At 71.7% G+C, this 55,762-nt stretch carries 55 protein-coding genes and 1 pseudogene (1 of these 56 only partly in view); 19 read left to right on the forward strand and 37 right to left on the reverse strand.

Annotation, left to right across the window (positions count from 1 at the left end):
• Positions 1–79 precede the first annotated feature (79 nt).
• A pseudogene (locus AB0B58_RS10250) lies at positions 80–388 on the reverse strand (2-C-methyl-D-erythritol 4-phosphate cytidylyltransferase); the annotation flags it as partial.
• Between the two features lie 58 nt (positions 389–446).
• The gene (locus AB0B58_RS10255; protein WP_184988251.1) at positions 447–932 is read right to left on the reverse strand and encodes a CarD family transcriptional regulator; all 486 of its coding nucleotides are present in this window, start codon (positions 930–932) and stop codon (positions 447–449) included.
• A 332-nt stretch (positions 933–1,264) separates the two neighbouring features.
• On the opposite strand from AB0B58_RS10255, the gene AB0B58_RS10260 reads away from it, so the two are divergent.
• Entirely contained in the window at positions 1,265–2,038 is a 774-nt protein-coding gene (locus tag AB0B58_RS10260) for a hypothetical protein (RefSeq protein ID WP_360220684.1), read from the forward strand.
• 45 nt (positions 2,039–2,083) lie between these two features.
• Here the strand turns inward: AB0B58_RS10260 and AB0B58_RS10265 are convergent, their stop codons facing one another.
• The 4 genes from AB0B58_RS10265 to AB0B58_RS10280 all read right to left on the reverse strand — a co-directional run bounded on the left by AB0B58_RS10265 (position 2,084) and on the right by AB0B58_RS10280 (position 5,548).
• Positions 2,084–2,542, reverse strand: coding sequence for a DUF6023 family protein (locus tag AB0B58_RS10265; protein ID WP_360220687.1), 459 nt, complete (start codon positions 2,540–2,542; stop codon positions 2,084–2,086).
• Between the two features lie 9 nt (positions 2,543–2,551).
• Complete coding sequence (locus tag AB0B58_RS10270) at positions 2,552–3,604, reverse strand: type III polyketide synthase (protein WP_360220933.1); 1,053 nt, start codon at positions 3,602–3,604, stop codon at positions 2,552–2,554.
• Between the two features lie 61 nt (positions 3,605–3,665).
• Positions 3,666–4,823: an acyl-CoA dehydrogenase family protein gene (locus tag AB0B58_RS10275; protein ID WP_360220690.1), complete on the reverse strand. Its 1,158-nt coding sequence runs from the start codon at positions 4,821–4,823 to the stop codon at positions 3,666–3,668.
• Complete coding sequence (locus tag AB0B58_RS10280; RefSeq protein ID WP_360220693.1) at positions 4,820–5,548, reverse strand: methyltransferase domain-containing protein; 729 nt, start codon at positions 5,546–5,548, stop codon at positions 4,820–4,822. The genes AB0B58_RS10275 and AB0B58_RS10280 overlap by 4 nt, the downstream gene beginning before the upstream one ends.
• A 46-nt stretch (positions 5,549–5,594) precedes the next feature.
• Between AB0B58_RS10280 and AB0B58_RS10285 the strand changes: the two genes are divergently transcribed.
• From AB0B58_RS10285 to disA, 4 genes are all read left to right on the forward strand, one after another.
• Positions 5,595–6,431, forward strand: coding sequence for a UbiA family prenyltransferase (locus AB0B58_RS10285; RefSeq protein WP_360220696.1), 837 nt, complete (start codon positions 5,595–5,597; stop codon positions 6,429–6,431).
• A gap of 90 nt (positions 6,432–6,521) precedes the next feature.
• On the forward strand, positions 6,522–7,256 hold the full coding sequence (locus tag AB0B58_RS10290; RefSeq protein WP_360220699.1) for a hypothetical protein: 735 nt from the start codon (positions 6,522–6,524) through the stop codon (positions 7,254–7,256).
• Between the two features lie 37 nt (positions 7,257–7,293).
• Positions 7,294–8,715: a DNA repair protein RadA gene (radA, locus tag AB0B58_RS10295; RefSeq protein WP_360220702.1), complete on the forward strand. Its 1,422-nt coding sequence runs from the start codon at positions 7,294–7,296 to the stop codon at positions 8,713–8,715.
• Positions 8,716–8,893: 178 nt separating this feature from the next.
• Positions 8,894–9,997, forward strand: coding sequence for a DNA integrity scanning diadenylate cyclase DisA (gene disA / locus AB0B58_RS10300; protein WP_360220705.1), 1,104 nt, complete (start codon positions 8,894–8,896; stop codon positions 9,995–9,997).
• Positions 9,998–10,196: 199 nt separating this feature from the next.
• Here the strand turns inward: disA and AB0B58_RS10305 are convergent, their stop codons facing one another.
• From AB0B58_RS10305 to AB0B58_RS10315, 3 genes are all read right to left on the reverse strand, one after another.
• Positions 10,197–10,880 carry an adhesin gene (locus AB0B58_RS10305; RefSeq protein WP_360220708.1) on the reverse strand — a complete coding sequence of 228 codons (684 nt, stop codon included), beginning with the start codon at positions 10,878–10,880 and terminating at the stop codon, positions 10,197–10,199.
• A gap of 138 nt (positions 10,881–11,018) precedes the next feature.
• A complete protein-coding gene (locus AB0B58_RS10310) occupies positions 11,019–11,570 on the reverse strand; it encodes a peptide deformylase (RefSeq protein WP_360220711.1) in 552 nt (183 codons plus the stop codon).
• Entirely contained in the window at positions 11,567–12,070 is a 504-nt protein-coding gene (locus AB0B58_RS10315) for an ACT domain-containing protein (protein ID WP_360220714.1), read from the reverse strand. Before AB0B58_RS10315 ends, AB0B58_RS10310 begins: the two co-directional genes overlap by 4 nt.
• A 25-nt stretch (positions 12,071–12,095) precedes the next feature.
• On the opposite strand from AB0B58_RS10315, the gene AB0B58_RS10320 reads away from it, so the two are divergent.
• A complete protein-coding gene (locus AB0B58_RS10320; RefSeq protein WP_360220717.1) occupies positions 12,096–12,998 on the forward strand; it encodes an A/G-specific adenine glycosylase in 903 nt (300 codons plus the stop codon).
• 42 nt (positions 12,999–13,040) lie between these two features.
• Here AB0B58_RS10320 and AB0B58_RS10325 read toward each other — a convergent pair whose 3' ends face one another.
• From AB0B58_RS10325 to AB0B58_RS10370, 10 genes are all read right to left on the reverse strand, one after another.
• Positions 13,041–13,634, reverse strand: coding sequence for a DUF4291 domain-containing protein (locus AB0B58_RS10325; RefSeq protein ID WP_360220720.1), 594 nt, complete (start codon positions 13,632–13,634; stop codon positions 13,041–13,043).
• A 97-nt stretch (positions 13,635–13,731) separates the two neighbouring features.
• Entirely contained in the window at positions 13,732–16,254 is a 2,523-nt protein-coding gene (locus AB0B58_RS10330) for an ATP-dependent Clp protease ATP-binding subunit (RefSeq protein ID WP_360220723.1), read from the reverse strand.
• 356 nt (positions 16,255–16,610) lie between these two features.
• Positions 16,611–16,964: an Lsr2 family protein gene (locus tag AB0B58_RS10335; RefSeq protein ID WP_184988208.1), complete on the reverse strand. Its 354-nt coding sequence runs from the start codon at positions 16,962–16,964 to the stop codon at positions 16,611–16,613.
• A gap of 129 nt (positions 16,965–17,093) precedes the next feature.
• Positions 17,094–18,602 (reverse strand): lysine--tRNA ligase, encoded by a 1,509-nt coding sequence (gene lysS / locus AB0B58_RS10340; protein ID WP_360220727.1) that lies wholly within the window; start codon positions 18,600–18,602, stop codon positions 17,094–17,096.
• Between the two features lie 59 nt (positions 18,603–18,661).
• Entirely contained in the window at positions 18,662–19,420 is a 759-nt protein-coding gene (locus tag AB0B58_RS10345; RefSeq protein ID WP_360220730.1) for a type III pantothenate kinase, read from the reverse strand.
• A gap of 128 nt (positions 19,421–19,548) precedes the next feature.
• Entirely contained in the window at positions 19,549–20,424 is an 876-nt protein-coding gene (gene nadC, locus AB0B58_RS10350; RefSeq protein ID WP_360220733.1) for a carboxylating nicotinate-nucleotide diphosphorylase, read from the reverse strand.
• A complete protein-coding gene (locus AB0B58_RS10355) occupies positions 20,421–22,067 on the reverse strand; it encodes an L-aspartate oxidase (protein WP_360220736.1) in 1,647 nt (548 codons plus the stop codon). The genes nadC and AB0B58_RS10355 overlap by 4 nt, the downstream gene beginning before the upstream one ends.
• Before the next feature lie 62 nt (positions 22,068–22,129).
• Positions 22,130–23,014 (reverse strand): septum formation family protein, encoded by an 885-nt coding sequence (locus AB0B58_RS10360; protein WP_360220739.1) that lies wholly within the window; start codon positions 23,012–23,014, stop codon positions 22,130–22,132.
• Between the two features lie 184 nt (positions 23,015–23,198).
• Complete coding sequence (gene panC / locus AB0B58_RS10365; protein WP_360220742.1) at positions 23,199–24,032, reverse strand: pantoate--beta-alanine ligase; 834 nt, start codon at positions 24,030–24,032, stop codon at positions 23,199–23,201.
• Entirely contained in the window at positions 24,029–24,940 is a 912-nt protein-coding gene (locus AB0B58_RS10370) for a Rossmann-like and DUF2520 domain-containing protein (protein WP_360220745.1), read from the reverse strand. The genes panC and AB0B58_RS10370 overlap by 4 nt, the downstream gene beginning before the upstream one ends.
• 147 nt (positions 24,941–25,087) lie before the next feature.
• Between AB0B58_RS10370 and AB0B58_RS10375 the strand changes: the two genes are divergently transcribed.
• Positions 25,088–26,074 (forward strand): SAM-dependent methyltransferase, encoded by a 987-nt coding sequence (locus AB0B58_RS10375; RefSeq protein WP_360220936.1) that lies wholly within the window; start codon positions 25,088–25,090, stop codon positions 26,072–26,074.
• A 48-nt stretch (positions 26,075–26,122) separates the two neighbouring features.
• Positions 26,123–27,247, forward strand: a complete 1,125-nt coding sequence (locus AB0B58_RS10380) for an NADH-quinone oxidoreductase subunit D (RefSeq protein WP_360220939.1) — start codon at positions 26,123–26,125, stop codon at positions 27,245–27,247.
• 4 nt (positions 27,248–27,251) lie between these two features.
• Here the strand turns inward: AB0B58_RS10380 and AB0B58_RS10385 are convergent, their stop codons facing one another.
• From AB0B58_RS10385 to AB0B58_RS10400, 4 genes are all read right to left on the reverse strand, one after another.
• Positions 27,252–29,012 (reverse strand): hypothetical protein, encoded by a 1,761-nt coding sequence (locus tag AB0B58_RS10385; protein WP_360220749.1) that lies wholly within the window; start codon positions 29,010–29,012, stop codon positions 27,252–27,254.
• Positions 29,013–29,109: 97 nt separating this feature from the next.
• Positions 29,110–30,108, reverse strand: a complete 999-nt coding sequence (locus AB0B58_RS10390; protein WP_360220752.1) for a glycine betaine ABC transporter substrate-binding protein — start codon at positions 30,106–30,108, stop codon at positions 29,110–29,112.
• A gap of 160 nt (positions 30,109–30,268) precedes the next feature.
• The gene (locus AB0B58_RS10395) at positions 30,269–30,985 is read right to left on the reverse strand and encodes an ABC transporter permease (protein ID WP_360220755.1); all 717 of its coding nucleotides are present in this window, start codon (positions 30,983–30,985) and stop codon (positions 30,269–30,271) included.
• Positions 30,982–31,704 (reverse strand): ABC transporter permease, encoded by a 723-nt coding sequence (locus AB0B58_RS10400; RefSeq protein ID WP_360220758.1) that lies wholly within the window; start codon positions 31,702–31,704, stop codon positions 30,982–30,984. Before AB0B58_RS10400 ends, AB0B58_RS10395 begins: the two co-directional genes overlap by 4 nt.
• A 2-nt stretch (positions 31,705–31,706) precedes the next feature.
• Here AB0B58_RS10400 and AB0B58_RS10405 point away from each other — a divergent pair, with 2 nt between their 5' ends.
• Positions 31,707–32,720 (forward strand): ATP-binding cassette domain-containing protein, encoded by a 1,014-nt coding sequence (locus tag AB0B58_RS10405; protein WP_360220761.1) that lies wholly within the window; start codon positions 31,707–31,709, stop codon positions 32,718–32,720.
• A gap of 45 nt (positions 32,721–32,765) precedes the next feature.
• On the opposite strand, the gene AB0B58_RS10410 is transcribed toward AB0B58_RS10405, so the two are convergent.
• From AB0B58_RS10410 to folP, 7 genes are all read right to left on the reverse strand, one after another.
• Positions 32,766–33,257: a hypothetical protein gene (locus AB0B58_RS10410; RefSeq protein WP_360220764.1), complete on the reverse strand. Its 492-nt coding sequence runs from the start codon at positions 33,255–33,257 to the stop codon at positions 32,766–32,768.
• 78 nt (positions 33,258–33,335) lie between these two features.
• A complete protein-coding gene (locus tag AB0B58_RS10415) occupies positions 33,336–33,620 on the reverse strand; it encodes a hypothetical protein (protein WP_360220767.1) in 285 nt (94 codons plus the stop codon).
• A gap of 30 nt (positions 33,621–33,650) precedes the next feature.
• Complete coding sequence (locus AB0B58_RS10420; RefSeq protein ID WP_360220770.1) at positions 33,651–34,913, reverse strand: ABC transporter permease; 1,263 nt, start codon at positions 34,911–34,913, stop codon at positions 33,651–33,653.
• A 74-nt stretch (positions 34,914–34,987) separates the two neighbouring features.
• Positions 34,988–35,467, reverse strand: coding sequence for a DUF3180 domain-containing protein (locus AB0B58_RS10425; RefSeq protein WP_360220942.1), 480 nt, complete (start codon positions 35,465–35,467; stop codon positions 34,988–34,990).
• A 35-nt stretch (positions 35,468–35,502) separates the two neighbouring features.
• The gene (gene folK, locus AB0B58_RS10430; RefSeq protein WP_360220773.1) at positions 35,503–36,030 is read right to left on the reverse strand and encodes a 2-amino-4-hydroxy-6-hydroxymethyldihydropteridine diphosphokinase; all 528 of its coding nucleotides are present in this window, start codon (positions 36,028–36,030) and stop codon (positions 35,503–35,505) included.
• Positions 36,027–36,386 (reverse strand): dihydroneopterin aldolase, encoded by a 360-nt coding sequence (gene folB, locus AB0B58_RS10435; RefSeq protein ID WP_360220776.1) that lies wholly within the window; start codon positions 36,384–36,386, stop codon positions 36,027–36,029. Before folB ends, folK begins: the two co-directional genes overlap by 4 nt.
• The gene (gene folP, locus AB0B58_RS10440) at positions 36,383–37,210 is read right to left on the reverse strand and encodes a dihydropteroate synthase (RefSeq protein WP_360220945.1); all 828 of its coding nucleotides are present in this window, start codon (positions 37,208–37,210) and stop codon (positions 36,383–36,385) included. The genes folB and folP overlap by 4 nt, the downstream gene beginning before the upstream one ends.
• 389 nt (positions 37,211–37,599) lie before the next feature.
• On the opposite strand from folP, the gene AB0B58_RS10445 reads away from it, so the two are divergent.
• The 7 genes from AB0B58_RS10445 to AB0B58_RS10475 are packed head-to-tail and all read left to right on the forward strand — an operon-like array spanning position 37,600 to position 46,021.
• Positions 37,600–37,893 (forward strand): hypothetical protein, encoded by a 294-nt coding sequence (locus tag AB0B58_RS10445; RefSeq protein WP_360220779.1) that lies wholly within the window; start codon positions 37,600–37,602, stop codon positions 37,891–37,893.
• Between the two features lie 16 nt (positions 37,894–37,909).
• Positions 37,910–38,272, forward strand: a complete 363-nt coding sequence (locus tag AB0B58_RS10450; RefSeq protein WP_360220782.1) for a hypothetical protein — start codon at positions 37,910–37,912, stop codon at positions 38,270–38,272.
• 43 nt (positions 38,273–38,315) lie between these two features.
• Complete coding sequence (locus tag AB0B58_RS10455; protein ID WP_360220785.1) at positions 38,316–41,765, forward strand: ATP-binding protein; 3,450 nt, start codon at positions 38,316–38,318, stop codon at positions 41,763–41,765.
• 1 nt (position 41,766) lies between these two features.
• Entirely contained in the window at positions 41,767–43,713 is a 1,947-nt protein-coding gene (locus AB0B58_RS10460) for an MFS transporter (RefSeq protein WP_360220788.1), read from the forward strand.
• A 6-nt stretch (positions 43,714–43,719) separates the two neighbouring features.
• Positions 43,720–44,271: a hypothetical protein gene (locus tag AB0B58_RS10465; RefSeq protein ID WP_360220791.1), complete on the forward strand. Its 552-nt coding sequence runs from the start codon at positions 43,720–43,722 to the stop codon at positions 44,269–44,271.
• The gene (locus AB0B58_RS10470) at positions 44,268–45,422 is read left to right on the forward strand and encodes a M23 family metallopeptidase (protein WP_360220794.1); all 1,155 of its coding nucleotides are present in this window, start codon (positions 44,268–44,270) and stop codon (positions 45,420–45,422) included. The genes AB0B58_RS10465 and AB0B58_RS10470 overlap by 4 nt, the downstream gene beginning before the upstream one ends.
• An 11-nt stretch (positions 45,423–45,433) precedes the next feature.
• Positions 45,434–46,021, forward strand: coding sequence for a hypothetical protein (locus AB0B58_RS10475; RefSeq protein WP_360220797.1), 588 nt, complete (start codon positions 45,434–45,436; stop codon positions 46,019–46,021).
• 3 nt (positions 46,022–46,024) lie between these two features.
• On the opposite strand, the gene AB0B58_RS10480 is transcribed toward AB0B58_RS10475, so the two are convergent.
• Entirely contained in the window at positions 46,025–46,549 is a 525-nt protein-coding gene (locus tag AB0B58_RS10480) for a hypothetical protein (protein ID WP_360220800.1), read from the reverse strand.
• 157 nt (positions 46,550–46,706) lie between these two features.
• On the opposite strand from AB0B58_RS10480, the gene AB0B58_RS10485 reads away from it, so the two are divergent.
• Genes AB0B58_RS10485 through AB0B58_RS10495 form a run of 3 tightly spaced genes read left to right on the forward strand, consistent with a single transcriptional unit; the run spans position 46,707 to position 50,195 of the window.
• On the forward strand, positions 46,707–49,292 hold the full coding sequence (locus AB0B58_RS10485) for an FtsK/SpoIIIE domain-containing protein (protein WP_360220803.1): 2,586 nt from the start codon (positions 46,707–46,709) through the stop codon (positions 49,290–49,292).
• Positions 49,289–49,924, forward strand: a complete 636-nt coding sequence (locus AB0B58_RS10490; RefSeq protein WP_360220806.1) for a hypothetical protein — start codon at positions 49,289–49,291, stop codon at positions 49,922–49,924. Before AB0B58_RS10485 ends, AB0B58_RS10490 begins: the two co-directional genes overlap by 4 nt.
• Before the next feature lie 10 nt (positions 49,925–49,934).
• Complete coding sequence (locus tag AB0B58_RS10495) at positions 49,935–50,195, forward strand: hypothetical protein (protein WP_360220809.1); 261 nt, start codon at positions 49,935–49,937, stop codon at positions 50,193–50,195.
• A 24-nt stretch (positions 50,196–50,219) separates the two neighbouring features.
• Here AB0B58_RS10495 and AB0B58_RS10500 read toward each other — a convergent pair whose 3' ends face one another.
• The 6 genes from AB0B58_RS10500 to AB0B58_RS10525 form a co-directional block, all read right to left on the reverse strand.
• The gene (locus AB0B58_RS10500) at positions 50,220–50,621 is read right to left on the reverse strand and encodes a RidA family protein (RefSeq protein ID WP_360220812.1); all 402 of its coding nucleotides are present in this window, start codon (positions 50,619–50,621) and stop codon (positions 50,220–50,222) included.
• Positions 50,622–50,650: 29 nt separating this feature from the next.
• Entirely contained in the window at positions 50,651–51,322 is a 672-nt protein-coding gene (folE, locus tag AB0B58_RS10505; RefSeq protein ID WP_360220948.1) for a GTP cyclohydrolase I FolE, read from the reverse strand.
• Positions 51,322–53,355 carry an ATP-dependent zinc metalloprotease FtsH gene (gene ftsH, locus AB0B58_RS10510; protein WP_360220815.1) on the reverse strand — a complete coding sequence of 678 codons (2,034 nt, stop codon included), beginning with the start codon at positions 53,353–53,355 and terminating at the stop codon, positions 51,322–51,324. The genes folE and ftsH overlap by 1 nt, the downstream gene beginning before the upstream one ends.
• Before the next feature lie 382 nt (positions 53,356–53,737).
• Positions 53,738–54,313, reverse strand: coding sequence for a hypoxanthine phosphoribosyltransferase (gene hpt, locus AB0B58_RS10515; protein WP_360220818.1), 576 nt, complete (start codon positions 54,311–54,313; stop codon positions 53,738–53,740).
• Positions 54,314–54,439: 126 nt separating this feature from the next.
• Positions 54,440–55,471, reverse strand: a complete 1,032-nt coding sequence (gene tilS / locus AB0B58_RS10520) for a tRNA lysidine(34) synthetase TilS (RefSeq protein WP_360220821.1) — start codon at positions 55,469–55,471, stop codon at positions 54,440–54,442.
• Between the two features lie 9 nt (positions 55,472–55,480).
• Positions 55,481–55,762 carry the final stretch of a zinc-dependent metalloprotease gene (locus tag AB0B58_RS10525; RefSeq protein WP_360220824.1) on the reverse strand. 777 nt of this gene lie beyond the right edge of the window, so 282 of the gene's 1,059 nt are visible here — the last part of the coding sequence; its start codon lies off the right edge, out of view; its stop codon occupies positions 55,481–55,483.

Genomic DNA, 55,762 nt, shown 5'->3' on the forward strand with positions numbered 1-55,762 from the left:
GGGGCCGGGGGCCGCCCCCGCCCCCCCCCGGGGGGGGGGGGGGGGGGGGGGGGGGGGGGCCGCCCCCCCCCCCCCCCCCCACGTCCGGGGGTACGGCCGCGAGCGCCGCGGCCACGGAGTGCTGCCGCTCGGCACCGCCGGCGACGACGGTCACCGGCGCGACCGGAGCGAGCAGGGCGCGGACCGCCTCGACCTCCGCGGCGGGCGCGGCGACGACGATCAGGCGCACGGAAGGGGCTGCCGCGACGCGGCGGACGGCGTGCACGAGGAGGGGCTCGCCGGCGAGCAGGCGTAGCGCCTTCGGCCCACCCGGGCCCAGGCGAAGGCCGGCACCCGCAGCCGGAACAAGGACCGCGACGTCACCGCGAGCATTGAGCTGCGCGGTCACGTCGCGGTCCTGTTCGGCTGGTAACACAGGTGGGGGTGGGGCAGAGGTGGTGGGAACGTCAGGCCTCGGTGAGAACCTTGTCGAGGAGAACTTCCGCCTCGTCCTTGGTGCTCTTCTCGGCGAGGGCCACCTCACCGACGAGGATGTCGCGGGCCTTGGCGAGCATGCGCTTCTCCCCAGCCGAGAGACCACGCTCACGCTCGCGACGCCAGAGGTCACGAACGACCTCGGCTACCTTGAGCGGGTTACCGGAGGCGAGCTTCTCAAGATTGGCCTTGTAACGCCGCGACCAGTTGGTCGGCTCCTCGGTGTGCGGCGCGCGGAGGACGTCGAAGACCTTGCCCAGGCCTTCCTCGCCGACCACTTCACGCACGCCGACGATCTCGGCGTTCTCAGCGGGCACACGGACCGTCAGGTCGCCTTGGGCGACCCGCAGGACGAGGTAAAGCTTCTCCACGCCCTTGATAGTTCTAGTCTCGATTGCCTCGATGAGTGCGGCCCCGTGGTGGGGGTAAACAACGGTCTCGCCGACACTGAAAACCATAGGTTCGAAACCCCTTTCGCTGTGTCTAGGGTAACACGCTCAGGCAGCGATGTCCCACCCCGGCCGTGACTGTTAGTGCAGCTCAGAGGGCCTGTGAGCCGTCTTTCTACCGCTTGACATGCGAGCAAAGACCTGCCTCGGTCACCGAGGGTGACTGCACCGTAACGACTCGAACCAGCGAGTCGGAAATTCCGGACCTGAAGCCTTTGCGAGGTCAAGCTTATCGCTTGGGACCGGGAGCGCCCACTACTGGCGGTCGGCCCCTCGGGTGGGGGAGGCTGGACGAAGGTCCCCGGCCACGCGAGACTCGTCGGCAGGGGGGAGGGTGAATCGTGGGCAGTTTGAGCGACAACGGCGGCAACTGGCCGCCCGACGGCGGTTCCCCTGACGGCCTGCCGGACCTCCCCGAGGAGTGGGGCGTCATCGTCATCCCGGACGACCTCTCGGAGCTGTCCGACGAGGTCACCGCCGTCCGCGACGAGCTGCGCCGGTCACAGGGGCGGACCCGCTGGCAGCGCTTCGCCGACCGCCCGGGCATGCGAACCCTGCGCCGCGCCGGCGCCGCCAGCCTCCGCGCCCCGGTCCTGATCATCTCGATGGCGGTGCTGGTGACGGTGGCCAGCCTCTTCGCCTCCGCCTGGCCCGGGCCGGCCCGCTCACCCGCGACGCAGCGCACCGCCACCACGACCGACGACCGCGGCGATACGCTGCCCGCGCTCGAGCTGATCGGCACCGACGGGCGCACCGTCCCGCTCCGGGGGCAGTTGCCGGCCGTGGTCCTGCTCACCGACGGTTGCGAGTGCGACCGGCTGGTCGCCGACACCGCCGCGGCGGTCAGGCCCGAAATCGCCGTTGTGACGGTCGTCTCCGGCGCCGCGTCGGGACAGACCGGCGGCGCACCGCCCACCGGGGCCACCCCGCAGGCGCCGGGCACGCCGGTCCGCGCGCTCCGCGACCCGACCGGCGAACTCCGGGCCGGGTTCGAACTGGGCCCGCCCGACGGCACCGCGGCGGCGCTGCTGGTCAACCGCGGCGGAGAGATCGTCCGCAAGGTGCCCCGGACGGTCTCGATCGAGGACCTCCGGCCCGACCTGGCCCGCCTCTGACGCTGTGTGACGGCCGCGGCACGACGAGCCACGGTCCGGCGGCCGTCAGTAGCCGCGGGTGCGGACGACCCGCCAGCGGAAGACCGCCGGCCCGTCCGTCTCGGCCGACACCGCCATGAAGAACTCGTCCGCCAGCCCAACCGTCAGTTCGACGGGCACCGGCTCGCCCTGGTCGCACGGCACCGCCCGGCCCGAGTCCTCGCCCTGCGTGCTGAGCCGGACCCGGACCTGGCCGTCGCCGATGCAGAGCATCGCCAGCGCGTACGAGCCGCCGCTGACCGACGTGCTGCGCTCGGTGCGCACACCGGCGGCCAGCACCATGGTCTCCGCCTCCGACTGCAGGGTCAGGTCGGGCAGCAGCCGCTCCACGGTTTGGCGGCCCGCCGTGACCGCCGGGTCCTCACCCGTCTCGGGCGCGGCCCGGACGAACCACCCGACCCCGGCGAGCAGCAGGACCGCGGCCAGCCCGTACAGGGTCACGCTCCTGGCCCGGTTCCCCGTCACGCCACCACCCTAGGGCGTCTCCAACAGGACGCCATAAAGCGTCAGCCCGGGCCCGAACGCCAGCAGCACCACGCGCCGGGGCGGCACCGGACGACGCCGGAGCTCGTCCAGCACCAGCAGCACGGTCGGCGACGAGCAGTTCCCGTACGCGGCCAGCACCTCGCGGGAGGCGGCCATCGCCTCGCCCGCCAGCCCGAGCCGCTCCTGCACCACGTCGAGGATCTTCGGGCCGCCGGGGTGCACCGCCCAGCCGTCGACGTCGCCGATCGTCAGGCCGTTGCGGGCGAGCAAATCGTCGACCATGACCCGGACGTGCGCCGACAGCACGTTCGGCACCTGCGCCGAGAGGCCCATGCGGAAGCCGAGATCCGTGACGTCCCAGGTCATGTGCCCGGCCGTCGTGGTGTCGGTGAGGGCGGTGACGTCGCTCACGGCGTACCCGCCGGGGGTCGCTTCCGGGGTGAGCACGACGGCGGCCGCGGCGTCCGAGAAGAGCGCGTGCGAGACGATCTGTTGAATGTCCGCCCGCGGATCGCTCGGCTGGATGTGCAGGCTGGTCAGCTCGGCGCAGAGCAGCAGCGCCGGCCGCCCGCGGGCGGCGACGAAGTCGGCCGCCGTGCCCAGCCCGGGCAGCGCCGCGTAGCAGCCCATGTGCCCGACGAAGAGGCGCTGCAGCGACGCCGCCATGCCCAGGTCGCGGGCCAGCAGGATGTCGATGCCCGGCGTCGCGTAGCCGGTGCAGGAGCAGACCACGAGCAGACCCAGCTCGTCGGCGGCGATCCCGGCCTCGGTGAGCGCACGGCCGACCGCCTCCTTGGCCAGCGGCATGGCCTCCACCTGGTAGCGGCGCATCCGGCGCTCGGTCGACCAGCCGGAGATGTCCTCCAGCAGCGGGCTGACCGCGGCCTGCCGGGTGCGCACGCCGGAGTTGGCGAAGATCCGCTCGGCCAGGCCCCGGCGGCCGCCCGCGTAATGCCCGGAGAAGAAGCTCTCCCACAACTCGCTCTGCGCCGCCGACGGCGGCCGTGCCGTGCCTACCCCCGCGATGATTGCCCGACCGATTCTCTTCACTTGTGCCTCCCCGGTACCGACCCGCCGAACTGGTCCCTACCCACGCCGCGGATCACCACCGCGGGGCCGATCCTTGCGAGTCCGGATCACCTCCGAGCGCCTCGACGCCGAGCCAGTCCGCGCACACGTCCGACGTCGCGGGCTGCAGCGAGCCGGCCCGGGCGTCGCGGTAGAGGCGTTCCAGCGGATGCCCGCGCCGCATCGCCGAGGTGCCGGCGGCCTCGAGCATCGATGCGGCCACCTCGGCCGCGGTGGTGCCGGCGACCAGCTTGGCCCGCCACACCCAGCGGTTCGTCACGGTGTCGCCGGGATTCTCGTCGACGCGCCGGGCCGCCTCCATGACCGTCAGGTGAGCCGCCGCGACCGCCGCGTCCGCCCGGCCGATGCGGGCGCGCACGGCCGGGAGATGCCCCAGGTTGCGCGCGTTGACATGCTCGACGGCCGCGTCGACCGCCGCCCGGGCCACGCCGACGTAGACGGCCGCGTAGCTGGCCACCATCCACTGCGGAGCGAGCTGGGCGATCACCACCGCCAGCCCCTCGACCCCGCCGAGCAGCGCCGTCCGCGGCACGGTGACATCGACGTGCACGTCGTGCGAACCGGTCGCGCGCATGCCCAGCGCGTCCCAGGTCGGCTCGACCGTCAGCCCGTCGCCCGCGGGTACCAGGAACTGCGACACCTGCGCCGGGTCGGCCGCGCTGCGGGCCGCCACCAGGTAGGCGTCCGCGTGGCCCGAGCCCGAGCAGAACGTCTTGGCGCCCTTGATGTGGAAGCCCTCGTCCGTCGGCTCGTACGTGGTGGTCAGCTGCGTCAGTCGGGAGCCGGCGCCGCGCTCGCTCATCGCCACCGCGTACCAGCTGCCCTCGGCCGCCGCCCGCAGATAGCCGTCGCGGGCCTCGAGCGCCTCGCCCGGCAGGCCCAGCGCGTCGGCCAGTTCATCGGTGACGCCGCTGAGCGCGCCGGTGACCGAGGCGTGCATGTTGAAGATCAGGGCGGTCGCGCCGTTGCCGCGGGCCAGCTCGTACGCGATCGACGCGTAGTCCGCGAAGCCCGCGCCGGCCCCGCCGAGGCGCTCCGGGACCATCAGTCCGAACAGGCCGGAGCGGCGCAGGTCGGCGAAGTCGTCCGCCGGGAACGAGCCGTCCCGGTCATGATCGGCCGCCCGCGCCGCGAACCTGGGCGCGAGCCGTCGTGCCTCCTCCGCGGTCACTCCCGCTCCTCACCCTGTTTGCGGCCAATTCCCTGGTAGACCACCGCGGTGGACCGGGACGGGATCATCCGGCCCAGCGGCCGGGGCCAGGTGCCGTTCGGCAGGAACAGCCACCGGAGCAGCCCGACGGCGCTCGGGCGCAGCCCGCGGACCCGCAGCCGGACGCCGTGCTTCGCGCACTCGGCGGTCAGCTCACCCGGGTCGACGAACAGGTCGGGATCGTGGATGCCGATCGGGGCCACGCCGAGCCGCTCACCGAGGGTCACCGTCACGAACCGGCTCACCCGGGTGTCGTTCACCGTGTCCAGCACCAGCAGCCCGCCCGGACGTAACACCCGGCACAGCTCGGCCACCGCGACCGGCAGGTCGCTGACGTGCTCGAGGACCTCGCCGGCGACCACCACGTCGGCCGCGCCGTCCGCCAGCGGCAGGGCCGTCACGTCGCCGGTCACCGGGGTCACCCCGCGGTCCGCCGACTGCTCCAGCCCCGAGCGGCGCAGATCCACGCCCACGTGCCGGTAGCCGAGGCGCTGCACGTGCGGGGCCAGCAGGCCGCCGCCGCAGCCCGCGTCGACCAGCACCTCGCCGGGTCGCCCGGCCGGCGGCACCAGTGCGCCGCGGGCCGCGGCCAGCCAGTGCAGGAGTTCGAAGGTGCCGCCGGGCCGCCACCATTCACCCGCCAGGTCGTCGTACTGACGGGGATCGTTGCGGGGCAACAGACGCATGGGATCGAGCGTGGCATGCGCGGGTAACAACCACCACACTGCTTTCATGTCCGGATCGGTCGCTCTGCTCAAGGCCTCACACCCCGAACCGGGCGGAGCCGTCACGCTTGCCATGACCCTGCTCGCCGTCGGCGTCGGGCACCGGGGCTGGAGCGTGCTGGGCGTCACCGCCGCGATCGGCGCGACCCAGCTCTCCGTCGGCTGGGTCAACGACTGGCTGGACGCCGACCGGGACCGGCTGGCCGGGCGCGCCGACAAGCCGGTGGCCTCGGGCGCCGTCTCCCGCCGTACCGTCGGAATCGCGGGCCTGGCCGCGTCGGTCGCCGTTCCCCTGCTGGGTCTGCCGTTCGGCCCGGCCGCCACGGTCTGCATCACCCTGGTCGGCGTGTTCGCGCTGCTCTACGACTGGCCGTTGAAGTCGACCCCGCTGTCGGTGCTGCCCTACCTGGTGGCGTTCGGCCTGATGCCCGCGTTCGTGGTGATCGCGCTGCCCGGCCACCCCTGGCCGCCTGCCTGGCTGGTCGCGGCGGGCGCGCTGCTCGGCGGCGGTGCGCACTTCGCCAACGTGCTGCCGGACCTCGACGACGACGCCGCGACCGGCGTCGTCGGCCTGCCGCACCGCATCGGCGCGACCGGGTCGCAGGTCGCGGCCGGGTGCCTGCTGCTGGCGGCGACCCTCACCCTGGTCCTCGGGCCACCCGGGCCGCCGTCGTGGGCGGGCGTCGCGGCCGCCGCGGCCGCCGTCGTGGTCCTCCCCCTCGGCTGGTACGCGGGCCGGCGTACGCAGCGCCGGGGTTCGCGGCAGGTGGCGATGTTCCGGTCGGTCATCGTCGTGGCCCTGCTCGACGTGGTCCTGCTCGTCTTCAGCGGCCGGGTGCTGTGAATGGACGGGTCGGCGTACGCGCCGGATCTACGCCCTCTAGGCTGATCGCGAGCCTTTATCTGGAGAAGCCGCGTTTCTTGGAGGACTGTGATGCGCTCGCTGGGATCCCGCCGCGCCGCCCTCGCCACGGGTGTCGCCGCGGTGGCCGCCGTCGCGCTCGCCGGCTGCAGTGCCGGCCAGGTTGCCGAGACCGCGAACAAGAAGCCCTCGAACATGGGTGTCAACGCGGCCAACTCCGACGGCAGCATCTTCATCCGCAACCTCGCGGTGCAGTACCCCGGCACGACGGGCTACAAGGCCGGCGAGAACGCACCGCTGGAGCTGGCCCTCTTCAACCAGACCAGGCAGGCGATCACGGTGACCGTGACCAGCCGGCCCGCCGCCACCGACGCCGAGGCCGCGGAGGGAGCCGAGACCGTCTCCGCGCGCTCCGTCGGCCTGACCGGCGGGGTCGCCGCGTCCGCGAAGCCCTCGGCGTCCGCGCCGGAACCGTCCGCCAGCGGTTCGCCGGGCGCCGAGGTCCCCGGGCAGGAGCCCAGCGCCGGCCAGTCGCCGTCCGCCGCGCCACGGCCCGCCGGCCCGGTCTTCCGGCCGGCGAAGATCGAGATCGCGCCGCTGAGCTCGGTGACCTTCCTGCCGGGTGACGTCGTGCAGCTGCAGGCCATCGGCCTCACCGGCAAGCTGAGCTCGGGTCAGGCGCTGAACCTGGTCTTCTCGTTCAGCAACCGCGCGGACGAGCTCGTGGTTCAGGCACCGGTCGGCACCCCGCTCGTCCCGGCCTCACGCGCCCCGGGCGAGGGGACGCACGAGAACTCCGAGGAGTAGTCCCCGGTTTGTCGTACCACCGGGCTAGCGTGACTGCGTGACGACTTCCCGCACCCCGTCCCGCGCCCGCTCTGAGCCGCGACCTGCCTATCAGTGCGACGCGTGCGGCCACCAGCCACCCAAGTGGCTCGGCCGCTGCCCGGAGTGCAACGAGTGGGGCTCGATCATCGAGTCCACGCTGACCGGTCCGGTCGTCGCCGGCCGCGTGGTCAGTTCCCGGCTGCCGTCCGAGCCCGCCCGTCCCATCGCGACGATCAGTGCCGCCCCCGCCAAGGCGGTGCCCAGCGGCGTCAGCGAGCTCGACCGGGTCCTCGGCGGCGGGCTGGTGCCGGGTGCCGTGGTGCTGCTGGCGGGCGAGCCGGGCGTCGGCAAGTCGACCCTGCTGCTCGACGTCGCACAGCAGTGGGCGGCCGGCACGAGCACGCCGTCGCTCGTCGTCAGCGGCGAGGAGTCGGTCAGCCAGGTCCGGCTGCGCGCCGAGCGGCTCGGCGCCCTGCACGACAACCTCTACCTCGCCTCCGAGAGCGACCTCGGCGCGGTGCTCGGCCACCTCGACGCGGTCAAGCCCGGCCTGCTCATCATCGACTCGGTGCAGACCATCTCCGCGCCCGGCACCGAGGGAGTGCCCGGCGGCGTGACCCAGGTCCGCGCGGTGACCGCCGCGCTGGTCAGCATCGCCAAGGAGCGCGGCGTCGCCACCGTCCTGGTAGGGCACGTCACCAAGGACGGTTCGGTCGCCGGACCCCGGGTCCTCGAGCACCTGGTCGACGTGGTGCTGCACTTCGAGGGCGACAAGCACTCGTCGCTGCGCCTGGTGCGCGGCGTGAAGAACCGCTACGGCCCGGCCGACGAGGTCGGGTGCTTCGAGATGCACGAGAGCGGCATCGTCAGCCTCGCCGATCCGTCCGGGCTGTTCCTGACCCGCTACAACGAGCCGGTGCCCGGCACCTGCGTCACGGTGGCGATGGAGGGCCGGCGGGCGATGGTGACCGAGGTGCAGGCCCTGATCGGCGCCCAGGTGCAGGGCTCACCCCGGCGGACGGTGTCGGGCCTCGACAGCGCCCGGCTGGCCATGGTGCTGGCGGTGCTGCAACGCCGGATGGAGAAGATCAAGCTGCACGACCGGGAGGTCTTCGCGGCCACCGTCGGCGGCATCCGGGTCACCGAGCCGTCGGCCGACCTCGCGATGGCGCTCGCGGTCGCGTCCGGCGCCCTCAACCTGGCGATGGCGCCGCACCTGGTGGCGATCGGCGAGGTCGGGCTGACCGGGGAGGTGCGCCGGATCGGCGCGGTGGGCCGGCGGCTGGCAGAGGCGGCCCGGCTCGGGTTCCGCTTCGCGCTCGTCCCGCCCGGCTGCGGACCCGGCGAGGCGGACAGCCCGCCCAAGGGCATGCGCGTCGTCGAGGTCGGCGACCTGCAGACCGCGGTGCAGTGGGCGGCCCGGGCGTCAGCCGAATGAGTCTCGCCTTCCGGTTACATCGAGTGACGGCAGATAACGCTATGGAGCATCGACCGAACCGCGACTCGTTGACCTGGATGGCAGTCCGTAGAATGTACAGGTGCCGCTCGACCGCGAGGCCTCATCCCACCGCTATGCCGGCAATGCTGCCGGCATCAACGGTTCGGCAGCCCGTCCGATGACCTCCACGACGCCGGGACTCACCGGCGGCGGAGTCAGCGGCGATCCGTTGCGCGCCAACCTCGCGCTGATGGCGCCGGGCACCGCGCTGCGCGACGGCCTCGAACGCATCCTCCGCGGCCGCACCGGCGCGCTGATCGTGCTCGGCTACGACGCGGAGGTGGAGACGCTCTGCACCGGCGGGTTCGCGCTCGACGTCGAGTTCTCCGCGACCCGCCTGCGTGAGCTGTGCAAGATGGACGGCGCGGTCGTGCTCTCCAGCGACGGCACCCGCATCGTCCGCGCAGCCGTGCACCTGATGCCCGACCCCGGCATCCACTCCGAGGAGTCGGGCACCCGGCACCGCACGGCCGAGCGCGTCGCCAAGCAGTCCGGCTTCCCGGTGATCTCGGTCAGCCAGTCGATGCACATCATCGGCCTCTACGTGAACGGCCAGCGCCACGTCCTGGACGACTCGGCGGCCATCCTGTCCCGCGCCAACCAGGCCCTGGCCACCCTCGAGCGCTACAAGCTGCGCCTGGACGAGGTCTCGGGCACGCTGTCGGCGCTGGAGATCGAGGACCTGGTGACGGTCCGCGACGCGGTCGCGGTCGTGCAGCGCCTCGAGATGGTGCGCCGGATCGCCGACGAGATCTCCGGCTACGTGGTCGAGCTCGGCACCGACGGCCGGCTGCTCGCCCTGCAGCTGGACGAGCTGATGGCCGGCGTCGACTCCGACCGCACCCTGGTCATCCGCGACTACCTGCCGACCGGCCGCAAGGCCCGCACGCTGGACGAGGCGCTGGTCGAGCTCGACCTGCTGACCGCCACCGAGATGATCGACCTGGTCGCGGTGGCCAAGGCGATCGGCTACGCGGGCGCCTCCGACGCGCTCGACGCCGCCGTCAGCCCGCGCGGCTTCCGGCTGCTGGCCAAGGTGCCCCGGCTCCCGGCGCAGATAGTCGAGCGGCTGGTCGACCACTTCGGCAGTCTGCAGCGCCTGCTCGGCGCGACGGTGGAGGACCTACAGGCGGTCGAGGGAGTCGGGGATGCCCGGGCCCGCGGCGTCCGCGAGGGCCTGTCCCGCCTCGCCGAGGCCTCGATCCTCGAACGCTACGTCTGACCTCACCCGCCGATACCCGGAAGCCCGGTTGCACCCGCTCGACCTCGACGGGTTGGGCCTCGCCGCCGAGGCGTCCGGCCCTTCGACCAGTGGTGGCGCTCCGCGGACACGGCGGTGCGGCTCTTCGCCGGGTGGACCGGCGACCGGCCCCCGCACCACGGGCCTCATGGCCTGGCGCCGGGATCCGCGCCGGGTCGCGTCAGGCGGTGATGTCGAGCGCGACCGGGGCGCTGACCTTCGCGCCCAGGCGGCCGCGCACCTCGTACAGGCCCGCGGCCGGCGCGGTGCCGGCGGCCAGGCCGGCCGAGCACCTGTTCGACTGCCGGCCGTTCCAGGTCACGTTGTAGACGCGTTCGTTGTTCGGCGGGAACGGACGGACCTCGGAGCCCTTGACGGTGCTGCAGGCGTCCGACGACCACAGCTTCTTCGTGCCCTGCTCGATGTAGAGCTCCTGCAGGTCGGCGCCGACGTCCCGGGAACACGTACGGTCCGAGATGTTCTTGATCTTCAGTCGGAGGGCCAGCGGCACGCCGCGGCGCACGGTCGTCGCCTCCGGCACCGGGGTCACCGACATCTCCTCATCGGTGCAGGTGCCGCCCGCGGGCGCGTTGACGTTCGTGTCGCCGCCGACACCGGTGCCGGTGCCCGCCGATGGGGCGGTGCCCACGCCGGTGCCGGTCAGTTCGCCCGGGTCCGGCAGGGACGGGTTGCCCGCGCCGGGGCCCGGGTCGGTGAAGGAAGGCTCCTCGTCCGGCGTCGATGCCGCGGGAGCCGGGGCCGGCGCCTTCGATGACGTCGCGCCCGTGCCGCGCCTGTCGTCCTCGTCCCCGCCGGAGCAGGAAACGAACAGCACGATGACACCGAGCAGCAGTGCACCGAGCACCACAGCACGACGCCGCCAGTACACGGCGGCAGGAAGGGGACCAACCGTCGCACGCATGATGGGTTGCACCGTACGCCCAGGTGCCCGTCGCGGCGCCGCGACGCGCCGGTTCCGCGACACCGACTCGCCGACAGATCGTTAGAGATAGACCTTGCGCTGGTACACGGCGTGCGCGCCGGCGACCCGATCGAGGAAGAGTTTTCCGGCACAGTGATCGATCTCGTGCTGCAGGGCCCGCGCCTCGAACGCGTCGGTGGTCAGCACGACCGCTTCACCCGTACCCGGCAGGACGGCCTCGACCACGACGCGGCCGGCGCGTTTCACGTCGCCGGTCAGGTCCGGCACGGACATGCAGCCCTCCCGGCCCAGCCGCCAGCGGCTCGCCTCAACGACCCGGGCGTTGCACAGCACGAACGTGCCGTGCGAGGTCGCCGTCTTCGGGTGCTGCGTCACGTCGACGGCGAAGACCTGCACGCCGACGCCGACCTGCGGCGCAGCGAGGCCGACACAGCCGGGCGAGACCCGCATGGTGGCGACCAGATCCGCGGCGAGCTGCACGACCTCGGGATCCTGCGGGTCGACCTCGGCACCGGCGCCGCTCAGCACGCCCGCCGGGGCGGTCACCACGGGCAGCACCTTGCCGTCGACGCCGAGCAGGTCGGGCTTCCAGTCGGCCAGGACGTCGCTCATAAGAGGTCCGACTCGGCGCGGCGCAGCGTCACCTCGACGCCCAGCTCGTCCGCCGCCTCGGCGAGGCGGGCCGCGAGGTCGCCGGCGACTCCGCGCGGCACGTCGACCTCGGCGATCAGCACGTAGAGCGGGCCGGTCAGCCGGGTGGTGAGGTCGGTGATGTTCCCACCGGCCGCGGCGACGACCCGGGTGACGGCGGCGACGATCCCGAGGCGGTCGGCGCCGTGCACGCTGACCAGGTACGGCTCGCCGGCGACCTCCGCGTCCGCCTCCTGCTCGACCACCCGGACGGTGGAGATCAGGTCACTGAGCGGCGCCAGGGCCTTCTCGACGTCGCCGGCGGCGGCTCCGGTGCAGATCAGGGTCATGGCGAAATGGCCACGCAGCCGGGTCATCGTGGAGTCGGACAGGTTCGCCCCGACGCCGGCGAGCGCCTCGGAGACGTCCGCGATGATGCCCGTCCGGTCGGTACCGATGACGGTGATGGCAAGCTCGTTCACCCCGGCATCTTAAGCTGGGCGGGCTATGACGCTCGCCGACTCGGTCATCCAGTGGTACGACAAAAATGCCCGCGACCTGCCCTGGCGGGTCCCCGGTACCAGCGCCTGGGCCGTGCTGGTCAGCGAGGTGATGCTCCAGCAGACGCCGGTCGTGCGGGTGACGCCGGCCTGGCACGCCTGGATGCTGCGCTGGCCGGACCCCGCCGCGCTGGCCGAGGATCCCCCGTCCGAGGCGATCCGAATGTGGGGCCGGCTGGGGTACCCGCGCCGGGCGATGCGGCTGCACGCGTGTGCGGTGGCCGTCATGGAGCGGCACGGCGGGCGGGTGCCGGACGATCTCGATCAGCTGCTCGCGCTGCCCGGTGTCGGCACCTACACGGCCCGGGCGGTGGCGACCTTCGCGTACGGGCAACGTCACCCGGTCGTGGACACCAACGTGCGCCGGGTCGTGTCGCGGGCGGTCGCGGGTGACCCGGACGCGGGACCGGCGACGACGACGGCGGACCTGGCGGCGATGGCCGAGCTGCTGCCGCTCGAGCCGGCGCGGGCGGCCCGGGCGAGCATCGCGTTCATGGAGCTGGGTGCGATCGTCTGCACGGCCCGCTCCCCGCGCTGCGTGGACTGCCCGCTGGAGGCAGTGTGCGCGTGGCGCCGGAGCGGGGCGCCCGCTCCCGTGGGCCCGACCCGCAAGCCGCAGAAGTACGCCGGCACCGACCGTCAGGTTCGGGGCCTGCTGCTGGAGGTCCTGCGGCACGCCACCGGTCCGGTGCCGCGGCAGCGGCTGGACGCGGTCTGGGTCGACGAGGTGCAGCGGGCGCGCGCCCTGGCCGGGCTGGTCGCGGACGGCCTGGTCGAACCGCTCGACTCGGACGCGGACCGCTTCGTGCTGGCCGGCGACCACCCGCCCCGCTTCCCGCCACTGACCTGATCGTCGACCCGGGTCGCCGACGCCACCTTTCGGTCCGCCGCGCTACCGGGCGGGCGCCGTGGTCGACGCGGCGATCGTCGCCGCCAGGTCCGGCGGGAGCGGGTAGGGCCGCTCCGGGGGCACCAGCGCCGGGTCCCGGGTGGACCGAACCCGGTGTGCGAGTTCGGTGACGTCGCTGATCGCCACCGTCCACTCGTCCACGTAGCGGCCTGCCGCCTCGCCGCCGAGGCCGAGCTGCAGCGACCGATGGGGCAGCGCCCCCAGCTGGATCGACCGTTCCGGGTCCCACTGCACCCGGACCGGGCTGCGCCGCAGCCGCCGCGACCACTCGGCGCGGTTCTCCGCGCCGCCGTGCTCGTAGGAGCTGAGGCACGCGTGGGCCAGCGCCCACTCGAATCCGGCGCGGGTGATCTCCACGGCGAGCACCCGCTCCTGGCCCGGCTTCGCGCCCCAGCCGCAGCGGTACATCATCCACAGGAACGACGGCTTGATCCACGTCATCCGCTCGCGCTTGAACGGCGGCACGAAGCGTCCCGCGCGGACCGCCGGCTCCGCGATGTCCGCACGGTAGGCCTGGTAAACGGTGATCGTCTCTTCGGTGTAGGCGGCTCGGACCTGGCGCCGTGGCACTTCCATGCGGAAATGATCAGGCAGTACGGCATGCCGGAGCCAGCCGTTTACGCGCGAAACGGCCCGGCGCCGAGGCGCCGGGCCGTTTCTCAGTCGGTGCTCTCTACTCCTCCGCGGAGGCCGCGCCGAGGTCGGCGGGCACCGCGTCGGGGACCACGGAGCCACGGTCGGCTCCCGTGAAGGTCAGCTTGGACTGCTCGATGTTCTCCGGGTCGCCCTCGCAGTCCACCACCACGATCTGGCCGGGGCGCAGCTCGTTGAAGAGGATCTGCTCGGAGAGGGTGTCCTCCAGGTCGCGCTGGATCGTCCGGCGCAGCGGCCGGGCGCCGAGGACCGGGTCGAAGCCCTTCTTCGCCAGGTACTTCTTCGCGTTGTCGGTCAGCTCGAGGCCCATGTCCTTGTTCTTGAGCTGGGTCTCGATCCGGGCGGTGAAGATGTCCACGATGTGCAGGATCTCGTCCTGGCGCAGCTGGTGGAAGACGATCGTGTCGTCGATGCGGTTCAGGAACTCCGGGCGGAAGTGCTGCTTCAGCTCGTCGTTGACCTTGACCTTCATCCGGTCGTAGTTGCTCTCCACGTCCTCGGACGCCTGGAAGCCCAGCGACACCGCCTTGGCCACGTCGCGCGTGCCGAGGTTGGTGGTCAGGATGATCACCGTGTTCTTGAAGTCCACGATGCGGCCCTGACCGTCGGTGAGGCGGCCGTCCTCCAGGATCTGCAGGAGCGTGTTGAACACGTCCGGGTGCGCCTTCTCGATCTCGTCGAAGAGGACCACCGAGAACGGCTTGCGGCGGACCTTCTCGGTCAGCTGGCCGCCCTCGTCGTAGCCCACGTAGCCGGGAGGGGCACCGACGAGCCGGGACACCGTGTAGCGGTCGTGGAACTCGGACATGTCGAGCTGGATCAGCGCGTCCTCGGAGCCGAAGAGGAACTCCGCGAGCGCCTTGGAGAGCTCGGTCTTACCGACGCCGGACGGGCCGGCGAAGATGAACGAGCCCGAGGGGCGCTTCGGGTCCTTCAGGCCGGCGCGGGTACGCCGGATCGCCTTCGAGACCGCCTTGACCGCGTCCTCCTGGCCGATGACCCGCTTGTGGAGCTCGTCCTCCATGCGCAGCAGCCGGGAGGTCTCCTCCTCGGTCAGCTTGTAGACCGGGATGCCGGTCCAGTTGCCCAGGACCTCGGCGATCTGCTCGTCGTCGACCTCGGACACCACGTCCAGGTCGCCGGCCTTCCACTCCTTCTCCCGCTGCGCCTTCTGCCCGAGGAGCTGCTTCTCCTTGTCACGCAGCTGCGCGGCCCGCTCGAAGTCCTGCGCGTCGATCGCGGACTCCTTGTCGCGGCGGACCTGGGCGATGCGCTCGTCGAAGTCGCGCAGGTCCGGCGGCGCGGTCATCCGGCGGATGCGCATCCGGGCTCCGGCCTCGTCGATCAGGTCGATCGCCTTGTCCGGCAGGAAGCGGTCCGAGATGTAGCGGTCGGCCAGCGTCGCCGCGGCCACCAGGGCGGCGTCGGTGATGCTGATCCGGTGGTGCGCCTCGTAGCGGTCGCGGAGACCCTTGAGGATCTCGATGGTGTGCGCCAGCGACGGCTCACCCACCTGGATGGGCTGGAAGCGGCGCTCGAGCGCGGCGTCCTTCTCGAGGTGCTTGCGGTACTCGTCCAGGGTGGTCGCACCGATGGTCTGCAGCTCACCACGCGCGAGCATGGGCTTGAGGATCGAGGCGGCGTCGATGGCACCCTCGGCGGCACCCGCACCCACCAGGGTGTGGATCTCGTCGATGAACAGGATGATGTCGCCGCGTGTGCGGATCTCCTTGAGCACCTTCTTGAGGCGCTCCTCGAAGTCACCGCGGTAGCGGGAACCGGCGACCAGCGCGCCGAGGTCGAGCGTGTAGAGCTGCTTGTCCTTGAGCGTCTCGGGCACCTCGCCCTTGACGATGGACTGCGAGAGCCCCTCGACGACGGCCGTCTTGCCGACGCCGGGCTCGCCGATCAGCACCGGGTTGTTCTTGGTGCGGCGGGAGAGCACCTGCATGACCCGCTCGATTTCCTTCTCCCGGCCGATGACCGGGTCGAGCTTGCCCTCGCGGGCGGCCTGGGTCAGGTTGCGTCCGAACTGGTCGAGCACCAGGCTGGTCGACGGGGCTGCCTCGCCCGCGGCGGCGCCGGCGGCGGCCGGCTCCTTGCCCTGGTAGCCGGAGAGCAGCTGGATGACCTGCTGGCGGACCCGGTTGAGGTCGGCACCGAGCTTGACCAGCACCTGGGCGGCTACGCCCTCGCCCTCCCGGATCAGCCCGAGCAGGATGTGCTCCGTGCCGATGTAGTTGTGGCCGAGCTGCAGGGCCTCGCGAAGCGAGAGCTCCAGCACCTTCTTGGCCCGCGGCGTGAACGGGATGTGCCCGCTCGGCGCCTGCTGGCCCTGGCCGATGATCTCTTCGACCTGCTGCCGGACCCCCTCGAGGGAGATGCCGAGGCTCTCGAGAGCCTTCGCGGCAACGCCTTCGCCCTCGTGGATCAGGCCGAGCAGGATGTGCTCTGTCCCGATGTAGTTGTGGTTGAGCATCCGGGCCTCTTCTTGGGCCAGGACGACAACCCGTCGCGCTCGGTCGGTGAACCGCTCGAACATGCCCTCGTGCTCCTCACGTGCCGTGCGCCAATGAACTGGCGGGGCCAGCGCACGGGTATCGGTGATGCCCGTGCTCTCCTACTCTATCGCCGTCGGGAGACTCTGCTGGGCCCTCGAGCCCTCTCGGGACGTCCTGCGCCGATGTTCTCCCCAACTTCGCACGCTCAACGGCTGTTCCCCACCCTTGGGGAGTACGCGCACAGCGAAATCCAGTGCCTGACCGGCTCCGTCCACAGCCTGTGGACAACGTCTTCCGCCCTGTGGATAACTTACGCAGAATCGGCGGGGAGCGAGTGAAAAGCAGCGGGGCCCGCGGCGCTTGACGCGCCACGGGCCCCGCTTCGCCTCGTACCGGCTCAGCGGCCGGGTCCCTTCACGTGGAACTCATCCACGATCTCCTGCGGGATCCGGCCCCGGTCGGAGATGTCCTTGCCGGCCTTCTTGGCCCACTCCCGGATCGCCTTGTTCTGCTCCCGGTCGGCGGTCGCACCGCCACGGCCGCGGGCAGCGCGCCCGCCGACGACGACACCACCACGCGCGGCCTTCGAACCCGCGCCCACGTACGGCGCGAAGACTTCCCGCAATTTCGCCGCGTTCTTGTCGGACAGGTCGATCTCGTACTGAATGCCGTCGAGGGCGAACTTGACCGTCTCCTCGGCGTCACCGCCGTCGAGGTCATCGACCAGCTTGTGAATGATCTGCTTGGCCACGCGCCGTTATCCTCTCGAACACAGGTTCTCTCTCCACGCAATCACGAGAACAATAACGCGCGTGCCGCGTGATCCGTCAATGGCGGGTAGTCGATTGACGAGGACGCGATGCAAATCGTGTGCCCGCGGCTACTCCGGGCGCACCAACGGGAACAGGATCGTTTCGCGAATGCCCAGGCCGGTCAGCGCCATCAGTAGCCGGTCGATTCCCATTCCCATCCCGCCGGCGGGCGGCATTCCGTACTCCATCGCGCGCAGGAAATCCTCGTCGAGCCGCATCGCCTCCGGGTCGCCACCGGCGGCGAGCAGCGACTGTGCCGTGAGCCGCTCGCGCTGCACCACGGGGTCGGTCAGCTCGGAGTAGGCGGTCGCCAGCTCGAAGCCCATGACGTAGAGGTCCCACTTCTCCGTCAGCCCCGGCGTCTCGCGGTGCGCCCGGGTCAGCGGGGTCGTCTCCTCCGGATAGTCCCGCACGAACGTCGGCTCCTGCAGCGTCGGCTGGACGAGGTGCTCGAAGAGCTCCTCGGCCAGCTTGCCCGGCCCCCACTTCGGGTCCACCGAGAGGTCATGCTTTTCCGCGTACCGCTGCAGCTGCGCCAGGTCGGTACCGACGGTCACTTCCTCGCCCAGCGCCGCGGAGAGGGAACCGAACACGGTGATCGATCGCCACTCGCCGCCGAGGTCCAACTCGGTGCCATCGAAGTGGGTGACGACGTGTGATCCGGAGATCGCCTCAGCGGCCTCCTGAATCCACTCGCGCGTCTGCTGCTGCATCACGTTGTAGTCGGCATACGCCTGGTACGCCTCGAGCATCGCGAACTCCGGCGAGTGCGTGGAATCCATGCCCTCATTGCGGAAGTTGCGGTTGATCTCGAAGACGCGTTCGATGCCGCCGACGACGGCGCGCTTCAAAAAGAGTTCCGGAGCGATACGCAGATAGAGATCTATATCGAGTGCGTTGCTGTGCGTCACAAACGGGCGAGCGGTGGCGCCACCGTGCAGCAACTGCAACATCGGCGTTTCCACTTCGAGATAATTGCGCCCGTAGAGCGACTCGCGAAGGCTCCGTACCGTAGTCGCCCGGGCCCGGACGATCTCACGGGCCTGCGGGCGGACGATCAGGTCGACATATCGCTGCCGGACCCGGGTCTCCTCGCCCAGCGGCCGGTGCGCCACCGGAAGCGGGCGCAGGGCCTTGGCCGTCATGGTCCAGGAGTCGGCGAGCACGGAGAGCTCACCGCGGCGGCTGGTGATCACCTCGCCGGCGATGCCGACCAGGTCGCCCAGGTCGACGACGCGCTTCCACTGCTCGAGGGCCTCGGCGCCGACCTTGTCGAGGGACAGCATGGCCTGCAGCTCGGTGCCGTCACCGTCGCGCAGCGTCGCGAAACAGAGCTTTCCGCCGTTGCGCACGAAGATCACCCGGCCGGTGATGCCGACCTTGTCCCCCGAGGCGGTGTCGGTCGCCAGGTCCGCGTACCTGGTCCGGAGCTCGGCGAGCGTCGCGGTGCGCTCGAAACCGACCGGGTACGGCTCGACGCCCTCGGCCAGCAGCCGGTCCCGCTTCGACCGGCGGACCCGCATCTGTTCGGGAAGGTCCTCGGCGGGGTCAACGGCTGCGGGGTTCTGCTCGGTCACGGCACGACTCTCTGTGGAAGACGACATCTCAGGGTTCCGGAAAGCCTACTAAGCCGGTCTCAGACGTTCCGCTCATATACCATCCGCAGCCCGATCAGCGTGATCATCGGCTCGTGCGCGGTGATGGTCCGGCACTCGTCCTTGACCAGCCAGGCGAGCCCGCCGGTGGCGATGACCGAGCGGACGCCGCCCAGCTCGGCGGTCATCAGGTCGACGATCCGGTCGACCTGACCGGCGACGCCGTAGTAGAGGCCGGACTGGAGGCACTCGACGGTGTTCTTGCCGATCACCGAGCGCGGCTTGGCCGGCTCGACCTTGCGCAGCTGGGCGGCGCGGGCGGCGAGCGCGTCGAAGGAGATCTCGATGCCGGGCGCGAAGGCACCGCCGAGGAACTCGCCACGGGCGCTGATCACGTCGAAGTTCGTCGTGGTGCCGAAGTCCACCACGATCGAGGGACCCCCGTAGAGCGCGTGGGCGGCGAGGGTGTTGACGACGCGGTCGGCGCCGACCTCCTTGGGGTTGTCGATGGCGAGCTGCACCCCGGTCTTCACGCCCGGCTCGACGATGACGTTCGGCAGGTCGGCGTAGTAACGCCCGAGCATCGTCCGTAACGAGCGCAGCGCGGCCGGAACGGTCGAGCAGGCCGCCACCCCGGTGATCTCCACCGCGTCCCCGGCGAGCAGGCCGCGGAACATCAGGCCGAGCTCGTCGGCGGTGGACCGGGCGTCCGTCTTGATCCGCCAACTGTGGACGAGTTTATCCCCGTCGAAGGTGGCGAGGACGGTGTTCGTGTTTCCGATGTCGATGCAGAGCAGCACGGGGGGAGCCTAACCATTCGAAGGTACGGGCGTTGGCGTCACCGACCGCGACACCGGCGACCATGCCACCGGGCCGGCGGTAACGGCGCGTGGGCCGCCCACCCCGGCCCCGGCTCACCCCGCGGAGATCAGCGCGCGCGGAGGTCCATCGCGATGTCGAGGATCGGGGACGAGTGGGTCAGGCCGCCGACCGAGAGGTAGTCGACGCCGGTCGCCGCGTAGGCCTTCGCGGTCTCCAGCGTCAGGTTGCCGGTGGCCTCCAGCTCGGCCCGGTCGCCGACCGCCGCCACCACCTCGCGCAGCAGCTCCGGCGCCATGTTGTCGCAGAGCAGGAAGCCGGCGCCCGCCTCAACCGCCTCCTCGGCCTCGGCCAGCGTCGTGACCTCCACCTGGACGGCGACGTCCGGGAACGTCGAGCGGACCAGGCGGTAGGCCGCGGTGATGCTGCCGGCCGCGAGCTTGTGGTTGTCCTTGATCATGGCGACGTCGTAGAGGCCCATGCGCTTGTTCGTGCCGCCGCCGGCACGCACCGCGTACTTCTCCAGGACGCGCAGGCCCGGCGTCGTCTTGCGGGTGTCCAGCACCGTCGCCTTCGTGCCCGCCAGCTCGTCGGCCCACCTGCGGGTGTGCGTCGCGACGCCGGACATCCGGCAGAGCAGGTTGAGCGCCGTGCGTTCGGCCGTGAGCAGCGACCGGGTCTGGCCGGTGACCACCGCGAGGACGTCGCCGCGGACCACCCGGGCGCCCTCCTCGACCCGCTGGTCGAACTCCGCGGTGCCGCCGGAGGTCGCCGCGAAGACCTGGGCCGCGACCGGCAGGCCGGCCACCACGCCGGGGGCGCGGGCGACCAGCTCGGCCGTGTCGACCTGGCCGGCCGCGATCGTCGCCGCACTTGTCACGTCGCGGGGCGGGTCGCCGAGGTCCTCGGCGAGCGCCGTGTAGACGATCCGCTCCACCTCGGCGAGGTCCAGGCCGCCGGTCACGGGTCCACCACCGTTGGTCATGCCATCTCCTCGAAGGTCTGGGTCAGGTGGCCGCCGGCGTCGATCGCTCCGAGCAGGTGACCGCGCCATTCGTCCGCCGCGTTCGGGTAGTCCTCGCGCCAGTGGCAGCCCCGCGTCTCGCGCCGCTCGGAGGCCGAGGCGACGAGCGCGCTCGCCACCGTCAGCAGGTTGGTCGCCTCCCAGGCCGCGTTGCGCGGGACCCCGCGCTGCTCGCCGAGGCGGGACAGCTCCTTGGCGGTCACGGCGAGCGAGTCGGCCGAGCGGAGCACGCCGGCGCCGCGGGTCATCGCCCGCTGCAGGTCGCCGCGGATCGCCGGGGCGACCACCCAGCCCGGACCGCCGGCGGGCGGCGCCGGGTCCGCCTGCGGCGGCAGGCCGCGGGCGATGTCGCCGGCGATGCGCCGGGAGAAGACCAGGCCCTCCAGCAGCGAGTTGCTCGCCAGCCTGTTCGCGCCGTGCACGCCGGTGCAGGCCACCTCGCCGCAGGCGTAGAGGCCGGGTATCGACGTGCGGCCGTGCAAGTCGGTGCGGACGCCGCCGGAGGCGTAGTGCGCCGCCGGGGCGACCGGGATCAGCTCGGTCGCCGGGTCGACGCCGGCGGCCCGGGTGGACGCCACGATCGTCGGGAAGCGCTGCTCCAGGAACTCCCTGCCCAGGTGCCGCGCGTCCAGGTAGACGTGGTCGGCGCCGGTGGCCCGCAGCACCCGGTGGATGCCCTTGGCGACGATGTCGCGCGGGGCCAGCTCGGCGAGCTCGTGCTGACCGACCATGAACCGCTTGCCCGCCTCGTCGACCAGGTGGGCGCCCTCCCCGCGCAGCGCCTCGGAGATCAGCGGCCGCTGCGCCGAGGTCACGCTCGCCGTCACGAACGACGTCGGGTGGAACTGGACGAACTCCACGTCGTTGACCTTGGCACCGGCCCGCAGCGCGAGCGCGACGCCGTCGCCGGTGGACACCGCCGGGTTGGTGGTGGAGGCGAAGATCTGCCCCATCCCGCCCGTGGCCAGCACCACGGCACGGGCCAGGATCGCGCCGACGCCGTCCTCGCTGCCCTCGCCCAGGACGTGCAGGGTGATGCCGCAGGCCCGGCCGTCGGCCGCGCGCAGCAGGTCCAGCACCAGGGCGTGCTCGACCAGCCTGATCCACGGGTCCCGGCGCACCGCCTCGTGCAGGGCGCGCTGCACCTCGGCGCCGGTGGCGTCGCCGCCGGCGTGCACGATCCGGTCGGCGCGGTGGCCGCCCTCGCGGGTCAGCATCAGCGACCCGTCGACGTTGCGGTCGAACTCGGCCCCGATCCGCATCAGCTCCCGGATCCGCGCCGGCCCCTCCTCGACCAGCACCCGCACGGCCGCGGGGTCGCACAGGCCGACACCCGCGATCTCGGTGTCGAAGGCGTGCGCCTCCGGGGTGTCGAGGGGGTCGAGCACGGCCGCGATGCCGCCCTGCGCCCACCGGGTCGACCCGTCGTCGATGTTGACCTTCGTGACGACGGTGACGTGCAGGCCCGCCTCGCGCAGGTAGAGCGCGGCGGTGAGGCCCGCGACGCCGGAGCCGACCACCAGCACGTCGGTGGTCTCGGTCCAGCCGGGCTCGGCGGCGGCCAGCCGGCGCGGCAGCACCGGAAGGTCGGCAAGATGCGACATGGCCTCAGTCAACCCCGCCGGTACGACGAAATCACGGCCGGGGCGCCAAGAAGTGCCGGGCGTTACTGGTACTGGACGGGCGCGGCCTTCGGGCCCTTGCCCTTGAGCGAGGAGGTGAGCGTCGCCCCGTCCACCCACAGGTAGCAGCGCACGTCCCGATCGCCCAGCTCCCAGACGTCCTTGCCACCGGGTAGCGAGATCACGCCGGCCCGGTACTTCAGGTCGGCGTCGTTGGGCACACCGACGTACGAGGCGATCACGGCCCGGCAGCCCTCGTGGAACTCGTCCCAGTCCTTCGTCGTCTTCGGGTAGCCGCGGTTGCCCGCGTTCCAGATGCCCACGAACTCGGCGTTGTGCGCGGCTTCGCACGGCACGCCGGGCATCGAGGCGATCTCGCCCTGCCGGTCCAGCAGCGCGGTGTAGCAGGTCAGCAGCAGCGGGGACTTCGGCTCGTCGAGCGCGTTCCGCAGCGTGCCGACCCGCTGCACCAGCCCGCCGTCGTCCTCGACCGAGCTGCTCACCAGCACCTCGCAGCGAAACCAGCGAGCGCCGCCCGCCCAGGCCGCCGGGGTCGGCTGGGTCACGCCGACCCACAGCCGGGCGGTGCGCCAGGGCGCGCCGACGTACTCGGTGGTCTTGCGGTCACAGGTCTTGTAGGCCGCCCGGGCGGCCGCCGAACCCGGCGCGGGCGGAGCCGCGGCGTCGGCGGCCGGGCTCGGATAGGTGCCGACGTAGACGGTCTCCGTGCGGTGCTTGAGCTTGCAGCCGACCACTTCGTAGCCGGCCCGGGCGCCGGAGGTCGAGAAGTTGGAGAGGTGGCAGGTTTCCGCCGCGGGCGTGAAACCCGTCGGGGCGCCGATCGCCGCCCAGCCGCCGGTGAGGTCGCCGTCGACGCCGGCGGGGTTGCCGCAGCCGCCGGCCGCCAGGAGGGCGAACAGGCTCAGCACGGCCGCGATCGGCCAGGGCCTGCATGACCGCCGCCGAGGCGAGTGTCGCATTAACCCGAGCCTCCCCAGCGCCAGTGATGTCCGATTTGTCAATCATATGGCAATCGACTCGGGGGTCAGGCGGCTTCGGGTCAGACCTCGCGGGTTCGGCACCCGGCGGTACCGGAACCCGGCGGGGTGAGCGTCAGGCGGCCCTCCCGAGCAGGAGCGGCACGTTGTCGATCAGGCGGGTCGTGCCCACCTTGGCGGCGACGAGCAGCCGCGCCGGGCCGTCGAGCGGAGGCGTGCCCAGCAGGGGGTCGGTCAGGGCCAGGTAGTCGACCTGCACGCCGGGCTCATCGGCGAGGATCTTGCCGGCCGCCTCCAGCGCGCTCTGCGCGTCGCTCTGCGCGGCGCCCTCCCGCAGGGCGTGCGAGAGCGCGAGCGCGGCCTGCCGCTGCCCGGCCGAGAGGTAACGGTTGCGGCTGGACAGGGCCAGTCCGTCGGCCTCCCGGACGGTCGGCACGCCGACGATCTCCGCTCCGATCTCCAGATCGCGGACCATCCGGCGGATCAGGGACAGCTGCTGGAAGTCCTTCTCACCGAAGAACGCCAGGTCGGCGCGGGTGAGCAGCAGCAGCTTGGCGACCACCGTGAGCATCCCGGAGAAGTGCCCGGGGCGGCTCGCCCCCTCGAGGATCTCGCCCATCGGGCCGGCGTCCAGGGTCACCAGCGGCGAGCCGCCGGGGTACATCTCATCGCGGTCCGGCGCGAAGACCAGGTCGACCCCCTCGGCCCGGCAGGCCTCGAGGTCGGCGGCCAGCGTTCGCGGGTACTTGTCGAAGTCCTCGTTCGGGCCGAACTGCAGCGGGTTCACGAAGATCGTGACGAGCACGAAGTCGCCGCGCTCGCGGGCCTCGCGCATCAGCTGGCGGTGGCCCTCGTGCAGGGCGCCCATGGTCATCACGACGGCCACCCGGCCGGTCGCGGCGGCCCGGGCGGCGGCGAGTTCGGCGCGGGTGTGTACAAGCGCGGTCATGACGGGCTCCCTACGGTCGCCGGTGCGGTCGCCTGCGCGCCCGCCTGAGCAAGAACGTCCAGCAGCAGCGCCGCGTCCTGCGGCCGCAGCCGCCCGGCGGCGATGGCCCGGTCGGCGGTGCGCCGGGCCAGAGCGAGATAGGCCGGCACGGACTCCGGCGCGACGCGGTCCAGGTGCGCTCGCACGGTCCCGGCGTCGCCGCGGGAGACCGGCCCGGTGAGCGCGGCGTCACCGAGCAGCAGGGCGTTGTCCAGGGCGGCGTGCAGCAGCGGCGACAGGACGGCCTCCGGGTGCTCGACACCGGCGGCGCGCAGCAGGTCGGCGGCCTCGTTGACGAGCGTGACCAGGTGGTTCGCGCCGTGCGCGAGGGCGGCGTGGTACAGCGGCCGGGAGTCCTCGGCGATCCACTCAGGGATGCCTCCGAGGTCGGTGACCAGCCGCGACGCGAACGCCCGGTCCCGCGCGGTGACGCCCCAGGCGATGCCGGGCAGCCGCTCGAGGTCGGCGTCGGCACCCGTGAAGGTCATCGCCGGGTGCAGCGCGATGCCGTCGACGTCACCGAGGACGGCCAGGCCGTGCGCGCCCGAGGTGTGCGCCACGGTCGCGCCGTCGCGAAGTGATCCGGTGGCGGCCAGGCCGGAAACGACCGCGGCCAGGTGGTCGTCGGGAACGGCGAGAAGCAGCAGATCGGCGGCGGCCCGGGCGGCCTCGTCCGCGGGAAGGATCGCGGCCCGCGGCAACAGGCGGCGGGCCCGCTCACGGGAGGCGGCGGAGACGGCCGCGACGGCGACCACGCGGTGTCCGGCGTCCTCGAGGGCTGCGCCGAGCACCGCGCCCACCCGTCCGGCGCCGACCACGCCGACGACCAGGGGTTGCGCACGCTTTCCGGCGCGCGGCAGAGCGCTCATCTAAAGATCCAGTCCTCGCGAAAGGGGTACCGGTCGACCGCAATTATGCGCCCGTGTAACACGCGCGTGACAAGAGCGTGTGAACAACTGCACCGGCGATTTACGCCTAGATTGGCGGACGTGACGAACGTTGGCTGGCGGTCCGCGATGGCCGGGGCGCTGTACGGAACCGAGGGCTTCTTCACCCGCTCGGCCGAGGGCCCGGCGGACCACTTCCGGACGAGCGTGCACGCCTCACCGCTGTTCGCGAGCGCCCTGCTGCGGCTGATCCGGCGGGTGGACTCGGCGCTGGGCGGCCCGGAACGCCTGGACGTGGTCGACGTGGGCGCGGGCCGCGGCGAACTGCTCGCCGCCCTGCACGCCCTGGTGTCCGCCGACCCGACCGCCGCGCCTGGCGGCCTCGCCGAGCGGGTCCGCTTCGTCGGTGTCGAGCTCGCCCGGCGGCCCGCCGGGCTGCCGCGGGAGATCGGCTGGCGGCGCGACGTGCCCGAGCGGGTCGTCGGGGTGCTGCTGGCGACCGAGTGGCTGGACAACGTGCCGCTCGACGTCGCCGAGGTCGACGCCGAGGGGCGGCTCCGCCGGGTGCTCGTCGACCGCGGGACCGGGCTGGAGTCGCTCGGGCCGGACGTCGGCGCCGCCGACCGCTTCTGGGCGGCGCGGTGGTGGCCGGACGCCGGGCTCGGCGACCGGATCGAGATCGGCTGGCCCCGCGACATCGCCTGGGCCGATGCCGTCGGTGCGGTGCGGTTCGGCTGCGCGCTGGCCGTCGACTACGGGCATCTGCGCACGGCCCGGCCCCCGCTGGGCACCCTGACCGGCTACCGGAACGGGCGGCAGGTCGAGCCGGTGCCCGACGGCACGTGCGACATCACGGCACACGTTGCCGTGGACTCCGCCGCGGCCGCGGCCGGCACCGCGTACCGGATCATCGGCCAGCGCGAGGCGCTGCGCGGCCTCGGGGTCGACGGCGGGCGACCGGCGCTCGATCTCGCGCGCCGGGATCCGGCGGGATATCTGCGGGCCCTGAGCGCGGCCGGCGCCGCCGGCGAACTCACCGACCCCGCCGGGCTGGGCGGGCACTGGTGGCTGCTGCACGAGGTGGGAATCGAGCTTCGTGGGACGATGCTGCCGTGAGCGAACGCAGTGAGCGAACGGGGCGGCGTCGTGAGTGACCTGCGGGAGATGACTGTCGGCACCGGGTCCGGGCTCGACACGGCCGACATGGTGCTCAACATCGGCCCTCAGCACCCGTCGACGCACGGCGTGCTCCGGCTCAAGCTCACCCTCGACGGCGAGCGGGTCATCGCCTGCGAACCGATCGTCGGCTACATGCACCGCGGCGCCGAGAAGCTGTTCGAGGTGCGTGACTACCGGCAGATCATCGTGCTGGCCAACCGGCACGACTGGCTCTCGGCGTTCTCCAACGAGCTCGGCGTCGCGCTCGCCGTCGAGCGGCTCATGGGCATCGAGGTGCCCGAGCGCGCGACCTGGCTGCGGATGGCCCTCGCCGAGCTGAACCGGGTGCTCAACCACCTGATGTTCCTCGGCTCGTACCCGCTGGAGATCGGCGCGATCACGCCGATGTTCTACGCCTTCCGGGAACGGGAGACGCTGCAGGCCGTCATGGAGGAGGTCTCCGGCGGCCGGATCCACTACATGTTCAATCGCGTCGGGGGCCTCAAGGAGGAGGTACCGGCGGGCTGGACCGGCCGGGCCCGGGAGGCGATCGACAAGGTGCGCCGGCGGATGCCGGACATCGACCGGCTGATCCGCAAGAACGACATCTTCCTCGCCCGGACCGTCGGCGTGGGTGTGCTGACCGCCGAACAGGCGGCGGCGTACGGTGCGTCCGGACCGGTGGCGCGGGCCAGCGGCCTCGACATCGACCTGCGGCGCGACGAGCCGTACCTGGCGTACGACCAGCTTGAGGTTCCGGTGGTGACCCGGACGGCCGGTGACTGCCACTCGCGCTTCGAGGTGCTGCTGGATCAGGTGTACGTGTCCCTCGACCTGGCGCAGGCCTGCCTGGACCGGGTCGACCAGATCAGCGGGCCGGTGAACGTGCGCCTGCCGAAGGTGGTCAAGGCGCCGGAGGGCCACACGTACGCCTGGACGGAGAACCCGCTCGGCATCAACGGCTACTACCTGGTGTCCCGTGGCGAGAAGACGCCGTGGCGGCTGAAGCTGAGAACCGCGTCCTACGCCAACGTGCAGGCGCTGGCGACGCTGATCCCGGGGTGCCTGGTGCCGGACCTGATCGCGATCCTGGGATCGATGTTCTTCGTGGTCGGGGACATCGACAAGTAGCGGCCTACCAGCGGCCGTATTCGCCCGGGGCCCGGCCGGTGTTGGCGGCCATGGGGTCCGGGCCGAACCGGTCGGCGCTGCCCCAGCCCGCCGGCCGGCCGTAACCGATCCCCTGGCCGTAGCCGGCCGCTCCGCCTGTCGCCGGGCCGGTCGCCTGGCCATAGCCGGTCGCCTGCTCGTAACCGGTTCCCTGCTCGTAGCCGGTCGCCGGCTCGTAGCCGGTCGCCGGCTCGTAGCCGGTCCCCTGGTCGAAGCCGGTCCCCTGGTCGAAGCCGGCTCCCTGGTCGTAGCCCGTCGACTGGTCGTAGCCCGTCGGCTGGTCGTAGCCGGCCCCGTGCTCATGGCCGGCCGCGTGGCCGTGACCGGCCGGCTGGTGGTAGCCGAAGTCCTGGCCGCCGCCGGGCGCCTGGCCGTAGGTGGCGTCCCGGGCGTGGCCGGCGCCCTGCCAGTCGGCGGCGCGCTCGGAGTAGCCGTAGTCGTAGCCGCCGCTTGCGGGCCCCTGGTAGCCGCCGTACAGGCCGTAGCCGGAGTCCGCGGCGTGTCCCCCGCCCGACGCGTCCTGGCCGGTCGCCCATTGGGCGGCCTCGTCGCCGACGCCGAAGCGGGCCAGGTCGGTGCCGGTGTCGGGTGCCGCGTGCCGCCGCGACGGCCGCTGCTCGACCGCCGTTCCCGGCCCGGTTCCCGGGTCGGAGGCGGCGTCGTAGTCGCCGCTGTATTCGGGGGCCTGCCAGTAGTCGGAGGCCGCGCCGCGCTCCGCCCAGGCCGAGCCGGAGTGTCCCAGCTCGTAGCCGGCGCCCTGCCCCTGCCCGGCCGGGGTGCCGCCGCCCTGGAAGACCAGATCCACCTGGGGGATCGACCCACCGCGGGAGACCGTGCCCGCCGCGGAGACCGGGGCCGCGCGGTATCCGTCCTGGTAGGCCCCGCCCGAGGCCGGCACGGCCGCGGCGTCGTGCGCACGCGGAACCGGGCCGTCCGTCTCGACGGCGGCCCCCACGGAGCCGACCCTGGCGAACCCGGATCCAGCGGCGCCGGATCCGACCGAAGCCGAACCGGCGCGGGCCGGAACCACGGAGGCGGAACCGACGCGGGCCGAACCCACCGAGGCAGAACCGACCGAGGCAGAACCCACCGAGGCCGAGCCCACCGCTGCCGAGCCCACGGAGGCCGAACCCACCGGGGCGGACACGGAAGCGACGGCCGCGACGCGGACGACCGCACCGGAGGAGACCGACGCGGCGGCGGCCACCGGCACGCGGGCGCCGGCCGGGTGCGCCTCGCCGGGCACGGGATACCCACCCGGGCGGGCACCGGCGCCGGGCCCGGCCTCCAGGCCGGCGGGGTGGCCGACGACCGCGCGGGCGCCCGCCGACCGGGCCGCCGGCGGCAGGGCCGACGGGAGGCCCGTGATCGGGGAGCCCGCCGCGCGCAGGCGGGTGATCTCGTCCTGGAGCACCTGCACCCGGTGACCCGTCGCGCGGGCCGCCGCGGCGATCTCCTCGCGGAGCCGCTCGCGCAACTCGTCGGCCTCGGCCGCGACCCGGTCCTCGACGTCCATGCGGTGCAGCACCGGATCGCTTCTGATCAGCATCGACGCGCCCATGAGGACCACGCAGACCGCGACCAGCAGGACCGCGAACCGGATGGAGCCGTCGCCGTCGCCGAGCAGAACGACGAGGGCGGCGACCGGGGCCATGGCGACGCCGGCCCAGATCAGCGCCGTGAGGAGGCGGGCAGAGCGCTGCGCCTCGGGGTCCCGGTCAGGCATGGTCGCAGATGCTACCGAGAGTGGCGCCCGTCACGATACGGGCAGACGCCGGGCACCTCGATCGGGTGCCCGGCGTCCGGGACGTATCAGCAGGTCATCAACCGGCCGCGAGGGCCGCGTCCGAGCTGAAAACGAGGCCGACGCTGATCGTGCCCTGCTTGAGACCGGTCTTGGTCAGCGGACCGCCGGCGTCCAGGGAGCTGAACTCGCCCGCCTTGAAGCCGTAGGTCTCGACCAGGCCCTGCTGGCACTTCGGCCGCTGCGGGCACTCCGCCGGGCCGCCCAGAATGGTGGCCGCGCCCGAGCACTTCTCGGCGAGCTCCGACAGGGTCTTGACGCCGTACTTGGCGGAGAAAGCCTCCGTGACGGCGAACGCGTTCTGGTCCTGCGCCGCCGACGGTGCGCCGAAGACCAGGCCGACCTTCTCGCCGAGGGCGGTCAGGTTGGTCATCGTTGTCTCGATCTGCGGCGAGGACGGGTCCTTGGCGCCCTTGCCGTCGACCTTGCCGGAGAGGAACGTCGCCAGGGTGGCCGCGTACTCCGGGACCACGTCGACGTCGCCCTTCTCGAGGGCGGGCTCGTAGAGCTCGCGGTTGCCGATCTGCTGCACCTCGACCTTGTAGCCCGCGGCGGTCAGAACGATCTTGTAGAGCTCGCCCAGGGTCGCGTTCTCGCTGAAGTTGGCGGCGCCGACCTTCAGGTCGCCGCCGGGGCCCTTCTCGATGCCCGCGGTGAGGTTGTTGGCGGCGGCGAACTCCTCGGCCGCGGCCTTCGACGACTTGCGGTCGACGTCGACGGCCTTGTTGAGCTCGATCAGCTTGGTCGTGTCGAGCGCCGCGGAGACCTTGTCGAGCGCCGCGATGAGCTGCGGCGACGAGGACTTCTTGTGGATTGCCGGGACGATGTTGTCGGTGTTCTGCAGGTTCTTGTCGTCGGTGAGGACGACCAGGGTGTCACCGGCCACGGGGGCGCAGCCCGCGCCCGCCGCGGCGCTCGGGGGCGCCTCGGTGCCGGAGGAGCCGGACTCGCCGCAGCCGGCGAGGATGACGGCGGCCGTCATGAGGGTGCCGGCCGTCATGAGCAGGTGTCGATGCATTCTGCCGCCTTCTGTGTCCCGGCACGGCGGTATTGCCGCGCCGCGTGTCCGACGGGCCGTCGGTGTTCGATGCCCGCGTGGTTTCGGCTGTCGGCCGCGGGAACGGCCACAGACATTCCTACCCGCTGGGTGTGACATCTTTCGTAACGATGCGGGAGCGTTACCCGGCCGGCGCCGCCGCGGTGGGCCGGGTTCGCCGTCCTGTCCGCAACACCGGCGGTGTCACCAGCCGTTGTACGCCCGCCAGCAGCGCTTCGACCAGCAATGCGACAAGCGCCACAACGATGCCCCCGGCCACGATCTGCCCGGCGCCGCCGTTGCTGATGCCGATCCCGAAGCCGGCCAGGATGATCTCGCCGAGCCCGCCGCCGTTGACGAACGCCGCCAGCCCGGCCGTGGCCACCACCTGCACGGCCGCGATCCGCAGGCCCGTCGCGAGGTACGGCACCGCGAGCGGCAACTCGACCTGGCGAAGCACCTGGCCGCCGGACAGGCCCATGCCCCGCGCGGCGTCCCTGGTCTCGGGATCGATCTGCCGCAGCCCCGTGTACGCGTTCGCCAGCAGCGGCGGCACCGCGAAGACGGCCAGCGCCGCGACGACGGGCGGCTTGCCGAAGCCGAGCGGGGTCAGCGGCAGGATGGTGAGCAGGGCCAGCGTCGGGATCGCCAGGGTCAGGTTGGCGACGACGACGACCCCGCCGCCGCCGCGACCGCGGTGGCCGAGCCAGATGCCGAGCGGCCAGGCGACGGCACAGCCCAGCAGCACCGCCCAAGCGCAGATGACCAGGTGCTCCACCAGCCGGTCGAGCAGCCCGCCCGGATTGGTCCAGTTGAGCGGGTCGTTGAGCCAGACGAAGGCCTCGTGGAGGTAGTTCACGACTTCCGCTCCCGGGCCCAGGGGGTGAGCACCCGTCCCAACCCAGCCAGGAGCAGGTCGAGCACCAGCGCCAGGCCGACGCAGAGGATGGTGCCGGTCATGATCTCGGCCTTGTAGAAGTTGTTCCGGAAGCCGCCGAGGATCATGTCGCCGAGGCCGCCCCTGCCGATCAGCGCGCCGACCGTGACCAGGGCGACGGTCGACACCGTGGCGAGCCGCAGGCCGGTGAGGATGCCGGGCAGCGCCAGCGGCAGCTCGATGCGCCACAGCCGGCCGAACCGCCCGTAGCCCATGCCGGCCGCGGCGTCACGGACCTCGCCCGGAACACCGGCGAGGCCGGCGAGCGAATTGCGCACGAGCACGAGCAGGGCGTACAGGACGAGCGCGATCAGGACCGCGGTGTCGGTCGTGGTGCCGACCGCCGGGGCGAGCAGGGCGAGAAGCGCCAGCGACGGGATCGTGTAGAGAACGCCGGAGAGTGCGAGAATCGGGCCGGTCAGCGGTCGCCACCAGTAGGAGACGATCGCCAGCGGCAAGGCGACGATCAGCGCGATGATCACTGCACGCGCGGTGAGACCCACGTGGAACTGCAGGTTGGTGAGGATCTCGTCGGCGTTGTCCTGCACGTAACGCCACGAGAACCACGGATTTCCCGGCCCGTCGTCAGCGGGGGCGGCCAGGGGCCACGCGGGCGCCGCGGCCCTCGACAGGAAGGACATACGTGGACGCTACCGCGATCACCGACTCCGGCGCTGGCCGGAGCGCGGCGTCTATCACGCTCGCGAACCTCGGGAAGGTCTACCCGGACGGCACGGTCGCGGTCGGTGACATCAGCCTGGAGGTGCCGGCGGGCGAGCTCGTCGTGCTGATCGGCCCGTCGGGCTGCGGCAAGTCCACCGTCCTTCGGATGATCAACCGGCTGATCGAGCCGTCCAAGGGCCGGATCCTGATCGACGGCCAGGACGTCTCGGCGCAGGACCCGGTCGAGCTGCGCAGGCAGATCGGCTACGTGATCCAGAATGTCGGGCTCTTTCCGCATCAGACGATCCGCACCAACGTCGGCACGGTGCCGCGGCTGCTCGGCTGGAACCGCAAGCGGATCAGGTCCCGCTCGGACGAGCTGCTCGACCTGGTCGGCCTCGACCCGGCGCGCCACGGCGGCCGCTACCCGCACGAGCTCTCCGGCGGTCAGCGCCAGCGGGTCGGCGTCGCCCGCGCGCTCGCCGCGGATCCGGTGGTGTTGCTCATGGATGAGCCGTTCTCCGCGGTGGACCCGATCGTGCGAAGCCGACTGCAGGAGGAGTTCCTCCGGCTGCAGGCCACGGTCCGCAAGACCATCGTGCTGGTCACCCACGACATCGACGAGGCCGTACGGCTCGGCGACCGGATCGCGGTGCTGGCCGAGGGCGGCCGGCTGCTGCAGTACGCGCCCCCGGCCGAACTGCTGAGCAGGCCGGCGTCGCCGGCGGTGCGCGAGTTCGTCGGCGCCGACCGGGGCATCCGGCGGCTGGCGGTCACCCCGGTCCGCGACGCGATGCGCCCGATCGGCCACGTCGAGGAGATCGACCGGCTGCCCACGGTGGACCTGTCCGGCACGCTCCACGACGCGCTCGCCGTGATGCTGACCAGCGACGCCCTCAACGTCATCGTGGTCGAGGACGGCACGCCGGTCGGCGCCGTCTCACGCTCGGCCCTCTTCGACGTGCCCAATGAGGAAGCCACCGCGATCGCCTGAGCGCTCCGGGCCGTGCGGGGTGCGCACGGCGAGACACCCCTGGGGCTAACGGGTGCCTCGGCGGCCGCCGAGGGTGGCGATGCCGACGATCCAGCCGACGAAGAGGCCGTAGGTGGCGCCCTCCCCGGCGGTACGGAACGCGCCGAGCAGCGACGGGTTGGCCAGGAACAGCGTGGTCAGCAGCGCGGCGAAGCCGGCGGCGAAGATGTACGCCGCCCAGCCGGCGAAGAACTGGCTGAGGGTGCCGCGGGCGCGGGCCAGCTGCGAGCCGGGCAGCAGGTAGAGGAAGAGCAGCGTCAGCACGACGACCAGAATCGCCCGGAGGTCGGCGATCAGGATCGAGCGCAGCGAGTCGTCGGAGTCGAAGCGCCAGTGCGGCCACGCGAGCAGGCGCAGCCACCAGCCTCCGGCGGTGTCGGGGTCGGTGTTGTCGGCGGCCCAGTCGGCGTACCAGGGGCTGCCGAACACCAGGACCAGTATCAGCGCGGCGAGCGTGCCCGCACCGGGCGCGGTTTTGTAGCGGTTGGTGAGAGCCATGAGTCCGCTATTGCCCAGCGGATTCCGGTCGCCAAACGCGTCGGAGCTGATATCCGTGAATGTGTACCTTGCGGGTTATCAGTGCTTTTGCAGATAGTCGATGAACGCCGCCCGCAACAGCGGCTCCTGCTCCCCGAAGCCGTGCCCGGTCAGTTCGCGCCACAGCGCGACCGCCTCGTCGATCGTCGGCCCGACCGTGTTCGGCGCGCCGTCCAGCGAGGCGGCCTCGTCCGCGTCCGGCAGGTGCCTGAACACCGACCAGAAGAAGCTCAGGTCGCGCCGCCCCCGGGCCTTCGCGAAGGCGCGCTCACGCAGCTCCTCGGTGGGCAGGGCGTCAAGCTCGGCGAAGGTCGATTCGGTCATGCTGCCAGCATAGGGCGGATTTGCGTCCGGTCAGCGGGTGCTGCCCCACGGGCCCTCGTCCCAGCGACCCGAGGCGTTCTCCGGCGGCGTCGCCGAGGTCGCCCACGTCTCCGGCATGTCGGGCGACCACGTGCCCGCCGAGGCGGCGGCGTTCCAGTCCGCGCCGACCGCGGGCACCGGCAGCGGGCGCCCGTACGTCTCGACGAGCCGGCTCACGATCAGCCCGGCGCCGATCGTGCAGGCCGCGACGGCGAACAACGCGATGTCGAGGTCGCGCCGGTCCGCATATTCGAGGAACAGCGTGATCCCGGCGACGGCGAGCAGGGTGCCGAAGATGCCGCCGCGCCGGCCGTACGCGCTGGTGCCGGCGAGCAGGGCGGTGCCGAACGCGATGCCGGTCCACTCCAGCCCGGTGCCGGGTGCGATCGGCGCGGCCGACTGCGCCGCGATCAGCATGCCGGCGGCGACCGCGAACACCGAGGAGAGCACGAGCGCGGCGATCACCGGCAGCGCCGCGCCGGCGCCCCGGCGCAGGGCCGGATCGCCCGCCGGGCGCAGCCGCCCGACCATCCGGCGTATCGGCGTCACCGTGCCGAGCGCGCCGCCGAGGACCGCGAGCAGCGCGAAGCCGCCGAAGAGGTAGAACGCCTGGTTCGACGGGTCGTAGCCGCCCTGCACCGCGACCGGCGCCGTGCGCAACTGGTCGTAGACGACCACGCCCATGCCCGCGCCCAGCGTCGCGATCCAGCCGGGCACGTGCAGCACGATCACGAACAGCGCCACCGCCAGGCCGCCGACGGCGGCGATGATCAACGCCGGCACGGCGGCCTTCACCAGGCCGTCGTCGCCGTTCTCGGCGAAGTGCAGTGCACCGGCGAGCGCGATCGGGCCGAGCGCGAGATTCGGTACGCCGGCGCGCAGCGTCAGCCCGGCGCCGAGGGCGAGCAGGCCGATCGAGGCGCCGGAGATCAGCAGGCCGTCCAGGGCGGGCCGGCGCACGCTGGCCGGATCGAGCCGGTAGAGCAGGAAGGCGACCGCGGCGACCGCCAGCAGCAGCAGGATCTCCCAGCCGATGTGGATGCCGAGCCGGTCCCGGCCGCCGTCGTCCGCCTCGTCCCGGCGCAGCGGCTCGGTCGGCGTCGGCTCCTCGCCGTCGACCTCGATGCCATCGGGATCGAGGTCGCGGCGGCGCGCGCGATAGTCCGCGGCCGCCAGGCCGGTCCGGTACGCGGCCGGGTTACTGTCTCCCCGGTCGCCGGTGTCACGACGATATGTCGTGTCGTCGTAGGCCATCTCGCGCACCTCCTCGCCGCGGCACAGCATACGTAGGCGAACGGGTCTCAGTTCAAGTACTGAACCGCTAAAGATCAGGACCTACCGGCCGACCGGTCCGACTCGCCACCGTCCTTCTGATCGGGTCGTTCCGGAACGCGGCAGGACCGCTCGAGCCACAACGCCGCGCACACCAGCGCCAGCGAGGCGACCACGCCGGCGATGGCCGCCGGGATGTCGTCGGTGGCGGCCTTGGTCGGCTCCAGCTCCAGCCAGGCAAGCAGGCCGGCGGAGAAGCCGCCGAACAGGGCGCCGGCCAGCGACGACGCCTTGGCGAGCACCGCGTAGCGGGCCACCGCGAGGGGTTCGACGCGCGCCGCGCCGGGCTTGTGCTGGATCCGGGCGCTGGTGTTCTGCGCGAGGAAGGCCTCGGCGATCGCCAGCGCCGCGAGCACGATGATCGGCAGCCACGGCAGCCGCGGCATCTGCGCGTAGAAGGAGCTCAGTAACAGCCAGCCGACCGCGGCGGCGGCCAGCGCGGCGACGACCAGCGTCGAGATGCTGGTCGGCCGCATCGACGGATCGGGCGCTCCGCCGCCGGGGTTGCTGCTCACTCCTGTGACTCTAACGGCAGATCGGGCCTCGGGGTCAGGGCGTTCGCATCGGCGGTGAGCTCGGGCGAGTTCAACAGGTCGGTGACCCAGCCGTGCCCGGGCAGCCGGGCGTACGGCTGGAGGTCGAGCCAGGGCTTGAGGACGAACGCGCGCAGGTGCGCCCGGGGATGCGGGAGGGTCAGCTCCGCATCGTCGCTGAGTACGGGCGTGCCGTCCTCCTGCCAGGCCGCGACGACGTCCACGTCGAGGGTGCGCGGCCCGAACCGCCGCTCCGGATCGCGGACCCGGCCCGCGGCCCGCTCCAGCGCCCGGGCCCGCTCCAGCCAGCCGGCCGGGTCCGCCGCCGGGTCGACGACCAGCAGGACCGCGTTCAGGTACGGCGGCTGCTCGACGTCGCCCCACGGCGGCGTCTCGTAGACACCGGAGGCCAGCACGACGCACTCGCCCAGTCGCGTCACGGCTTCCCTCAGGTGCGCGTACCGGTCGCCGAGGTTGCTGCCGAGCGAGAGGATCGCCCGGGTCATCGGGCGCGCCGGACGGTGACCGACACGTCGGCGAACTCGTGCGGGATCGGCGCCTGCGGCTTGTGCACGGTGACCGTTGCGGCGGCGACCCGGGCGTCGGCCAGGCAGACCGTCGCGAGCCGGTCGGCCAGCGTCTCGATCAGGTTGACCGGCTCACCCGCGATCACCTCGACCAGGCCGCCGGCCAGTTCGCCGTAGTGGACGGTGTCGGTGACGTCGTCGGTGACGGCGGCCCGGGCCAGGTCCAGCTCCAGCTCGACGTCGACCACGAAGTCCTGGCCGTCGCGCCGCTCGAAGTCGTACACGCCGTGGTGGCCCCTGGCCTTCAGGCCGCGCAGGCTGATGCGGTCGCTCACCGCGTACCCCCGGAATCTGATCTTTGGAAACGCGGGCTGCCGGTGGCGCGCCACACGGCCAGCGCGTCCACGGTCGCGCGCACGTCGTGCACGCGGACGCCCCAGGCCCCCGCGGCCACGGCCAGCACGGACGTCGCTATCGTCGCCGCCTCGCGGCCGTCGACGGGCCGCGGCTCGCCGTCGGGCCCGGCGAGCAACCGGCCGAGGTAGGTCTTGCGGCTCGCCGCGAAGAGCACCGGACGGCCGAGCGCGACCAGCTCGTCGAGGTGCGCGCCGAGCGCCCAGTTGTGCTCGGCGTGCTTGGCGAAGCCGATTCCGGGGTCGAGGATCAGCCGCCCGGGGTCGACGCCGGCCGCGACCGCGTCGTCCACCCGCTGCAGCAGCTCGTCGCGGACCTCGGCGACGACGTCGGTGTAGGTGGCCAGGTCGAGCATCCGGCGGGAGTGGCCGCGCCAGTGCATGAGGATCCACGGGCAGCCGGCGTCCGCGACGACGGCGGCCATGCCCGGGTCGGCCAGGCCGCCGGAGACGTCGTTGACCACCAGAGCGCCCGCCGCAAGGGCCGCCGCCGCGACCTCGGCGCGGGTCGTGTCGATGCTCAGCGGCACCCCGGCACCGGCCAGTGCCTTGATCACGGGCAGCACCCGGGCGATCTCGGTCGGGCCGTCGACGCGTCCGGCACCCGGACGGGTGGACTCGCCACCGATGTCGATGATGTCGGCGCCCTCCGCGCGCAGCTCGACGCCGTGCGCGACGGCCGCGTCGACGTCCGCGTAGCGACCCCCGTCCGAGAAGGAATCCGGGGTGACGTTGAGTACGCCCATCACGACCGGGTGATCTTGCTGGAGCAACTGGTCGCCACTGAACTGAACCGAAGTGGCGCTACCGGTCGTGTCGGTCACAGGAAGACGGTACCGGCCCGCAGGTTTTCGAACAGGCGTACGATCGCACATGACTCATGTTCAGTCACGCCTTTACCTTCGGTAACGAATCGGGCAGCTTGTAGGTAAGAAGTACGGCCCGTACTCTTCAGACCTGGGCATCATTGAAGGACCGAAGAGAGCAGACGGGCTTTGGGTAGGACAGGAGCGCCCCGAACAGCTCACTCGACGTGGTGAGCTGGAAGTAGCACCATATGGGCGTTGCCGTCAGCGAGGCTTTATAACTGCAGTGTGCTCGGCGCCCTCACGCCAGGCACCCGGGAGGTTTACCGATGATCGCCACAGAGCTTGTCGCGCAGGTCGCGGCAACCCTGCACCAAGGCACCCTGGCCGCTCCCGAGCCCAAGGGCATCAACACCGAGGGTGTCGTCACCTTCTTCGCCAGCAACGTCGCTCCGATCCTGCTGGCCGTCCTGGGGATCATCTTCATCGGCCGCGCCAGCCGCGGCGAGATCTCCAAGGTGCTGACCAGTTCCGCGATCGCCATCGTCGGCCTCGCCTTCATCGCCGGCGCCGCGACGCTGTTCTTCGTCGGCGACTACCTCATCAACCTCATCTTCACCTGAGGTCGCGGGCGGACATATGCGGCTGCGCACTGATGACGACATCTACCGGGCACGCCTGGTCTATCTGGGCCCGCCCGGATACACGCTGCCCCTGCACCTGCCATATGCGCAGTACGGAATGTTCGTCCTACTAGTACCTTTGTTCGTCTTTCTGCACTACCTGCTGACCTGGGAGTTCGACGCCTTCCCGGCCTGGGAGATAGCCCTGGCCATGGTCACGACGTCGTACGTGTTCCGGCATGTCGATCCCGACCGTCCCGCCCGCATGGTCATCCGCACCGCGCTCACCGACTGGCGCCGCACCCGCGAGCCGGCCGTCGAACAGCGCGACCCGAGACTTGTCGCCACGCGCATCAGGGTTCGGGAGGAGTTGGTATGACCAGTTTCGCCTCTCATGCTGCATGCCCGAACGGGGCCCGTTCATGACCGCTTCCCCACCGCCCGGGCATTCCCGCGCGGACGCCACCATTACGGGCAGGCAAAGTAACGGTGCGCGACCAGACAACTACTCTCCAGATGAGAGCTTGGAGCAGGTGCCCGGTCCGGGGCACGGCGCGGTAGCGGTCTTCCAGGTACCGCAGCCGGTCCGGCCCCGCACCAACGGCACCCCGCCAGTCGATCCGATGGACATCGATTCGCCGTTCCTCGATCTCTTCGGCGGCGCCCCGGCCGCTAATCCGGTACCGAAGCCGGCGCCTCCGGTCGACGACCCGGACGCCGACTTCGACTTCGGTTTCGACTTCGACGGCGCGGACGAGCGCCGTCAGGCGTCCGCGCCACCCGCCACCGCGGAGGTGGAACCCGAGGCGCCCGCCGAGGTTCCGCCGCCCGGGCCCGAATCGCTTGTCGCTCCCCCGCCGCCGGTACCCCCGCCGGGTGACCCCCGCCCCGGAGCGCGGCCGGCCGACGCGCCCGTCTCGCCGTTCATGCGGGCGCCCGTCGGGCCGCAGGCCGACTTCTACGACGAGCGCGAGGCGCCCGAGTCCGACTTCGACGACTGGCCGGAGGAGGCCCGCCCCGGCGCGATGCCCGTGGTCGCCGCCGCGCCAGTCGCGCCGCGGCCCGACCCCGCGCCCGCCCTGCCCGTACAGACGCCGCCGCTCTGGCAGACGGTCGCGGCACCCGGGGTGACCCCGGTCCGCCCGGCCGAGCCGTACGCCGCGATCGCGCCCGGGTCCGACGTCCGCGCCGACCTGCCCGCGCCGATGCCGGAGAAGGCACCCGCCAAGCGCAGGGGCCGCAAGAACAAGGACCGCGACGAGCCGGCGAACCTCCCGGCGGTACGCCCGAAGGCCGCGCCGCTGCGCCCGCACAAGCTCAAGTTCAGCGACCGCGACCCCGCCATCGAGCTGGAGATCAGCGAGATCGCCGGGCACCTGACGTTCACCCAGGGCACGGTGACGGCCTGGTACTCCCTGCCCGAGGTGCGCTGGGCCTTCCGGCCCGACGCCGAGCGCGAGGCGCTGCTCTCCGCCATCTCCGAGCAGTACGCGGGCCTCGCCGGCTTCCGGCTGCACCTGCGCCGCACCAACCGGCCCTTCCCGGCCGACGAGTGGGCCCGCACGGTCGACTCGCACACGGCGAGGCCGCTGCCCGACGTCTCCGGCGCCACCTCGTGGTCGGATCACCTCGTCGCCGCACAGCGGCACCTGCTCTCCGTCAACCACGCCGAGGGCCAGACCTACCTGGGCGTCACCTTCGCCCGCCGCTCGCTCGGCGACACCTTCTCCGAACGCATCCTGCGGATGTTCGGAAAGGGCACCTCCGACTCCGAACGGCGCAAGCTCGGCCGCACCGTCGAGCAGTTCGACGAGGTGCTGAACGCGTTCGGCATGCGCGGCCGCCGGGTCACCCCGCCGGAGCTGGAGTGGCTGCTCTTCCGCTCCGTCGCGCTCTGCATGGCCCCGCCCGGCCCGCTCTCCCCGATCTCGAACGGCCACTGGGAGCGCGGCGACCTGCTGGCCCTGACCGAGCAGGTCGAGCGCTACCGCACCCCGTACGGCTCGACCGTGAAGCTGGTCAACCGGATGACCGGCGAGGAGCGGCACGTCGCCGTCCTCTCCGTCGGCCGGATGGAGCCGCTTGAGATCCCGGAGAAACACGAGCCGTGGATGCACTTCCACGAGCGCCTGCCGTGGCCGATGGAGCTCTCCTCACGGATCGACATCCTCGGCTCGAACAGCTCCTTCAAGAACCTCGAGCACCGGCTCCGGATGATCCGCTCCCAGCAGCTCGACTACGCGGAGCACGGCATCGACGCCCCGCCGGAACTGGAGCGCCTCGCCAAGCGCGCCCTGGTCATCGGCGACGAGATGACCACCGGCCTGCCGGTCGAGTCCGCCCGGGCACACGGCTGGCACCGGATCGCCGTCGGCGGCCGCACCCGCGAGGAGTGCCTGGAGCGGGCCCGGCGCCTGATCCAGCTCTACTCCCGCGAGCTGCGCATCTCGCTGCAGCACCCGAAGAACCAGGACCAGCTCGCCCGCGAGTTCATCCCCGGCGAGCCGATCGCCAACACCGGCTACGTGCGGCGTATGCCGGTCAAGCTGCTGGCCGCGGCGCTGCCCCAGGCGGCGTCCAACGTGGGCGACCGGCGGGGAGACCTGATCGGCCGCACGTCGGGCACCTGCCGGCGACCCGTCTTCCTCGACCTGCACTTCCCCATGGAGGTACGCGAGCGCTCCGGCCTCGGCGTGCTCGTGGCCGAGCCCGGCGGTGGAAAGTCGACGCTGATGGGCGCGCTCGGCTACCTGAACGCGCGCCGCGGCGTCCAGGTGACCCTGCTCGACCCGTCCGGTCCGCTGGCCCGGCTGTGCGCGATGCCGGAGCTGCGGCCGTACTCCCGGGTGCTGAACCTGACCGGTTCGGAGCAGGGGACGCTCGCCCCGTACTCGTTGATCCCGACCCCGGTCCGCACCGAGTTCCCGACCGGCCCCGCCGGCGACCGGGAGTACGAGATCGCGGTCTCCAACGCCCGCGCCGAGCGCCGCATGCTGGTACAGGACATCTGCTCGATGCTGGTACCGCCGCAGGTGGCCAAGGAGGCGACCACCGCGACCCTGCTGCGGCACGCGGTCCGTCAGGTGCCGGCCGAGGAGACCTCGACGCTGGACGACGTGGTCGCCACCCTGCGTACCCTCGACGACAACGGCGCGGAGCTGGCCAACCTGCTGCTGGACACCGCCGAGATGCCCCTGGCGCTGCTGTTCTTCGGCCGCCCGCCGGAACACCTGCTCGGCGCCGACTCGGCACTGACGGTCATCACGATGGCCGGCCTGCGCCTGCCGGACCTGAAGATCGAGCGCGAGTACTGGTCGGCGGAGGAATCCCTGGCGCTGCCGATGCTGCACACGGCACACCGCCTCGCGGTACGCCGCTGCTACGGCGGCTCAATGTCGGCGCGCAAGATGGTCGGCCTGGACGAGGCCCACTTCATGGAGGGCTGGCGCTCGGGACGGTCGTTCCTGGTCCGCCTCGCCCGAGACTCCCGCAAGTGGAACCTGGCGGCCTTCGTCGCCTCGCAGAACCCGCGCGACATCCTCGGCCTGGACGTGCAGAACCTGGTCTCGACGGTCTTCGTCGGCCGCATCGCGGAGGACCAGGAGATCGCGTCCGAGGCCCTGCGGCTGCTCCGGGTCCCGGTACACGACGGGTACGAGGCGACGCTGGCCTCGCTGTCACAGGCCGACGCGACGTCGTCGACCCGCCTCGGCTTCCGCGAGTTCGTGATGCGCGACGTCGACGGCCGGGTGCAGAAGGTCCGGGTGGACGTGTCGTACGTGGATGGCCTGCTGGAATACCTGGACACGACACCGACGGCGGCCAAGGCGGCGCCCTCGGCCATTCTGCCCGTCACCGACCTGGAGGCCTGAGATGGTCCGGCGGGGGTGCGCACTGATCCTGACAGTGCTCGTAGCTGCTGCGGCGAGCATCGCCTGGGCGGTCGTCGCACCGTCGCCGGCCTCGGCCGGGCCACTACGGGCGCCAGGCGGCGCCTGCAGCGCCGAGGAATGGGGCAAGGACATCCCCGGCTGCGTCAAGCGGCTCAAGGACGTCGCCGCTGACCGGGCGGCATGCCTCAAGGCACCCACCCCCAGCACCCCCGATTCCGGTCTCGCCGGTTGGTTCGCCGAACGCCCCGAGTCATCGAAGCTGAACGGCCCCCAGGGCATCTACAGCCAGTACGGCTACGCCGGCTACAGCTACACCACCTTCGATCTGGACGGTGGCTGCGCGTCGACGCTGACCGAGCCGGAATCCAAGTTCGAGACGACGGTGGCCAACGGCGAGTTCATGATCGCTACCGCGGTGATCGGTGCGTCCAACGCACTGCGGGAGCGCGCCTGGGACCCGGAACAGCTCTGGGGCTGGGCGGACCCGCTGGTCGACCAGGCCACCAGGGCCGTCTACGAGAAGGTCTTCAGCGTCTTCGGCGTGATCACTCTCGCCATCGTCGGTCTGTACCTGATCTGGCGCTCACAGCAGGCGGACATGGGTGCGGCGACGACAACGGTCGGCTGGGCGATCCTCATCATGGTGGCCGTGACTGCGATCGCTGCCTGGCCGGTCAAGTCCGCGAACATCGCCGACCAAACCCTGATCACGACTCTCGGAGTCGTCCATGACGCGGTGGGTCCACGCCCCCAGACGGGTAACACCACCAGTTGCAAGTTGGGCGATCCGGAAGCCTGCGAGGACAACAGGCCGCCCGCTGTGCGGGCGAGCGACACCTCGACCGAGACGATGCTCTATCGCAACTGGGTCCGCGGCCTTCTCGGTTCCGCCGACAGCACGACCGCTCAAAAATATGGCCGAGCACTCTACGACGCCCGCTCGATCAGCTGGCGAGAGGCCGAACGGATCCGGCAGAACCCGGATACCCGGCAGCCCATCCTCACTGGAAAGAGCGACCAGTGGAAGAAGATCTCCGAGCAGGTCAAGACGGAGGACCCGGAGGCATACGACTACCTGCAGGGGACGAACGGGATGGACCGGATCGGCGCAGGCTTCATCGCCGTGCTTGCGTCGCTCATGTTCGCGATGTTCGATCTCACCGCTTCCCTGCTGGTTCTACTTGGCTTCCTGATCTTCAGGTGGGCTGTCATCGCCGCTCCCATCCTGGGCACCGTCGGCCTGCTACGGCCCGCCAGTTCGGGCATCCGGCGACTCGGCAACGCCGTGGTGGCGGCGGTCTTCAATATCGCGATCTTCGGTACCGGGGCGGCCATCTACCTCTTCGCTGTCGACCTGATCATGAACACCGCCAGTCTCGCCGGCTGGTTGCAGGTGGTTCTCGTCTGGCTGGTCGGTATCGTTGGCTGGCTGCTGTTGCGGCCATACCGGCGAATCACTCAGCTCGGTGGCAAGGACAGCACCTCGGCGATCACCTCGGCCGGTTCCTGGCATCGAAGGTTTTTCCGGGACATGCGCGAGGCCGCAAAGCTCGACGTGGCGGATGCCGGCGGGACGAACGAACCCCAGCTCGGTAAGGGCCGCGCGGTATATGTCGACCAGACCAATCTGCGCCCGGAGGCCCGGCTGGAGGACCCGGCGCACAGCTCGGGCGGCCGATCGCTGGCACCGGTTCCCGATCGTGGTGGCAGCACCCCTGCCGTCAGACCGGACGGCAACGAGTCGACCCCGGACACCGCGGCACCGGTTCCGGTGGCGGCGTCGGTGGCCCGCCCGCGCAGGCCCTCCACCTGGACCGAACCGGATGTGGCAGAACGTCCCGCCGCCTTCGCGATCTACCGACCGGAGACCGGTAGCACCACCCGCGAAGAACCGGCAGCGCCGCGGATCCGCACCGAGGCGAAGTGATCGCCCATGGCCGGATTCATGGAACGCAGCCTCGTCGGAGTCTTCCGGTCCCGCTGGGGTGTGGCGATCGTCATTGCAGTGCTGGTACTGGCGATCGTCGGGGTCGGCCGCTTCTTTTCCGACGGCTCCACCACGGCACCGCTCACCGACCCCATCCCGGTGGCGCCGACAGCCAGCATTGATCCCAGCCACGACGACGACGGCGTGATCGTCAACGACGAACCGCCGCCCTCGCCCACCACCAGCCCGGGCAGCGCCGAGCCTGAGGCAGTGGCGTACGCCTTCGCCGCAGCCTGGGTGGACCACAAGAACGTGTCGGCGAAGACCTGGCACGACGGGCTCGTCCCCAACGCGACCGAGGACCTGTCCGACGAACTGAACGGCGTCGACCCGGCAGACGTGCCGGCCGACAAGGTAGTCGGTCGGCCCACCTTGGTGCCGATCGGTGACGGACTGGTCAACGCGGTCGTAACAGTGGACAGCGGAAAACTGACTCTGCAGCTGGTAGCGCCAGACGGACGCTGGCTGGTGGACGACGTCGATTGGGATGGCCCATGAACCTGCCGCGGCCCCGCGGGGTGGTGGCCCTGCTCGTCGCCTTGACCGCCACGCTGGCTCTGCTGTGCTGCGGCGGCGCTGTCAGCGCCCTGTTCCTGGGAACCTTCGACAATCCCAAGGATGAGAACCTCAACCTGCTCGGGGGCAACTGCGGCGCCGGTGGGCCGATCGATCCGGAGAGCAAACTGCCCAGCGTCGGGTCCTACAGCAAAGAGCAGATCAAGAACGCGGCGATCATCATCAACGTCGGCAAACAGCTCAAGCTGCCGCCGAGGGCTTGGGTAATCGCGGTGGCGACGGCGATGCAGGAGTCGAACCTGCGGAATCTCGGCCATCTCGGTAGCCGCAACGATCACGACTCGCTCGGGCTCTTCCAGCAACGGCCGAGCAGCGGCTGGGGTTCGCCGGCGCAGGTCACCGACCCGGTCTTCGCGGCGACGAAGTTCTACGGCAAGCTGAAGAAGGTCAGGAACTGGGAGAGCCTGCCCCTGACCCGGGCGGCCCAGCGGGTGCAGATCAGTGCCTATCCTGGGGCCTATGCCAAGCACGAGCCGATCGCGACCCAGATCGTGAACCTGCTTGCCGACGGAGCAGCGAACGCTGTCGGTAACTCTTTGGACATGGTGTGCGCCTCGGTCGGCCAGGTGTCCGCCTCCGGTTGGACCAGCCCGCTGGCGGCCAGCGGCAAGGGCCTGAAGAGAAGCCAGAAGATGGTGGTGGGCTCCGGCTTCCGGACCGCCGGCCGGCCGAACCACCAGGGTGTCGACCTGATCATCGGCACCGGCAACCCGGTCCGATCGGTGGCGAGCGGTGTCGTCTCCCGGGTCAAATGCGACGAGACGTTCAGCGGTAAGAAGGACTGTGACGTGGCCGGCTATCCCGGCAAGGGCGGCTGTGGCTGGATGCTGGAGATCCGGCACGCCGGCAACGTCATGACTCGCTACTGCCATCTGGTCCAGCGGCCCAAGCTGCAGCCGGGCGACAAGGTCGCGGCCGGTCAGGTCGTGGCCGTGAGCGGCACCAGCGGCAATTCCTCCGGCCCACACCTGCATTTCGAGGTGCACCTCAACAACGACCGGTCCAGCGCCAGCGCGGTGGATCCGGTGCGGTTCATGGCAGAGCGCGGCTCACCTTTGGGTGCCTCGCAGTGACCGGTCGTGCGATGCCTGACCCCTTCGCCGAATCCGGGTGGACCACCGATCCGCCACGGCCGCTGGTGCCGACGCCGGCCATCATGGCTGGACAGCTACGCGGACGCCGGGTGCTGATCGGGTTGCCCGGCCATGGCTGGCGGGGTGACCTGCGCGCGGATGAGAAGGTCGTGCAAGGCAGCCGTACCTACGTGCCGGTGATGCCTGAAGCGGAGTGGTACCGCGCCGAGGCCGAGCAGACAGAGGTCTTCGCCCCGCTGGTGCCGGTCGAGCGGGTCTGGGTCGAGGAGCTCGGGATTGCCGGGCCGGTGACGGGGATCGGCGACGTCGTTTCCCGGCTCGTCTCCCTGGACGAGCCGCCGCGCCGGAACCCGGTCGCGGCGCTGGGCGCGAGCATCCTCACCGGTCGACGGGTGGTCCAGCTGCTGGAGGACGGCGGTGAGCGGCGCGACCTGCGAGCCGTCACGGAGTTGCACACGAGCAATGACGGCGACATCTGTGCCCGCGTCACTACCGAGCTGGACTGGTACCGATGGGGATGGAGCGGCGGGACACCGGCGACCCTGGAGGTTCCGGTGCATCTGCTCTGGCTGGAGTAACGCTCAGCCCACCTCGGCGGCGTCACAAACTCGCCAACCGTCCTCATCCACCACCGAAAACTGCCACGGTTTGGTGACCTGTTCGCTGTCGTCCGCGATGGTGCGGGTCAGGTCGACGGCGACGGTTCCGCGTGTGCCTGACGTGGACACGGTCAGGCCTTCCCAGACCACCTGGATGCTGATGGAATACCGGCTCTCCCGACTCTGCAGATCGGTGCGGAAGGCCTCGATGCGCGTCAGATCCAGGCCGTTCTTGCAGGTGAAGAGTTCCGCTTCCTTGTCGTCCCTATTGACCAGGTAGGAACGCAAGAACTGGTCCACCACCGCGTCCGGCTTGCTTCGCTCAATCTTCGTAGCTTCGTCGTAGGACGAGATGAATACGCCGATTCCGCCCAGGCAAAGCAGCGCCAGAATCCCGGCACCCATGGCCAGAAAGAGCCGAAGCCGCCGGTTTCGCGGCTTTCCCGTCACGGGCGCCGGCACCAGCGGCGGCACCGCGGGCGGCGGGACTGGGTTCGAGGGCTGCACCCCTACCAGACTAGTGCGTTCCGCTGTGGACCAGCAGTGGGCGCAGCCCGGCGAGCGGGGCACTCTGCCCGTACTGGGAAGATTGAGCATCGGCTGCGCATCGTCGTTCTCCAGCCGGTGCAAGGTACGGTTTGAGCGCACACACGGAGGTGAGGCGGTGGAGTCGACGGGGCGCATCGATCAGGCCGCTGCCCTGCACCGCCAGGCAGAGGCCGCCGCCGAGGCGGCCGCCGCGGCCCTGGAGTCGGAGGCGCCCGCCGCCACCGACCCGCTCGAGCAGCATCATCTCGCCGAGGAGCTGCGGGCCGCCGCCAGCGAGTTGACGCCGGGCTGGCTCGGCGCGCCGCTGGATGCGCAGTCTGCGAACACGCCGCTCGGTGGCGGGTTTCCGCCGCAGTTCGTGCGGCTCGGTGTCGCGCAGCCGCTCGACGACGCCCGTTTTCCCGCCGTCATTCCGCTGCTCGGCACCGGCCACCTGACCATCGACGCCGACGCCCGCGACCGGCGGGTCGCGGGCCTGCTCCGCTGCCTGCTGCTGCGCCTGCTGGCCGCCGCGCCCGCCGGTTCGCTGCTCGTCCGCGCCGTCGACGGTACGGGGGGCGGCACGGTCTTCTCCCCTTTCTCCGCGCTGGCGGACGCCGGGCTGCTGTCGCCGACGGCCACGGATCGGGTCGCGCTGCGCGAGGTGCTGACCGAGGCCGAGAAGTGGCTGCGGCCGGTTCGGGGCGGCGCCGTCCGCCGGGGCCGGCGCGACCGGATGATGCTGCTGGTCATCGCCAGCCTGCCGGAGCTCACCGAGGGCGCCGACCTGGTCCGGATCGCCGCGCTGGCGCAGCAGGGCCCGGAGTCGGGCCTGCACCTGATCGTCGCCGGCTGGCCGCCGCCGCCGCTGACCGCCGAGACCACCCAGGCGCCGCTGCCGCGCACGACCCAGGTGTCGCTCCGCAACCCGTACGCGGTGATCGGGAATCCGCCCGGCGTGACGTTCGGGTCGATGCCGGAGGCGGTCTGGCTCAACGCACCCGTCTTCCTCGACGACGATCCGCCGCCGCATCTGGTCGACACCGTCTGCCGGGAGCTGGCGGCCCACTCGGCCGCCGCGTCGCAGGTGACGCTGGCGGATCTGCTGCCGGAGCCGTCCGAGGAGATCTGGAGCGGGGACGCCGCCGACGGGCTCGGCACCACGATCGGTCATGACGGGGACACCCCCGTGGTGTTGCGGTTCAACGACCTGACTCCGCACTGGATGGTCGGCGGCCGGTCCGGCGCCGGCAAGACCGCCCTGCTCATCAACGTCCTGTACGGCCTCGGCACCCGGTACAGCCCGGACGAGCTGGGTCTCTACCTGCTCGACTTCAAGGAGGGCGTCTCCTTCGCCGAGTTCGTGCCGACTCGGCGGGACCGCACCTGGTTGCCGCACGCGCGGGCCGTCGGCGTCGAGTCCGACCGGGAGTACGGCCTGGCGGTGCTGCGCGAGCTGGACGCGGAGATGACCCGCCGCTCGGTGGCGTACAAGCGGGCCGGGGTTACCCGGTTCGCGGATCTGCGCGCGGTCGCCGCCGAGGAGGGCCGGGGCCGGCCGATGCCGCGGATTCTGTGCGTCATCGACGAGTTCCAGGTGCTGCTGGCCGGCAACGACCCGATGGCCAACGAGGCTGTGCAGCTGCTGGAGTCGCTCGCCCGTAAGGGCCGCTCGTACGGCATCCACCTGATCCTGGCCAGCCAGACCGTCCTCGGCGTCGAGGCCCTGTACGCCAAGCGCGACTCGATCTTCGGCCAGTTCCCGGTCCGCCTCGCGCTGCCGGGCGGCGGTGACGTGCTCGAGCCGACGAACGACTCCGCGGCCGGCCTGCCGCTGGGCACGGCGGTCGTCAACACTGCCGGCGGCCTCGGCGGTCCGCGGGGCGCGACCCGGGGCCACGAACGCATCGTGCGCTTCCCCGACCCGCACGCCGACCGCGAGGTCCTCAGCGACCTGCGGCACCGGCTGTGGGGTGCCCGCGACCCGGAGTCGGCCGCGCCGCGCATCTTCGCCGGTTACGCGCATCAGCACCTCGCCGACGACCCGACCTACCGCGCCGCGCTCGCGGGCCGGGCCGGCAGGCCGGCGGCGCTGGTCGGCCGGGTCATCGACGTCAACCTGTCCACCGCGACGTTCCCGCTGGATGCCTCGCCGGGGCGGCATCTGGCCGTCTTCGGCTCGCGCGCGGACGGCGCCCAGGTGCTGGACGCGGCCGCACGCAGCGTCGCCGCGTTCCACCCGCCCCGTACGGCCAGGTTTGTGATCTCCTCGCTGGTCGCCGAGGGTGACGAGCTCGCCAAGGATCTCGCCGTGGAGATCGGTCACCGTCAGGAGGTCGTCGTCGTTCCCGCGGCCGGTCTCGCCGCGGAGCTGGATCTGGACCGGCCCGGCTACCTGGTGGTGTTCGGCATGGACGCGGTCAGCCCGGGCAGCCTCCCCGGGCTCCGGCAGCTGCTGCGGGAGGGGCCGGGCCGCGGCGTGCACCTGTTGTCGTGGTGGCGTGGGCTGCGCCGGTTCAGCGAGGAGACGGGCGGCAGCGCCGGCCGCGAGGACGTCGCCGGCCTGGTCTTCCTGAACTGCCCGGGGCAGGACGTCTCGCTGATGCTCGGCAAGCCGCTGGACTGGCAGCCGAGGGAGAACCGCGCGCTGCTGCACGACCGGCACACCGACCGTACGGTGACGATCGTGCCGTTCGTCCAGCCCGAAAGCGACTCGGCATGACTGAACTTCAGGGGGCGTGGGCCGACTACGTGGCCGCGGCGCAGCGTCTCGACGCCGTGCGGCGGGCCGCAAGCACCGCGGCGGGAGCCCAGGCGGCGACCGTACAGGCCGCGCAGCAGGAGCTGGCCTCGGTGCGCGCCCGCCTGGCACCGCAGCGCGCCCGCCTGGTGCAGGATCTCGGCGTGCCGGAGCTGGCGCTGGCACCGCAACCGGCCGAGCGGGCGCTGGCGGCGCAGAGCATCGCCGCGGGTCCGGAGGCGGTCCTGGCCACGCTGCGGCAGGCGCGCGGCACCGCCGACGCCGCCGACGCCGCGATGCTGCCCGCGGTCGTCACACCCTGGCGGCCGTGGGCCCGCAACCTGCTGGTGTACGGGCCGTTCGCGGCGGCCGTGTTGATCGTGCAGATCGTGCTCTACCTGATCGCGCCGTCCGGCTCCGTGCCCACGTACGCGTTGCTGTGCGGGCTCAGCATGCCGGTGTTGGCGTTCGGGCTGGGCTGGCTGACGATCGGTTTCGTGTACGGCGGCGGTCCGGCGCGGGTTGACCGGACGCCGATCGTCGGCGCGATCGCATGCCTGACCCCCGTGCTGCTGACCTGCATGGGAGTCGGCCTGCTCGCGTTCATCAAGTGAGGGAGCCGAATTGACAAGCGTCGAGGAGATCAAGGCCAACGTCGCCGCGTCGGTCGACGGCACCCAGCGTGCGGTATCCGGCATCCAGCAGGTCACGGACCAGCTTGACGAGGCGCTGACCCGGCTGCGGCTGACCGCGATCGGCTCGTTCCATCCGTCGATCGCGACGGCCATCGCGCAGCTGGAGCAGGCGCGCTCCCGCCTGGACGAGGCGCAGACGATGGCCCGGGCGGCGATGGACAGCGCCGACGCCTACCGCATGATCGTCTGAGTCGCCGATCTCGGGGAGAACGGCTCAGTCCGGCAGTGCCGCGGTGAGGTCGATCTCGATCAGCTGGCCGGTGTAGCCGAGGCCGGCCACCCCGAGCAGCGTGCTGGCCGTGGTGAAGGCCGGTGCGAGGGCGGAGGCCATGAGCCGCTGCCACACCGCCGCGAGGACTCCGCTGTCCGGGCTGACCACGTACACGATCGAGCGGGCGACGTCGGACGGCTCGGCGCCGGCGGCGGCGAGCACGGCGAGACAGTTCGCGACGACCTGGTCGGTCTGCGCGTCGAGGTCGTCGATGCCGACGACCCGGCCGGCGCGGTCGAGCGGGCACTGGCCGGCGAGGTGTGCCAGCCGGCCGGCCGAGGTGATCGTGACGTGGCTGTACCCGGCCGGCTCGTGCACGGTCGGCGGGTTGAATCTCTCGAGCATCGCGCCAGTATGGCGAAGCGGGCACGGGGTCAGCGCGCGTTTATCAACGCCATCGCCTCGGCGCGGACCTTGCCGTCGCTCTGGAACGCCCCGCGCACCGCCGACGTGACGGTGCGGGCGCCGACCTTGCGGATGCCGCGCATCTCCATGCACATGTGCTCGCACTCGAGGACCACTATGACGCCGCGCGGGCCGAGCTTCTCCATCAGCAGGTCGGCGATCTGCGAGGTGAGCCGCTCCTGCACCTGGGGCCGGCGGGCGAAGACCTCGACGAGCCGGGCGAGCTTCGACAGCCCGGTGATCCGGCCGTCGGCGCCCGGGATGTAGCCGACGTGCGCCACGCCCTTGAACGGCAGCAGGTGGTGCTCGCAGAGGCTCATCATCTCGATGTCGCGGACGAGCACGAGCTCCTCGTGGTTCGCCTCGAACGACGTGGTGAGCACCTTCGCCGGGTCGACCCGCAGCCCGGCGAAGAGTTCCGCGTAGGCCCGGGCCACCCGGGCGGGGGTACGGGCCAGACCGTCGCGGTCCGGGTCCTCACCGATGGCGATGAGGATCTCCCGGACCGCCTTCTCGATCCGGGCGAGGTCGACGGCCTGCTCGACCGGGGTACCGGTGAGCTTGCCGTCGACCAGACGCGCGGCGAGGTAGTCGGGCTCGTCTTCGGGTCCGTCGGGCTCCGTCGAGCTTTCGTCGGCGATCAGAGGTTGCCTTCCACCGTGCCGTTCGGCGTCGAACCCGCGGTCGGGTTGCCGCCGCCGACCGCTACCTGACCGTCGGCCTCGGCCTGCGCCTTGAGCTTGTCGCGCTCGGCCGGCGTCAGGACCGGGGGCGCCTCCGACGGGAGCCGCTTGCCGAACCCGTTGAACGGGGACATGGGCGGCCGCTTCGCCACGCGCTCGCAGATGCGGTTCATGTCGTCCTGAGTGATGGTCTCCTTCTCCATCAGCTCGAGGACCATGTTGTCGAGGACGTCGCGGTACTCGACGAGGATCTCCCACGCCTCGTCGTGCGCCAGTTCGATCAGCGCACGAACCTCGCTGTCGATCTCGGCGGCGACGGCGTCGGAGTAGTCCTTCTCGTGGCCCATGTTGCGGCCCATGAACGGCTCGTCGCCGCTGGTGCCGTACTTGACCGCACCGAGCTTCGAGCTCATGCCGTACTGGGTGACCATGGCGCGGGCCAGGCCGGAGGCCTTCTCGATGTCGTTGCCGGCGCCGGTGGTCGGCTCGTGGAAGACGAGCTCCTCCGCCGCGCGGCCGCCGAGCGCGTACGCCAGCGTGTCGATCATCTCGGCCCGGGTCTGCGTGTACTTGTCCTCGGTCGGCAGGACCAGCGTGTGCCCGAGCGAGCGGCCACGGGGAAGGATCGTCACCTTGTGCACGGGCGCGGAGTGCGGCAGCGCGTACGCCACCAGCGCGTGGCCGCCCTCGTGGTAGGCGGTGATCTTCTTCTCGTTGTCGCTCATCGCGCGCGAGCGCCGCTCCGGGCCGGCGATGACCCGGTCGATCGCTTCCTCGAGGAAGAAGTTCGAGATCGCCCGCTTCTCGTTGCGGGCGGTCAGCAGCGCGGCCTCGTTGATCACGTTGGCCAGGTCGGCGCCCGAGAATCCGGGGGTCCGCCGGGCCACCGAGTCGAGGTCGACGTCGGGCGTGAACGGCTTGCCCTTGGCGTGCACCCGCAGGATGGCCTTGCGGCCCTCCATGTCCGGGTTGTCCACCGGGATCTGGCGATCGAAGCGGCCCGGGCGCAGCAGCGCCGGGTCGAGGATGTCGGGCCGGTTGGTGGCGGCGATGAGGATGACGCCGCCCTTGGTGTCGAAGCCGTCCATCTCGACGAGCAGCTGGTTGAGCGTCTGCTCGCGCTCGTCGTGGCCGCCGCCCATGCCGGCGCCGCGGTGCCGGCCGACCGCGTCGATCTCGTCGACGAAGACGATGGCCGGCGCGTTCGCCTTGGCCTGCTCGAAGAGGTCGCGGACGCGGCTGGCGCCGACACCGACGAACATCTCGACGAAGTCGGAACCGGAGATCGAGTAGAACGGCACCCCGGCCTCACCCGCGACGGCACGCGCCAGCAGGGTCTTGCCCGTACCGGGCTGGCCGAAGAGGAGCACGCCCTTGGGGATCTTGGCGCCGAGCGCCTGGTACTTAGCCGGGTTCTGCAGGAAGTCCTTGATCTCCTGGAGCTCCTCGACGGCCTCGTCGGCGCCCGCCACGTCGGCGAAGGTCGTCTTGGGCATGTCCTTGGTCAGCATCTTGGCCTTGGACTTGCCGAAGTTGAGGACCCGGGAACCGCCGCCCTGCATCTGCGACATGAACAGCAGCAGCAGGATGACGAGGATCGCGATCGGCAGCAGGTTGACGAGCAGACTCAGCAGGATGCTGTCGCCGGAGACCGTGGCGTCGACCGTGCCGGTTACCCGGCCCGCCTTCTTCGCCGCCTGGGCCTCGTTCCAGATCTCGTCCCCGACCTCGTACACATACTGGGTCTCGATCTTGTCCGTGGTCTTGCCGTCGAACCGCTCCGCTGTCGCCAGTTCGAGTTGGAGCGTCTGCTCCTTGTCCTTCTGGACGACATTCTTGATGCCGGGCTGGTTGAGTCGCTCGAGGACGACGGAAGTGTCGACCCGCTGGTAGCTCGGACCACTGTTGAAGAATGTGCTCAGCGCAATCGCACCGATGATCACCAGAATGATCCAGACCACCGGGCGGCGGAAGAAACGCGTACGTTCCATACTGTTGTCGGGCGCCTGATGCGCCCGGACCCTCCTGATCGGCGTCCTGGTCACCTGAGTTTTCGAGTCCCCGCCACCGGCCGCCGTGTCAAGGCAGCCGAGCCGCGCGGACGCTGCCGGATCGATGAACCAGGGCCGCTCCGGCTGACCACACCGGCCCGACCGCTGGCGATCCGACCCCTCCGGCGCTCGTAACACTGCGCCATCGGTCACTCGACCGTACACCGTGGGTGCCTCTTACGGCTCCGTCAGCCCGGCCCGCACGACCGCCGTGGTGACGGCCGGTGCGCGCGGAGAGGCCGGGTGAACGCGAACAAATCCGGACAATACAGCGCAGCGGCGGGTCGGGCATCCGATTCCTGAGAGTCGGCTGGGAGTACGTTCAGCTACGGGCGTAGACCTCCGGCTTGAGCACTCCGACGTACGGCACCTCGCGGTAGCGCTCGGCGAAGTCGAGTCCGTAACCGACCACGAACTCGCTCGGGATGTCGAAGCCCACGTACTTGGTCGGAACCGGCACCTTGATGGCCTCCGGCTTGCGGAACAGCGCCACCACCTCGACGCTCTCCGGCTGGCGCGACCGCAGGTACTTCATCAGCCAGGAGAGGGTCAGGCCGGAGTCGACGATGTCCTCGACGATCACCACGTGCCGGCCGGTGATGTCGCGGTCCAGGTCCTTGAGGATGCGCACCACCCCGGAGGACGTGGTGCCGGAGCCGTAGGACGAGACGGCCATGAACTCCATCTCAGAGGAGGGGCCCTGCCGGCCCAGCGCACGCGCGAAGTCCGCCATGAACATGACCGCGCCCTTGAGCACGCAGACCAGCAGAATTCCACCCTCGGCGTCCGCGTAGTCCGCGGCGACCTGCTTGGCGAGCTCTTCGGTCTTCTCGCGGATCTGCTCCTCGGAGATGATCACGCGGTCGATGTCGGCGTCGTACCAGGAGCCGTCTGCCATGCGCCTAGCGTGCCGTATGAAGATGGCCCCGCGTGGCCGGGGGCGGCGGTACGTGCCCGCCCAGGGCGTGGTTATGGGGTGATTCGGCCCAGGTGTCCGGACCCCGGCCGTCGGCCGTGAGTACTGTCACACGTCGACCCGGACGAGGTCACCCGCCCGACGGCCCACGACTATCCCACCGGGCAACGCGGTCGGCCCCTGGCCGTGCCAGCCGGTGACCAGGGCGTCCAGGGCCACGACGTGCCGGTGCGACAGGGCCGCGCCGGGCGCGCCCAGCTCCCCGGCCCAGGCGTGCAGGACGCGGGTCCGGATGGCCGGCGGCAGCTCCGACAGGGCCGCCACCGACAGGCCGGCCGCCGAGCGGCAGGCGAGAAGCGCCGCACCGGCCACCCCGTCCAGGTAGGCGACGTCCGCGGCGATCAGACCGGCGGTCCGGGCCATGTTCGCGACCACGCCGGGCCCCAAGGCGGCGATCAGCGCCGGCAGGGCGTCCGCCCGGACCCGGGACCGGCTGTAGGCGGGGTCGGTGTTGTGCGGGTCCTCCCAGGCCGCGAGGCCGAGGGCGGCGCAGGCCTTGCGGGTGTCGGCCCGGGCGACGTCGAGCAGAGGCCGGACGAAGATCCCCCGCCGGTACGGCATCCCGGACAGCCCGCGCGGGCCGGCGCCCCGGGCGAGCGCGAGCAGCAGGGTTTCGGCCTGGTCGTCGCGGGTGTGCCCGAGCAGCACGGCCGACGCGCCGGTTTGCTCGGCGACGGAGGAAAGCACCTCGTAGCGCGCGTCCCGCGCGGCCGCCTCCGGCCCGCCCGGGCGCCCGGCCACCTCGACGTCGGCGACCTCGACGGGATCCAGCCCCACGGACCGCCCCCACCGCGCCACGGCGGCGGCGCGGGCCGCGGAACCGTCCTGCAGCCCATGATCGACCGTCACCAGCCCGGCTCGTACGCCCAGGCGAGGGGCGACGAACGCCGTCGCCGCGGCGAGCGCCAGCGAGTCGGCACCGCCCGAGCAGGCGACGAGGACGAGCCGGGACGACCCCGCCGCACCGCCGCCCGGCGCCCGATCCGCGGTCCCGGGCGGATCCGGCGCCGCCGCGTCGGGCCGCAGGGCCCGCCGCACGGCGGAGCGGACGGTCGCTACCGGAGGCGGGATCCTGGCCATCCGGTCACGCTATGACGGCAGGGCGACCGGGCCGTGCACCCGGGCCACCCAGGCGTCCGGGTCGCTCAGTTCGTCGAGCCGGGGCAGGGTGAGCGGGGAGCTGAAGATCTTGTTGAAGCCCGCCATCCCGACCCGCTCGACGACGCCGTGCACGAACTTGTGGCCCTCCGCGTACTGCCGCATCTTGACCTCGATGCCGAGCACCCGGCGGATCGCCTTCTCCAGCGGGTTGCCGCCCTCGCGGCGCTGGTTGAACTTCGAGCGGATCGACTCGACCGACGGGATGACCTC

Origin of the sequence: Actinoplanes sp. NPDC049118 (assembly GCF_040648555.1) — a bacterium.
Classification (GTDB): Bacteria; Actinomycetota; Actinomycetes; order Mycobacteriales; family Micromonosporaceae; genus Actinoplanes.

What these genes read in the sequence shown, in the direction of transcription:
- AB0B58_RS10330 (WP_360220723.1), bottom strand. Translation starts at nt 16,254, where the DNA reads ATGTTCGAGCGGTTCACCGACCGAGCGCGACGGGTTGTCGTCCTGGCC.
- AB0B58_RS10285 (WP_360220696.1), top strand. Translation starts at nt 5,595, where the DNA reads ATGTCCGGATCGGTCGCTCTGCTCAAGGCCTCACACCCCGAACCGGGC.
- AB0B58_RS10455 (WP_360220785.1), top strand. Translation starts at nt 38,316, where the DNA reads ATGACCGCTTCCCCACCGCCCGGGCATTCCCGCGCGGACGCCACCATT.
- folP (WP_360220945.1), bottom strand. Translation starts at nt 37,210, where the DNA reads ATGGGCGTACTCAACGTCACCCCGGATTCCTTCTCGGACGGGGGTCGC.
- AB0B58_RS10410 (WP_360220764.1), bottom strand. Translation starts at nt 33,257, where the DNA reads ATGGCTCTCACCAACCGCTACAAAACCGCGCCCGGTGCGGGCACGCTC.
- AB0B58_RS10380 (WP_360220939.1), top strand. Translation starts at nt 26,123, where the DNA reads ATGACTGTCGGCACCGGGTCCGGGCTCGACACGGCCGACATGGTGCTC.
- ftsH (WP_360220815.1), bottom strand. Translation starts at nt 53,355, where the DNA reads ATGGAACGTACGCGTTTCTTCCGCCGCCCGGTGGTCTGGATCATTCTG.
- AB0B58_RS10400 (WP_360220758.1), bottom strand. Translation starts at nt 31,704, where the DNA reads ATGTCCTTCCTGTCGAGGGCCGCGGCGCCCGCGTGGCCCCTGGCCGCC.
- AB0B58_RS10280 (WP_360220693.1), bottom strand. Translation starts at nt 5,548, where the DNA reads ATGCGTCTGTTGCCCCGCAACGATCCCCGTCAGTACGACGACCTGGCG.
- AB0B58_RS10390 (WP_360220752.1), bottom strand. Translation starts at nt 30,108, where the DNA reads ATGCATCGACACCTGCTCATGACGGCCGGCACCCTCATGACGGCCGCC.
- AB0B58_RS10470 (WP_360220794.1), top strand. Translation starts at nt 44,268, where the DNA reads ATGAACCTGCCGCGGCCCCGCGGGGTGGTGGCCCTGCTCGTCGCCTTG.
- AB0B58_RS10290 (WP_360220699.1), top strand. Translation starts at nt 6,522, where the DNA reads ATGCGCTCGCTGGGATCCCGCCGCGCCGCCCTCGCCACGGGTGTCGCC.
- AB0B58_RS10475 (WP_360220797.1), top strand. Translation starts at nt 45,434, where the DNA reads ATGCCTGACCCCTTCGCCGAATCCGGGTGGACCACCGATCCGCCACGG.
- AB0B58_RS10445 (WP_360220779.1), top strand. Translation starts at nt 37,600, where the DNA reads ATGATCGCCACAGAGCTTGTCGCGCAGGTCGCGGCAACCCTGCACCAA.
- hpt (WP_360220818.1), bottom strand. Translation starts at nt 54,313, where the DNA reads ATGGCAGACGGCTCCTGGTACGACGCCGACATCGACCGCGTGATCATC.
- AB0B58_RS10370 (WP_360220745.1), bottom strand. Translation starts at nt 24,940, where the DNA reads ATGAGCGCTCTGCCGCGCGCCGGAAAGCGTGCGCAACCCCTGGTCGTC.
- AB0B58_RS10500 (WP_360220812.1), bottom strand. Translation starts at nt 50,621, where the DNA reads ATGCTCGAGAGATTCAACCCGCCGACCGTGCACGAGCCGGCCGGGTAC.
- AB0B58_RS10420 (WP_360220770.1), bottom strand. Translation starts at nt 34,913, where the DNA reads ATGGCCTACGACGACACGACATATCGTCGTGACACCGGCGACCGGGGA.
- AB0B58_RS10355 (WP_360220736.1), bottom strand. Translation starts at nt 22,067, where the DNA reads ATGTCGCATCTTGCCGACCTTCCGGTGCTGCCGCGCCGGCTGGCCGCC.
- AB0B58_RS10465 (WP_360220791.1), top strand. Translation starts at nt 43,720, where the DNA reads ATGGCCGGATTCATGGAACGCAGCCTCGTCGGAGTCTTCCGGTCCCGC.
- disA (WP_360220705.1), top strand. Translation starts at nt 8,894, where the DNA reads ATGACCTCCACGACGCCGGGACTCACCGGCGGCGGAGTCAGCGGCGAT.
- AB0B58_RS10325 (WP_360220720.1), bottom strand. Translation starts at nt 13,634, where the DNA reads ATGGAAGTGCCACGGCGCCAGGTCCGAGCCGCCTACACCGAAGAGACG.
- folK (WP_360220773.1), bottom strand. Translation starts at nt 36,030, where the DNA reads ATGACCCGGGCGATCCTCTCGCTCGGCAGCAACCTCGGCGACCGGTAC.
- AB0B58_RS10450 (WP_360220782.1), top strand. Translation starts at nt 37,910, where the DNA reads ATGCGGCTGCGCACTGATGACGACATCTACCGGGCACGCCTGGTCTAT.
- AB0B58_RS10255 (WP_184988251.1), bottom strand. Translation starts at nt 932, where the DNA reads ATGGTTTTCAGTGTCGGCGAGACCGTTGTTTACCCCCACCACGGGGCC.
- AB0B58_RS10375 (WP_360220936.1), top strand. Translation starts at nt 25,088, where the DNA reads ATGGCCGGGGCGCTGTACGGAACCGAGGGCTTCTTCACCCGCTCGGCC.
- panC (WP_360220742.1), bottom strand. Translation starts at nt 24,032, where the DNA reads ATGACCGCGCTTGTACACACCCGCGCCGAACTCGCCGCCGCCCGGGCC.
- tilS (WP_360220821.1), bottom strand. Translation starts at nt 55,471, where the DNA reads ATGGCCAGGATCCCGCCTCCGGTAGCGACCGTCCGCTCCGCCGTGCGG.
- AB0B58_RS10490 (WP_360220806.1), top strand. Translation starts at nt 49,289, where the DNA reads ATGACTGAACTTCAGGGGGCGTGGGCCGACTACGTGGCCGCGGCGCAG.
- AB0B58_RS10415 (WP_360220767.1), bottom strand. Translation starts at nt 33,620, where the DNA reads ATGACCGAATCGACCTTCGCCGAGCTTGACGCCCTGCCCACCGAGGAG.
- AB0B58_RS10310 (WP_360220711.1), bottom strand. Translation starts at nt 11,570, where the DNA reads ATGAGCGACGTCCTGGCCGACTGGAAGCCCGACCTGCTCGGCGTCGAC.
- nadC (WP_360220733.1), bottom strand. Translation starts at nt 20,424, where the DNA reads ATGACCAACGGTGGTGGACCCGTGACCGGCGGCCTGGACCTCGCCGAG.
- AB0B58_RS10320 (WP_360220717.1), top strand. Translation starts at nt 12,096, where the DNA reads ATGACGCTCGCCGACTCGGTCATCCAGTGGTACGACAAAAATGCCCGC.
- AB0B58_RS10385 (WP_360220749.1), bottom strand. Translation starts at nt 29,012, where the DNA reads ATGCCTGACCGGGACCCCGAGGCGCAGCGCTCTGCCCGCCTCCTCACG.
- AB0B58_RS10425 (WP_360220942.1), bottom strand. Translation starts at nt 35,467, where the DNA reads ATGCGGCCGACCAGCATCTCGACGCTGGTCGTCGCCGCGCTGGCCGCC.
- AB0B58_RS10460 (WP_360220788.1), top strand. Translation starts at nt 41,767, where the DNA reads ATGGTCCGGCGGGGGTGCGCACTGATCCTGACAGTGCTCGTAGCTGCT.